This window comes from Laspinema sp. D2d, from assembly GCF_025370755.1.
Classification (GTDB): Bacteria; Cyanobacteriota; Cyanobacteriia; order Cyanobacteriales; family Laspinemataceae; genus Laspinema.
Map to the genome: position 1 here is coordinate 60211 of NZ_JAMXFC010000017.1, position 57671 is coordinate 117881.

At 47.3% G+C, this 57671-nt stretch carries 48 protein-coding genes (2 of these 48 only partly in view); 26 read left to right on the plus strand and 22 right to left on the minus strand.

Features of this window, described 5'->3' with window-relative positions; genetic code table 11:
• Positions 1 to 22: the 5' portion of an SBBP repeat-containing protein gene (locus NG796_RS13295; RefSeq protein ID WP_261207307.1), read on the minus strand. The gene continues 3185 nt to the left of window position 1, outside the view; the window shows 22 of its 3207 coding nt (coding positions 1-22); the start codon lies at positions 20 to 22; its stop codon lies off the left edge, out of view.
• A 448-nt stretch (positions 23 to 470) separates the two neighbouring features.
• Here NG796_RS13295 and glpX point away from each other — a divergent pair, with 448 nt between their 5' ends.
• Both glpX and NG796_RS13305 read left to right on the plus strand, forming a co-directional pair.
• Positions 471 to 1508 (plus strand): class II fructose-bisphosphatase, encoded by a 1038-nt coding sequence (glpX, locus tag NG796_RS13300; RefSeq protein WP_261207308.1) that lies wholly within the window; start codon positions 471 to 473, stop codon positions 1506 to 1508.
• A 393-nt stretch (positions 1509 to 1901) separates the two neighbouring features.
• Entirely contained in the window at positions 1902 to 3200 is a 1299-nt protein-coding gene (locus NG796_RS13305) for a glutamyl-tRNA reductase (RefSeq protein ID WP_261207309.1), read from the plus strand.
• A gap of 426 nt (positions 3201 to 3626) precedes the next feature.
• Here NG796_RS13305 and NG796_RS13310 read toward each other — a convergent pair whose 3' ends face one another.
• Entirely contained in the window at positions 3627 to 4364 is a 738-nt protein-coding gene (locus NG796_RS13310; protein WP_261207310.1) for a hypothetical protein, read from the minus strand.
• Positions 4365 to 4419: 55 nt separating this feature from the next.
• Positions 4420 to 4701 (minus strand): hypothetical protein, encoded by a 282-nt coding sequence (locus tag NG796_RS13315; protein ID WP_261207311.1) that lies wholly within the window; start codon positions 4699 to 4701, stop codon positions 4420 to 4422.
• Between the two features lie 301 nt (positions 4702 to 5002).
• On the opposite strand from NG796_RS13315, the gene NG796_RS13320 reads away from it, so the two are divergent.
• The 5 genes from NG796_RS13320 (at position 5003) to NG796_RS13340 (ending at position 11202) form a co-directional block, all read left to right on the plus strand.
• Positions 5003 to 8032, plus strand: coding sequence for a UPF0182 family protein (locus tag NG796_RS13320; protein WP_261207312.1), 3030 nt, complete (start codon positions 5003 to 5005; stop codon positions 8030 to 8032).
• Between the two features lie 80 nt (positions 8033 to 8112).
• On the plus strand, positions 8113 to 8331 hold the full coding sequence (locus NG796_RS13325; protein WP_261207313.1) for a hypothetical protein: 219 nt from the start codon (positions 8113 to 8115) through the stop codon (positions 8329 to 8331).
• 61 nt (positions 8332 to 8392) lie between these two features.
• Complete coding sequence (locus tag NG796_RS13330; RefSeq protein WP_261207314.1) at positions 8393 to 8659, plus strand: cytotoxic translational repressor of toxin-antitoxin stability system; 267 nt, start codon at positions 8393 to 8395, stop codon at positions 8657 to 8659.
• Between the two features lie 149 nt (positions 8660 to 8808).
• The gene (locus NG796_RS13335) at positions 8809 to 10395 is read left to right on the plus strand and encodes a glucose-6-phosphate isomerase (protein ID WP_261207315.1); all 1587 of its coding nucleotides are present in this window, start codon (positions 8809 to 8811) and stop codon (positions 10393 to 10395) included.
• Between the two features lie 93 nt (positions 10396 to 10488).
• Positions 10489 to 11202 (plus strand): response regulator transcription factor, encoded by a 714-nt coding sequence (locus NG796_RS13340; protein WP_261207316.1) that lies wholly within the window; start codon positions 10489 to 10491, stop codon positions 11200 to 11202.
• A 112-nt stretch (positions 11203 to 11314) separates the two neighbouring features.
• Here the strand turns inward: NG796_RS13340 and NG796_RS13345 are convergent, their stop codons facing one another.
• Positions 11315 to 11467 (minus strand): hypothetical protein, encoded by a 153-nt coding sequence (locus NG796_RS13345; protein WP_261207317.1) that lies wholly within the window; start codon positions 11465 to 11467, stop codon positions 11315 to 11317.
• Between the two features lie 463 nt (positions 11468 to 11930).
• On the opposite strand from NG796_RS13345, the gene NG796_RS13350 reads away from it, so the two are divergent.
• From NG796_RS13350 to NG796_RS13365, 4 genes are all read left to right on the plus strand, one after another.
• The gene (locus tag NG796_RS13350; protein ID WP_261207318.1) at positions 11931 to 17321 is read left to right on the plus strand and encodes an ATP-binding sensor histidine kinase; all 5391 of its coding nucleotides are present in this window, start codon (positions 11931 to 11933) and stop codon (positions 17319 to 17321) included.
• 576 nt (positions 17322 to 17897) lie between these two features.
• A complete protein-coding gene (locus NG796_RS13355) occupies positions 17898 to 18026 on the plus strand; it encodes a hypothetical protein (protein WP_261207319.1) in 129 nt (42 codons plus the stop codon).
• A 170-nt stretch (positions 18027 to 18196) separates the two neighbouring features.
• Positions 18197 to 19066, plus strand: a complete 870-nt coding sequence (locus NG796_RS13360; RefSeq protein ID WP_261207320.1) for a hypothetical protein — start codon at positions 18197 to 18199, stop codon at positions 19064 to 19066.
• A gap of 57 nt (positions 19067 to 19123) precedes the next feature.
• Entirely contained in the window at positions 19124 to 19579 is a 456-nt protein-coding gene (locus NG796_RS13365) for a PH domain-containing protein (protein ID WP_261207321.1), read from the plus strand.
• 309 nt (positions 19580 to 19888) lie between these two features.
• Here NG796_RS13365 and fghA read toward each other — a convergent pair whose 3' ends face one another.
• Together fghA and NG796_RS13375 are read right to left on the minus strand one after the other, a co-directional pair.
• The gene (gene fghA, locus NG796_RS13370; protein WP_261207322.1) at positions 19889 to 20737 is read right to left on the minus strand and encodes an S-formylglutathione hydrolase; all 849 of its coding nucleotides are present in this window, start codon (positions 20735 to 20737) and stop codon (positions 19889 to 19891) included.
• A gap of 2 nt (positions 20738 to 20739) precedes the next feature.
• On the minus strand, positions 20740 to 21852 hold the full coding sequence (locus NG796_RS13375) for an S-(hydroxymethyl)glutathione dehydrogenase/class III alcohol dehydrogenase (protein WP_411268810.1): 1113 nt from the start codon (positions 21850 to 21852) through the stop codon (positions 20740 to 20742).
• A 407-nt stretch (positions 21853 to 22259) separates the two neighbouring features.
• Between NG796_RS13375 and modA the strand changes: the two genes are divergently transcribed.
• Positions 22260 to 23063, plus strand: coding sequence for a molybdate ABC transporter substrate-binding protein (gene modA / locus NG796_RS13380; RefSeq protein WP_261207361.1), 804 nt, complete (start codon positions 22260 to 22262; stop codon positions 23061 to 23063).
• A 5-nt stretch (positions 23064 to 23068) separates the two neighbouring features.
• Entirely contained in the window at positions 23069 to 23719 is a 651-nt protein-coding gene (gene modB / locus NG796_RS13385) for a molybdate ABC transporter permease subunit (protein WP_261207325.1), read from the plus strand.
• A gap of 130 nt (positions 23720 to 23849) precedes the next feature.
• Here the strand turns inward: modB and NG796_RS13390 are convergent, their stop codons facing one another.
• The 4 genes from NG796_RS13390 to murC form a co-directional block, all read right to left on the minus strand.
• Positions 23850 to 24341: a low molecular weight protein-tyrosine-phosphatase gene (locus tag NG796_RS13390; protein WP_261207327.1), complete on the minus strand. Its 492-nt coding sequence runs from the start codon at positions 24339 to 24341 to the stop codon at positions 23850 to 23852.
• A gap of 225 nt (positions 24342 to 24566) precedes the next feature.
• Entirely contained in the window at positions 24567 to 24917 is a 351-nt protein-coding gene (locus NG796_RS13395; protein ID WP_015146989.1) for a YbaB/EbfC family nucleoid-associated protein, read from the minus strand.
• A gap of 467 nt (positions 24918 to 25384) precedes the next feature.
• Positions 25385 to 26398 carry a UDP-N-acetylmuramate dehydrogenase gene (gene murB, locus NG796_RS13400; RefSeq protein WP_261207328.1) on the minus strand — a complete coding sequence of 338 codons (1014 nt, stop codon included), beginning with the start codon at positions 26396 to 26398 and terminating at the stop codon, positions 25385 to 25387.
• Between the two features lie 106 nt (positions 26399 to 26504).
• Positions 26505 to 28061: a UDP-N-acetylmuramate--L-alanine ligase gene (murC, locus tag NG796_RS13405; RefSeq protein WP_261207329.1), complete on the minus strand. Its 1557-nt coding sequence runs from the start codon at positions 28059 to 28061 to the stop codon at positions 26505 to 26507.
• A 501-nt stretch (positions 28062 to 28562) separates the two neighbouring features.
• Between murC and nadD the strand changes: the two genes are divergently transcribed.
• Both nadD and NG796_RS13415 read left to right on the plus strand, forming a co-directional pair.
• Positions 28563 to 29381 (plus strand): nicotinate (nicotinamide) nucleotide adenylyltransferase, encoded by an 819-nt coding sequence (gene nadD / locus NG796_RS13410; RefSeq protein ID WP_261207330.1) that lies wholly within the window; start codon positions 28563 to 28565, stop codon positions 29379 to 29381.
• Positions 29382 to 29459: 78 nt separating this feature from the next.
• Complete coding sequence (locus NG796_RS13415) at positions 29460 to 30470, plus strand: type I glyceraldehyde-3-phosphate dehydrogenase (protein ID WP_261207331.1); 1011 nt, start codon at positions 29460 to 29462, stop codon at positions 30468 to 30470.
• 74 nt (positions 30471 to 30544) lie between these two features.
• Here NG796_RS13415 and thiL read toward each other — a convergent pair whose 3' ends face one another.
• Positions 30545 to 31564 (minus strand): thiamine-phosphate kinase, encoded by a 1020-nt coding sequence (gene thiL, locus NG796_RS13420; protein ID WP_261207332.1) that lies wholly within the window; start codon positions 31562 to 31564, stop codon positions 30545 to 30547.
• Between the two features lie 103 nt (positions 31565 to 31667).
• A complete protein-coding gene (locus NG796_RS13425; protein ID WP_261207333.1) occupies positions 31668 to 32786 on the minus strand; it encodes a peptidylprolyl isomerase in 1119 nt (372 codons plus the stop codon).
• Between the two features lie 194 nt (positions 32787 to 32980).
• Here NG796_RS13425 and efp point away from each other — a divergent pair, with 194 nt between their 5' ends.
• The 4 genes from efp (at position 32981) to NG796_RS13445 (ending at position 34798) form a co-directional block, all read left to right on the plus strand.
• Positions 32981 to 33541 carry an elongation factor P gene (gene efp / locus NG796_RS13430; RefSeq protein ID WP_261207334.1) on the plus strand — a complete coding sequence of 187 codons (561 nt, stop codon included), beginning with the start codon at positions 32981 to 32983 and terminating at the stop codon, positions 33539 to 33541.
• 57 nt (positions 33542 to 33598) lie between these two features.
• The gene (locus tag NG796_RS13435; protein ID WP_261207335.1) at positions 33599 to 33754 is read left to right on the plus strand and encodes a hypothetical protein; all 156 of its coding nucleotides are present in this window, start codon (positions 33599 to 33601) and stop codon (positions 33752 to 33754) included.
• The gene (accB, locus tag NG796_RS13440; protein WP_261207336.1) at positions 33739 to 34293 is read left to right on the plus strand and encodes an acetyl-CoA carboxylase biotin carboxyl carrier protein; all 555 of its coding nucleotides are present in this window, start codon (positions 33739 to 33741) and stop codon (positions 34291 to 34293) included. Before NG796_RS13435 ends, accB begins: the two co-directional genes overlap by 16 nt.
• A gap of 151 nt (positions 34294 to 34444) precedes the next feature.
• A complete protein-coding gene (locus NG796_RS13445) occupies positions 34445 to 34798 on the plus strand; it encodes an ArsR/SmtB family transcription factor (RefSeq protein ID WP_261207362.1) in 354 nt (117 codons plus the stop codon).
• Positions 34799 to 34986: 188 nt separating this feature from the next.
• On the opposite strand, the gene NG796_RS13450 is transcribed toward NG796_RS13445, so the two are convergent.
• The 5 genes from NG796_RS13450 to NG796_RS13470 all read right to left on the minus strand — a co-directional run bounded on the left by NG796_RS13450 (position 34987) and on the right by NG796_RS13470 (position 42442).
• The gene (locus NG796_RS13450; RefSeq protein ID WP_261207337.1) at positions 34987 to 35640 is read right to left on the minus strand and encodes a GerMN domain-containing protein; all 654 of its coding nucleotides are present in this window, start codon (positions 35638 to 35640) and stop codon (positions 34987 to 34989) included.
• A gap of 288 nt (positions 35641 to 35928) precedes the next feature.
• Entirely contained in the window at positions 35929 to 36759 is an 831-nt protein-coding gene (locus NG796_RS13455; RefSeq protein ID WP_261207338.1) for a DUF2993 domain-containing protein, read from the minus strand.
• Between the two features lie 292 nt (positions 36760 to 37051).
• Entirely contained in the window at positions 37052 to 39376 is a 2325-nt protein-coding gene (locus tag NG796_RS13460; RefSeq protein ID WP_261207339.1) for a HEAT repeat domain-containing protein, read from the minus strand.
• 205 nt (positions 39377 to 39581) lie between these two features.
• A complete protein-coding gene (locus NG796_RS13465; RefSeq protein ID WP_261207340.1) occupies positions 39582 to 40373 on the minus strand; it encodes a DUF2993 domain-containing protein in 792 nt (263 codons plus the stop codon).
• Positions 40374 to 40624: 251 nt separating this feature from the next.
• Positions 40625 to 42442, minus strand: coding sequence for a proline--tRNA ligase (locus tag NG796_RS13470; RefSeq protein ID WP_261207341.1), 1818 nt, complete (start codon positions 42440 to 42442; stop codon positions 40625 to 40627).
• A gap of 264 nt (positions 42443 to 42706) precedes the next feature.
• Here NG796_RS13470 and NG796_RS13475 point away from each other — a divergent pair, with 264 nt between their 5' ends.
• The 3 genes from NG796_RS13475 to NG796_RS13485 all read left to right on the plus strand — a co-directional run bounded on the left by NG796_RS13475 (position 42707) and on the right by NG796_RS13485 (position 46733).
• Entirely contained in the window at positions 42707 to 43294 is a 588-nt protein-coding gene (locus NG796_RS13475) for an NfeD family protein (RefSeq protein WP_261207342.1), read from the plus strand.
• 107 nt (positions 43295 to 43401) lie between these two features.
• Positions 43402 to 44835, plus strand: coding sequence for a flotillin family protein (locus NG796_RS13480; RefSeq protein ID WP_261207343.1), 1434 nt, complete (start codon positions 43402 to 43404; stop codon positions 44833 to 44835).
• Between the two features lie 299 nt (positions 44836 to 45134).
• Positions 45135 to 46733 carry a flotillin family protein gene (locus NG796_RS13485; RefSeq protein WP_261207344.1) on the plus strand — a complete coding sequence of 533 codons (1599 nt, stop codon included), beginning with the start codon at positions 45135 to 45137 and terminating at the stop codon, positions 46731 to 46733.
• A gap of 106 nt (positions 46734 to 46839) precedes the next feature.
• Here the strand turns inward: NG796_RS13485 and NG796_RS13490 are convergent, their stop codons facing one another.
• Positions 46840 to 47502: an acetoacetate decarboxylase family protein gene (locus tag NG796_RS13490; RefSeq protein ID WP_261207345.1), complete on the minus strand. Its 663-nt coding sequence runs from the start codon at positions 47500 to 47502 to the stop codon at positions 46840 to 46842.
• A gap of 351 nt (positions 47503 to 47853) precedes the next feature.
• Between NG796_RS13490 and malQ the strand changes: the two genes are divergently transcribed.
• The gene (malQ, locus tag NG796_RS13495; protein WP_261207346.1) at positions 47854 to 49371 is read left to right on the plus strand and encodes a 4-alpha-glucanotransferase; all 1518 of its coding nucleotides are present in this window, start codon (positions 47854 to 47856) and stop codon (positions 49369 to 49371) included.
• A gap of 121 nt (positions 49372 to 49492) precedes the next feature.
• On the opposite strand, the gene NG796_RS13500 is transcribed toward malQ, so the two are convergent.
• The gene (locus NG796_RS13500) at positions 49493 to 50074 is read right to left on the minus strand and encodes a Uma2 family endonuclease (protein ID WP_261207363.1); all 582 of its coding nucleotides are present in this window, start codon (positions 50072 to 50074) and stop codon (positions 49493 to 49495) included.
• A gap of 232 nt (positions 50075 to 50306) precedes the next feature.
• Between NG796_RS13500 and NG796_RS13505 the strand changes: the two genes are divergently transcribed.
• The gene (locus NG796_RS13505; RefSeq protein ID WP_261207347.1) at positions 50307 to 50507 is read left to right on the plus strand and encodes a hypothetical protein; all 201 of its coding nucleotides are present in this window, start codon (positions 50307 to 50309) and stop codon (positions 50505 to 50507) included.
• An 84-nt stretch (positions 50508 to 50591) separates the two neighbouring features.
• Here NG796_RS13505 and NG796_RS13510 read toward each other — a convergent pair whose 3' ends face one another.
• From NG796_RS13510 to NG796_RS13520, 3 genes are all read right to left on the minus strand, one after another.
• Complete coding sequence (locus tag NG796_RS13510) at positions 50592 to 53870, minus strand: tubulin-like doman-containing protein (RefSeq protein ID WP_261207348.1); 3279 nt, start codon at positions 53868 to 53870, stop codon at positions 50592 to 50594.
• 91 nt (positions 53871 to 53961) lie between these two features.
• Positions 53962 to 54684, minus strand: coding sequence for a Uma2 family endonuclease (locus NG796_RS13515; RefSeq protein WP_261207349.1), 723 nt, complete (start codon positions 54682 to 54684; stop codon positions 53962 to 53964).
• Between the two features lie 242 nt (positions 54685 to 54926).
• On the minus strand, positions 54927 to 55529 hold the full coding sequence (locus tag NG796_RS13520) for a Uma2 family endonuclease (protein ID WP_261207350.1): 603 nt from the start codon (positions 55527 to 55529) through the stop codon (positions 54927 to 54929).
• A gap of 81 nt (positions 55530 to 55610) precedes the next feature.
• Between NG796_RS13520 and NG796_RS13525 the strand changes: the two genes are divergently transcribed.
• Positions 55611 to 57428: a hypothetical protein gene (locus tag NG796_RS13525; protein WP_261207351.1), complete on the plus strand. Its 1818-nt coding sequence runs from the start codon at positions 55611 to 55613 to the stop codon at positions 57426 to 57428.
• 2 nt (positions 57429 to 57430) lie between these two features.
• Positions 57431 to 57671: the 5' portion of a glycosyltransferase family 39 protein gene (locus NG796_RS13530; RefSeq protein ID WP_261207352.1), read on the plus strand. Its footprint extends 1388 nt past the window's final position; 241 of the gene's 1629 nt are visible here — the first part of the coding sequence; it begins with the start codon at positions 57431 to 57433; its stop codon lies off the right edge, out of view.

Here is a 57671-nt window from a genome sequence, read left to right on the forward strand (position 1 = left end):
CGACATCCATGTTGTTTTGCATCGTAAAAGTGTTTTAAATCAGACCAAAGCAGCACGACTCGGCAAGGGTAAGGCGTTTTGCCTGCTGGGAATCCATCGTGCTGGGTGTGATCATAGCCGATCCTTTCGTTAGACCCACGAATTTTCCCATTCTCGCCTGGGGGAGTCCCGCCATTGGTCCACCCTATCTCTCCCAGATTACCCACTACGGCCCATTTCTCAACCTCGGGAATTGAGGTTACTGAGGCGGCGCGATCGCCAGGGGTTAAAAAATCAGGGGAATTAGGGCCCCATTTGGGCGGTGAATCCCCATTTCTTGTCCTGGGAAACAAATGGACCCCAACCCTAGCAGCAAAACTTAACAAAAACTGAGTTAAACGCGATCGCTATGGGTATCCGTCCTCTGATAGACTTTTAGACGGTTGTAGCCAGAGAAAAGGCTGCTGATAGGCAGTTGGGAGGAAAATTCCGTGGATAGTGTAATTGGTTTAGAGATTATTGAAGTCGTCGAACAAGCCGCGATCGCTTCGGCTCGTTGGATGGGTAAAGGCGACAAAAATACCGCTGACCATGTGGCGGTAGAAGCGATGCGCGAACGCATGAACCGCATTCATATGCGAGGCCGCATCGTCATCGGTGAAGGCGAGCGCGATGAAGCTCCCATGTTGTACATCGGGGAAGAAGTTGGCATCTGCACCCAGGAGAATGCCAAGGACTTCTGTGACCCCCAACAACTGATCGAAATTGATATCGCCGTTGACCCCTGTGAAGGCACCAACTTGGTCGCCTACGGACAAAACGGTTCGATGGCCGTTCTCGCCATTGCCGAAAAAGGTGGCCTGTTCCGAGCCCCCGACTTCTACATGAAGAAGCTCGCCGCACCCGCCTGCGCCAAAAATCATGTGGACATCAATAAATCTGCCACGGAAAACCTGAAAATCCTCTCGGACTGCATGAGTCGCTCCATTGAGGAATTGGTCGTGGTAGTGATGGATCGTCCCCGTCACAAAGGCTTAATCGAAGAAATCCGCAACGCCGGAGCCCGCGTGCGTCTGATCAGCGATGGAGATGTCTCTGCCGCTATTTCTTGCGCCTTCTCCGGAACCAACATCCATGCGCTGATGGGAATCGGTGCTGCTCCTGAAGGAGTCATCTCCGCTGCGGCCATGCGCTGTTTAGGCGGTCACTTCCAAGGTCAGTTAATCTACGACCCCGAAGTCGTGAAAACTGGGCTGATTGGTGAAAGCAAAGAAAGCAACATCGCTCGTTTGCAAGAAATGGGTATCACTGACCCCGATCGCGTTTACAACGCTGAAGAATTAGCCTCTGGAGACACGGTGCTGTTTGCCGCATCCGGTATCACTCCGGGAACGTTAATGCAAGGGGTTCGCTTCTTCAAAGGCGGCGCTCGGACTCACAGTCTGGTTATTTCTAGCCAGTCGAGTACCGCTCGTTTTGTCGATACCATTCATATGTACGACGCTCCGAAGAGCTTACAATTGCGCTAATCCAAACTCAGCGCGGTTAAGGAAGGAACGAAAGCAGGATGACCTCACATTTGTGATGTCACCGGGGTAAGAATCCCGCTAATTGATCAGCAGAATCTTTACCCCCGCGATCGCCACGGTGATCCCTTCTGCCGGTGGTGCGGACCCCCCTAAAGTCCGCTCCCTTCCTCTCCTTCCCCAACCCGCTCTCCGTGCAGGTCAGAGGATTTTTCCTCCTGGACTTTGCCTCGATCCCTTGTTCAATCCCCGAGGATTGCGCTAACCCACCCGGGTTTCAGTTAGCATAAAAATAAAGACAACCCGATTAATTCAGTTCGCTAGAGATAGAATTTCATCGATACGCTTGTCAAACATCAAGAGGGCGTAAACGACTAAAAAATCCAGGGAGAAATCATGAATATTGCAGTCGTCGGTCTTAGCCATAAGACAGCACCCGTAGAAATTAGAGAAAAGCTGAGTATTCCCGAACCCGATATTAAAGAGGCGATCGCTCATTTATGTAGCTATCCTAATATTCGAGAAGTCGCGATTCTCAGCACTTGTAACCGTTTAGAAATTTATATCGTAACGGGTGAAACCGACTCCGGCGTTCGTGAAGCCATCCAATTTCTCTCAGAACGCGGCCAATTAAACGTTCATAAGTTACGGCAACATCTGTTTATCTTGTTACAAGAAGATGCCGTCATGCATCTGATGCGGGTTTCCGCTGGTTTGGATAGCTTAGTCCTCGGCGAAGGCCAAATTTTAGCCCAAGTTAAAAATACTCACAAACTCGGTCAGCAACATAATGGGGTCGGACGCATTCTCAATCGTCTCCTCAAACAAGCGATTACCGCAGGCAAACGAGTCCGCACAGAAACCAGCATCGGCACCGGCGCAGTTTCTATCAGTTCCGCAGCGGTGGAACTGGCTCAAATTAAGGTTCAGGACCTCGCACCCTATCGCATTGCCATTCTCGGTGCCGGGAAAATGTCGAAACTCTTAGTTCAACATTTACTCTCCAAAGGTGCGACCCAAATTACCATCCTTAATCGCACATTACGGCGCGCCGAAGAACTGGCTAAAAACTTCCCAGATGCAGAATTAAAACTGCATTTAATCTCAGATATGATGAGCGTCATTGCCGATTCTGATATTGTTTTTACGAGTACCTCTTCCACTGAACCGATTTTAAATCGGTCCAAACTCGAATCAGTTTTAAGCCCTAATAGCTCGATGATGCTAATTGATATTTCAGTACCGCGTAATGTGGATTCTGATGTCAATACCCTCTCGAATGTCCATTCGTTTAATGTGGATGACTTAAAAGCCGTTGTCGCTCAAAACCAAGAAAGCCGTCGGCAAATGGCAATGGAAGCTGAGGGATTACTGGAAGAAGAAGTTGAAGCCTTTGACGTCTGGTGGCGCAGTCTGGAAACGGTGCCGACGATTAGCTGTTTACGGGATAAAATCGAAACCATTCGCGAGCAGGAATTGGAAAAAGCCCTGTCTCGTTTAGGGTCGGAATTTGCCGAAAAACATCAGGAAGTGATTGAGGCACTCACCCGAGGGATTGTCAATAAAATCCTGCATGATCCAATGGTCCAACTGCGGGCACAGCAAGATATCGAGGCGCGCCGTCAAGCGATGGAAACTCTACGCTTGCTGTTTAACCTAGAGACAGAAACGCGATCGGGCGAACAGTACAGTTAGTCCGGAGTCCAGTTAAAGGAAGAAACCGGGTTTTTGGCCTAAATTTCTGCTTACTTTGCATCAAATTTGGACTAAAACTCCGGTTTCGGGTCCCGGTAATCTGATTCTGTACAGGCGGTTATAGGCCATTTGAACAGGTTTATTCTTCTCATTTACCCTGTCTGGTTAGGGACCGATCAGGAGCGTGAGCAGTCGTCTTCTCCAGCAGATTGGGCTAATTCATTTAATTTGCATATAAATTTTATTAAAACTCTTCGGATCCAGAATTAGGCAAATCTATAAAATCTAAAAAATCGAGTCTTAAATGTAGAGGGAATTTGCTTGGATGGCTCTACATTATACCTCTTGCAAAATTCTTTTAAGCCGATGGGCGTTTTCAAGGGGAGTTGGGGGAATAAATCGGTATTTTGCAAGAGGTCTATAGTCTTAATCAACGACTTGAGTTTTAAGTCTTTTAATCGCGGCAATCGAAACATTCGGGGGAACGGTTCCCATTGCTTTTATTTTTACCGTTTCATCTTGAATAAAATTACTCCCAGAATAAAGAAACTCACCAACTTTAGCCCCTGATGAATCATAAGCACCAAAGGTTACAATTATTGTGCTAATTGGTCTTAATATTTTCAGGTCCGCTTCTGCATACTTGATTCCAAAATCTCCCTCTACTAATCGCGCCTCTCCAATCGTAACGGCTTCTGTACTCTCAGGAGTGGAGTCATTTATCATTGCAATTAGAGTTTCAACAAACTCTGTGCGTTCTCCCCACTGATTTGCTGCCTTCATCTGCGGGCTAAGATTTATAGAGGGGGGTGAATTCGCCGTTAAATCGACGGAAGAAATTAGCCCCGCTTTTTTGTTGACGATATCGATCGCCCATTGTTCATGTAGTTCGGCTTGGCTAGAGTTGGGTGAGTAGCGATAAACTTGAATGTTCCTAGTCCCTTTATAAGAATCCCAAAAAAATGTTTTATCCCATTTAAACACTTTGTCGTTAGTTTCGATAACGCATTCATTGTCTTGACATTTAGTTTGTAGCCGAGTCCGTAAATTTAGAGAAGCTGTTTGAAAATCTGGGGAACTATTCAAAGTGTTCTCCGAAGTAATTTGGGGTTGACATCCCATTAAAAATGTGGCTAGAAAAGAGACAATTATTCGTTTTTGCATGGCTGATTTGTGGGGTGAAAGTAATGCCCAATGCTTGAACCGGGCATTACTGTATTTATTTCAAGCGGGTTTGGGATTTACTGCTTAATGCTCCACCCTGAAACATCACGACAGCATTACTCCCGTCTGAATTGGAAAAAATCATCGTTTGCCATTCCCCCGACTCGCTCACAGTAGAGGGCGCAGCACCCATCACTTCTTTCACTTGTTCCATGCTCATGCCATTTTGGAGTTGATCATATTGGCTTAAGGTGAAACTTGGCGATTGAGATATAGGGACACAAGCCACAAGCGCGATCGCGGATGCACTGGCTCCTATAATAATTGGAATTCTCATGGGGTAAACCAAAATCGAACACTAAATTGTTCTAACCAATCACGTTCGATCCGGCTTATCCCTCACCCGATCGCCCCCAAAATTCCTACCTCGACTCGCTTTATGGCAGAACGGGGATCCGAGGAGTTAGCCCGAGCCCACTGGCTTCGTTCCTATAGTCCACCCTTTAGGGTGCGGAGTTGATTAAAAATTATGCAAATTAAGAGTATTAAGGAGTGGGAGCGATCGCCATTTGCGGACTGATGACTCTACAATGACAGCTAGATCAAAACTCTAAACTAAACTCTAAACTCTAAAATTCATGCTTAAAGGGTTAGGAAAACAAGCCTTTAAATGGATCGCGGCTGGATTAGCCGTATGGATGGGCATAGAACTCTTTGCTTTTTTGAGTGCCGAAAGTCTTTGGTTTGAAGAACTGGGCTACGAACGAGTATTTTGGGTCCGCTTACTCACCCGCTTGGTGTTGCTGGGGTTAGGAGTGGGAATCACTGGCGGTTTAACCTTCAGCAATCTATTTCTGGCGAACCATCTTAAATATGGCAAATTAGATCTCCTAAGTCGGGGACTGACGGAACCCCTGGGAGGGCGCGATCGCTGGAAACGCAATATTAGCTATCCCTTTCCCCAACCCAACATCCCTTCCCCCAATGCCTATACCGCCCTCAACTTAGAATCCCTACTGGCGTTTGTCATCCTCCTCTCCTTGGGAATCTCCACTCTCCTGGTGTATTACGCTCAGGTGGTGGTGGATTATTGGCATCCCGGTTCCTGGTTATTGTTGAACTCTCCCTCAGTTCCCTTGGGATTTGGACTTAAATCCAGTCAGGAAATCTTACAGCAAATGACAACAGATTGGTGGCAAATTGCCCTGTTGTTGCTATTTACCCTAGCCATTGTTCTGGAACCTCGCTTACTCTATGCGATCGCCGCTATCTTAAGCCTTTTCTTCGGTTTAGTCCTCTCGGGTCAGTGGGCAAAAGTTCTGCTTTTTTTCCACCCGAACGCCTTTGATATTACTGAACCCGTTTTTAACCAAGATATAAGCTTTTATATTTTTAATTTCCCCATTTGGGAACTCCTCGAATTTTGGCTATTGGGAGTATTTTTTTTCCTCCTGGCTTCGGTCACTGTCCTCTATCTAATCTCCGGAAATAGTATTAGCGAAGGGAAGTTTCCGGGATTTTCTGATGGGCAATTGCGCCACCTTTATGGATTGGGTGCGGCACTCATGGGGGCGCTCGCCTTGCGCTATTGGCTATTGCGTTATGAATTGCTCTATACCAGCAATGATGTAATTTATGGTGCTGGTTATACCCAAGCCAATGTAGAGGTTTGGAGCTATGGGGCCTTAACCCTATTATCCGGGGCATTCGCCCTTTTCTTACTCTATCTAACCTTCCGCCAACCCGAACGCCGCCACTTTAGACGGCTCAAACAGTCCTTGGGGCTCTATGTGGCAATGGTCGCGATCGCCGGTGCAGTTCTGCCTTTCGCGGTGCAACGTTTCATCGTCCAACCCAACGAAATTGAACGAGAGCGTCCCTACATCGAGCGCAGTATCGCCTTCACTCGCCAGGGATTTGACCTCGATCGCATTGATGTCCAACTCTTCAACCCGGAAAATACCCTAAGTTTTAAGGATATCCTCGCCAATGACCTCACCATTAATAATATCCGCCTCTGGGATACGCGCCCTCTCCTCCAAACCAATCGCCAACTCCAGCAAATTCGGCTGTACTATAAATTTCCCGATGCGGATATCGACCGCTATACCCTCAGAAAAAGCGACCCAGAATCGGAGGAATCCATCACCGAACGGCAACAAGTCTTGATTTCGGCCCGGGAACTGGACTATAGCGCCGTTCCCACGGAAGCTCAAACCTGGGTGAATGAACACTTAGTTTATACCCACGGCTATGGGTTTACCTTGAGTCCGGTGAATACGGTGGGCCCCGGGGGATTGCCGGACTACTTCGTTCGGGATATTGGCATGGAAGGCCAAACCGTGCAGGAAACGGTCAACGATGGCATATTAGGTACAGCGAATGAACTGATTCGAGCCAGCATTCCGATCGGGCATCCCCGGATTTACTATGGGGAACTCACCGATACCGCTGTGATGGCACCGAGTAAAGTGCCCGAGTTAGATTATCCCCAGGGTGATGAGAATGTTTATAATACTTATGACGGGGCCGGGGGGGTTTCAATTGGCTCTTGGTGGCGTCGGTTAATCTTTGCCAAATACCTGAACAACTGGCAGATGTTGTTCACGGACAATTTTACCCCGCAGACGAAAGTTTTATTTCGCCGCAATATTAAGGACCGGATTCGGGCGATCGCCCCGTTTTTGGAATTTGATAGTGACCCTTATCTGGTTGTGGCGAATACCCGCTTATATGAGTCGGGAATCACTCCAGCGAAACAACCCTTTCCAGCGGATGATAATTATCTGTACTGGATTATTGATGCCTATACCGTTAGCGATCGCTATCCCTATTCTGAACCGACTGACCAGCAATTTAACTACATCCGCAACTCGGTCAAAGTTGTGGTAGATGCCTATAATGGGAAGGTTAAATTGTACATGGCTAACCCGTCGGACCCACTGGTTCGCAGTTGGCAAGAGATTTTCCCCAATTTGCTTCAACCCCTAGATGCCATGCCGATGGCTCTGCGCAGCCATATTCGCTATCCCCTGGATTTTTTTACGGTGCAATCAGAACGGCTGCTGACCTACCACATGACCGATCCGACGGTTTTTTATAATCGAGAAGACCAATGGCGAGTGCCGAAGGAGATTTACGGCACTGAGCAGCAAGTGCTTGAGCCTTATTATCTGATTATGAAATTGCCTACGGAAGTCTCTGAGGAATTTATTTTGTTGCACCCGTTTACGCCGATGAGTCGCAATAATTTAATTGCTTGGATGGGGGGGCGATCGGATGGGGTTAATTATGGGAATTTACTGCTGTATCAGTTCCCCAAACAACAGTTGGTTTATGGTCCCGAGCAGATTGAAGCCAGAATAAACCAAGATCCGGTGATTTCTCAACAGATTTCCCTGTGGAACCGCCAGGGATCACGGGCGATTCAGGGGAATTTGTTGGTGATTCCCATTGAGCGATCGCTGCTGTATGTCGAACCGCTTTATATTGAGGCAGAACAAAATAGTTTGCCCATTTTAGCCCGGGTGATTGTGGCATACGAGAACCGAATTGTTATGGCAGAAACCCTTGAACAGGCCCTCAGTGCTATTTTCCAGGGAGAAGAACAACCCACAGACCCCATTATTCGTCCGGTGGAAGACTTGACGTTACCCCCGTTGAATTAATCGGATTGAGCAGTCTGATAGAAATTTAGCTCAGTCCGCTACACTGACAAAAATCGCTGACTCAACCCTGGGAGGGATTGATGAAACTGCTCAAAAAAAGAGTTAGAAGTTTGCTCGTGCAACTCTATGAAGAAGTAGAGATGCTTTCCGATGATGATTTGCAACAGGTCGGGGCTGTGGTAGAAAGTCTTTATTACGATCTGTATGTGCTTCGCTTCATTCAGCAAGCGAACCGCAGCCTTAAGCCTGGGGATAGCTTCACCCGTGAGGAAGCCTTGCGATATTTGCGATCGCTGTGATGGTGTTGCAGCTATCTGTATTGAAGTCAACCTTTAGATTCAGGGGGAATAAAATTATCCTGTGATTCTTGAAGCACGCTATAGTCGGTCTTTCCTTCTCGATCTTAAGCAGTTAGACCGAGCTAGTTTCGAGCGGGTGTACGATTTTGTCTTTTTCAAATTTATGCAGATTGAACGGATTCAAGAGTTGCCGGAGTTACACCAACTCGGGTCTCATCCTATTTTTTATCGGTTTAGGCTGGATAACTATTTTGTAGCCATACAAGTGATTGGTCATTTTGTCAAGTTTTTACGGATTCTACCCCTGCCCGACCTGAACGAACCCTAAGCCTTCTGGGGAAGTCCTCCAAGGATTTGCGGTATATCCCAGTTCCGGTTAACCACTGAAAGGGTCTAATTGTATCCGCATCCTTAATCTCATTCCACTGATATCGGTACACTTGTGTGTGGTGAAACAAAGATAAGTAGAGAGTTGTTATGGATGCTCGATCACTCTGGAAACGATATCAGGACTGGCTCTATTATCATGAAGGGCTAGGACTGTACCTGGATATCAGTCGGATGAGATTCGATGATGCCTTCGTCGAATCGATGAAACCGAAGTTTGAGCAAGCCTTTGAGGATATGAAGGCCCTAGAAGCCGGGGCGATCGCCAATCCGGATGAAGGCCGCATGGTCGGTCACTATTGGTTACGAAATCCGGACATTGCACCCACCCCAGAACTCAAACAAGAAATCCTCGAAAACCTCAGCCATATCGAGGAGTTTGCCCACAAAGTTCATAACGGGACGATCCACCCTCCCAGCGCTTCCAAATTTACAGACATTCTCTCCATCGGCATTGGGGGATCGGCCCTCGGACCACAATTTGTCTCCACAGCCCTGGCCCCTGAGCCTGCACCCCTGGGAATTCACTTTATTGACAATACCGACCCCGCCGGGATCGATACCTTGTTAAATCACATCAAAGACCGTCTGCCCACGACTCTGGTCCTAGTGATTTCTAAATCCGGTACGACCCCCGATACCCGCAACGGCATGATTGAAGTGCAAAAAGCCTTTGAAAGCATGAGTCTCCACTTTGCCAATCATGCCGTTGCCATTACCGGCCATGATAGCGCCCTGGAAAAACAAGCCCAGAAAGAAGGCTGGATTGACATTTTCCCCATGCATGACTGGGTGGGAGGACGCACCTCCGAACTCTCAGGGGTGGGGTTAGTCCCCGCAGCGTTGCAGGGAATTGATATTCAAGAGATGCTCGCTGGGGCCAAAGAAATGGATGAGGCCACTCGTCAACCGGACCTCAAGGGCAATCCAGCGGCCTTGCTGGCCCTCTCCTGGTACTTTGCAGGCAATGGACGGGGGGAAAAAGATATGGTGGTGCTGCCTTATAAAGACACTCTGTTGCTCTTTAGCCGCTATCTGCAACAGTTGGTGATGGAATCCCTCGGTAAGGAGAAAGATTTAGCCGGTAATACGGTTTATCAAGGGATTGCCGTTTATGGAAATAAGGGTTCTACCGATCAACACGCTTATGTTCAACAACTGCGCGAGGGGGTCCCGAATTTCTTCCTCACCTTTATTGAGGTCTTGGAAGACCGTCAGGGCCATTCCCCAGAGGTAGAACCGGGAATCACCACCGGGGATTATTTGTTAGGGTTTTTGTATGGAACTCGGGAAGCGATTTATGACAATCAGCGCGATTCCATTTCCGTGACGATTCCCCAGGTTAATCCCCGCACCGTTGGGGCGTTGATTGCCCTGTACGATCGCGCGGTGGGCTTATATGCCTCGTTGACTAATATCAATGCGTATCATCAACCCGGGGTCGAAGCGGGTAAAAAGGCCGCTTCAGAAATTCTCCGCCTGCAAACCCGCATTATTGAGGTGATTGCAGCGGAAGGGAAACCGTTATCCCTAGAGGATTTGGCCCAGAAAGCGGATGCGAGCGATCGCATTGAAATGATTTATAAAATCCTGCGCCATCTCCATACCAATGGACGGCAAGTGACTCTATCCGGTAATTTGGCCCAACCTGCCAGCTTAAGTGTGTCTGCTCGTTAAATCGAGTTGGCCTGACCCTGGATTTGACCTACGCTAGAAGTATAGACGCTACTCGGTGGCGTCTATACTTGTTCAGTTCCCCCTTGAGACCCCATGCCCTTGACGATTCTGATTGTTGATGACGATCCCGCTATTCGTCTGTCTATCTGCCATTATTTGGAACAGTGCGGTTACTCTGCGATCGCCGCTCAGAATGGTCAAGAGGGTCTATTAAAAGTAGAAGAATTTCAACCTCAGTTACTGGTAACGGATATCATCATGCCCGAGATGGATGGGTATGAATTGGTCAAGCGTGTCCGCAAAAAACCGGCTTTACGGTTGTTACCTGTGATTTTTTTAACCGCCCGCACCAGTACCCCGGAACGGATTTTAGGGTATAAACTCGGCTGCGATTTGTATTTACCCAAGCCGTTTGATTTGGAGGAACTCGGCGCAGTCATTCGTAATTTGTTGGAGCGATCGCAACTCATCCAGTCCCAGTGGCGATTTAAGTCCGATGACTCCTCCTCTCCCCCTGCGGAACTGAATAAAAACCCGCCTTCTCCCGGCGATTCTCTCCCGGCCAATTTCAATCCAGGAACTACGGCATTAACGGCACCAGAGTCCGAGTTTACGATTGCTTTAACGCCCCGAGAACGAGATGTTTTAGATTTACTGGCGGAAGGTCTTTCTAATGCCCAAATCGGCGATCGCCTCCACTTGAGTCCGCGCACCGTGGAAAAATATGTGAGTGCGCTGTTGAGAAAAACGGAAACCAGTAATCGCGCCGGACTTTTGCGCTTTGCGATCGAGCATCACTTGGTTTAACGGGTTTTTTGTTCTAAATTTATCTCGGAGACCTCAACTTGGGGGATAAAGATAAAATCCAGTCAATACCAGAACCAAAATCCCCCAGGGGAAGAGCTTCCTGGGGGGGAAATCATCCCTCTTCAATGTCAGTTTTAACTTCTGGAGTTGCCACATTTGCAGCATTCATGACTGAAAACCCAAGGTGGCGATCGCAACGTGCTGATCTCAGAAATTGGATTGCACCTCTAAGGGCAAATTTTGAGGCAGTATTGGCAACTTCCATCGATGCCCCCTGTTTTAAACCTGAGAGAGAACGGCTAAAAATCGCTCTTGGGTTTTTAGCCTTGGACAAGGTATTCACCCGTTTCCGCGATTCGAATGGTATTGGGAATTGGATGCTATTCCCTTTATTTCACCGTTTTTGCACCGTAGTTGGTGATGCTATACTCTTGTAATAAATGCTTAGTCCTGAGTGAATTCTATAAGGTTAAAGGATGCCCCTCTTCTTAATCTATCTCTCTCATGAATCTGAGAACTGCTACAAAGAGGTTAGGGGTGATTTTATCATACAATGCAATTTTCACAAAACATGATTTTAGTAAAGTTTTATGAAGGATCTAAAAACCTTTAAAAACTACAGACAAAAGTGACAAAGTAAAGATAAAATCGGGGAAACGGTGTCATCGTGATAGTCACAAAGCGCCCAAAATTTTACCCCCTTGATTAACTAACCTGAATTTCTAGTGATGACGAAACTCAACTTAGCTGGCTATCAAGAAACGACCCTTTGCTATGCTGGAACTCGGACTCTAGTGTATCGAGCGACCCGAGATAGCGATCGCCAACCCGTCATCATTAAAACCTTACGGAGTTCGCACCCTAAGTTCCCTGAATTGCTACAGTTCCGGAACCAGTACGTCATCACTCGGAATCTGGAACACCCGGCGATCGTGAGCCCTCTATCTCTGGAACTTTATGAGAATGGTTATGCGCTGGTGATGCCGGATGATGGCGCGATCGCCCTCTCCGATTATTGGCAGCAGTCAAACCGTTCTGTGGGCGAATTTCTGGCAATTGCCACCCAACTGGCAGAAGCACTGCATTATCTGACGCAACAGCGGATCATCCACAAAGATATCAAACCGCCAAATATCGTCATCCATGCCAAAAGCGGTCAAGTTAAAACAATCGACTTCAGCATCTCCTCTCTCCTTCCCAAAGAAAAACAGCAACTCATCAACCCCAACGTTTTAGAAGGGACCCTGGCCTATATTTCCCCGGAACAAACGGGACGGATGAATCGGGGGATCGATTACCGTACCGATTTTTATTCCCTTGGGGTTACCTTTTTTGAACTACTCACCGGACAACTGCCCTTTGATACCCTCGATCCAATGGAGTTGGTGCATTGCCACATTACTCAAGCGGTGCAGTTTCCCAAAAACTCAGAAGTTCCCGAGATGCTGCAAGCGATCGTCCTCAAGCTAATGGCAAAAAATGCTGAGGATCGCTATCAGAGTGCATTGGGTTTAAAGCATGATCTTCAGCAGTGTTGGCAAGACTTAGAAGCAACGGGAGAAATTACACCGTTTGAACTTGGGCAGCGCGATCGCTGCGATCGCTTCTTGATTCCCGAAAAACTCTATGGACGTCAAAGCGAAGTGCAGACTTTACTCGATGCCTTTGATCGCGTCGCCAATGGTGCAACTGAAATGATGTTGGTAGCGGGGTTTTCAGGTATTGGCAAAACCGCTGTGATCGAGGAGGTCCATAAGCCCATTGTCAAACAACGGGGCTACTTTATCAAAGGCAAATTCGATCAATTCAATCGTACTATCCCTTTCTCCGCTTTCGTGCAAGCCTTCCGAGATTTAATGCGGCAATTGCTGGGTTCCTCTGATGCAGAATTGGCGACTTGGAAGGAAAAAATCCTGAGTGCACTCGGAGAAAACGGGCAAGTCATCATTGAGGTGATTCCCGAGTTAGAACGCATTATCGGTCCCCAGCCCCCGGTCCCGGAACTGTCGGGAAGTGCGGCTCAAAACCGCTTTAACCTCCTGTTTGGCAAGTTTGTGCGTCTGTTCGCGACGAAAGAACACCCCCTCGTCATTTTCCTCGATGACTTGCAGTGGTCAGATTCTGCTTCGTTAAATTTGCTGAAGTTGTTAATGGAAGGGTCAGAAGCGAATTATTTGCTGATTTTGGGAGCCTATCGGGATAACGAGGTATTTCCCGCTCATCCGTTAATGCTCATCTTGGATGAAATTCGCAACCAAGGAGCAACCCTCAACACCTTGACTCTGGCGGCTTTAGGTCAGGAGCAAATTACTGGTTTGGTTGCTGATGCCTTATTGTGTTCGACGGCGATCGCTGCACCACTTTCGGAGTTAGTGTATCAAAAAACTCAAGGTAATCCCTTTTTCACGACTCAATTTTTGTTGATGTTGTATCAGGAGGGCTGTATTGCATTTGAGGCGGATGAGCTTTACTGGAAGTGCGATTTAGCGCAAGTGAGACAGTTGGCACTGACCGATAATGTCGTGGAATTCATGGTGGGGCGGTTGCAAAAGCTACCAGAGGAAACCCAGGAAGTCTTGAAATTAGCCGCTTGTATTGGCAATCGATTTGAGTTGGCAACCTTGGCGATCATCTGCGAAGCCAGTCGAGAAGAAGTGGCAACCAATTTATGGCGATCGCTGCAAGAAGGATTTGTAGTTCCCCAAAGCGAAACCTATAAGTTTTTCCAGGGAGAACCCTGTCAGTCGGAAAGCTTTGAAGACGTAGTAGTGAGCTATCGTTTCTTGCACGATCGCGTTCAACAAGCTGCCTATGCTTTGATTCCTGACGAATGGAAACAACAGACTCACTATCATATCGGACAACTTCTGTTACAACAAATTCCCGTAGAGGCAAGAGTTGATCGGATTTTTGAGATAGTCGGTCAATTGAACGATGGCGCTTCTCTGATTACCGAACAACAAAAACAAGATGAGTTAGCGGAACTCAATCTCATTGCCTGTCGCAAAGCTAGAGCCGCCACCGCCTATCAAGCTGGTCGGGAATATGCACAAAAAGGGTTGACCTTACTGGACGATAATTCTTGGGAAAGACAGTATGAGCTAACTTTAGGACTTCATGAAATTGCAGCGGATTTAGCTTCACTCTGTGGTGATTTTACCACAATGGAATCCTTGATTCAAGTCATTTTTAATCAAGCCACTACCTTGCTGGATAAAGTAAATGCGTATGGGGTAAAAATTCAAGCCTCTATATTTCAGGAGCGATTAGTAGAAGCGATCGATATCGCACAACAAGTCTTAGGACAATTTGGAATTAATTTTCCTTCCCCTCCCACCCAGATAGCTATTGACCAAGAAATTGCAGAAATAGAACAGCTAATTGGGGACCGGGATATTGAAGATATCATTGACTTACCGATTATGACCAATCGGGAAAGCCTCGCCATCATTAAGATTGCCAATAGCATTATTGGCATTGCTTACCGTGCTGGTTCTCCCTTGTTTCCCTTCATCGTTTCCTTGCCCGTCAAACTATCCCTTCAATATGGGAATACAACGGATTCAGTTTTTACTTATGCCAGCTATAGTTTGGCCTGTAATTTCCGGCAAGATATAGACATGGGGGCCAAGTTTTGTCAGTTGGGACTCCAGCTTGCCTCTAAACTTCAGATTGTGCTAACTAAACCGGAAATTTTCAATATTTTAGGCGGATTTCTGATTCATCGAAAATCTCACCTTAAAGAAACCCTTTCTATTCTGCGCAACGGTTATTTAGCGGCGCTAGAAGTGGGAAATTTAGAATTTGCCGGATATAATGCTCAAACCTTTTGTTTAAATGCTTTATCCTGCGGCCAACCTCTGGGAATCTTAGAGCGGGATGCCCGCGCTTATTCCAATGGACTCCTACCCTTAAATCAATTTACAGCAGCAAATTGGTGTCGAATCTATTGGCAAACGATTTTAAATTTAACGGAAGGGGTCGAAGATCCGACGGTTTTATCTGGAGAAGCGCTTCAAGAACCGGATTTTCTGGCTAAAGCCTGTGAAGAGCAAGATTTAAATGGTTTATACTTTTTCTATTTCCATAAGCTCATGTTGAGCTACCTTTTTGATGAGATTGACCGGGCTAAACAGTTTAGTTTGGAAGCCCAGAAATCGTTGATTGCTACGGCTCAAACTATTGGAGGTCCTCTCTTTTATTTTTACGATTCTTTGACGGATTTATCAACGTTAAATCCCGGTTCTGATGAAGCGACAGAAGCCTTCAAGCGCGTGGAAAAAAACCAAACTCAGTTAAAGGCTTACTGGGCGCATTACGCTCCCATGAATCACCAGCATAAAGTCGATTTAGTGGAAGCAGAAAAATGTCGCGTTTTAGGGCAAAAAGCCGAGGCGATCGAGCTATATGACAAAGCGATCGCTGGAGCAAAAGAGAACGAATATATCCAAGAAGAAGCCTTAGCCAACGAACTGGCGGCAAAATTCTATCTTAACTGGGGTAAAGAGAAAATTGCCGCCACCTATATGATGGATGCCTACTACTGCTACGCTCGTTGGGGAGCAAAAGCCAAAACTGACCAACTTGAACAAACCTATCCCCAACTCCTCACTCCCATCCTCCAGCCATCAAAACCGCTTCCACCTTCCAACCCTTCCCGAACTTCTTCAAGTTCAATTGCTGCTACAATTACTACTACGACTTCTATCTTGGATATCAACTCCGCCATCAAAGGCTGCCAAGCACTTTCCGAGGAAATGGAACTCGAAGCTTTGCTGTCTAAATTGATGTATATCGTCCTGGAAAATGCTGGAGCAGACACAGGAGTTTTACTGTTAAACAACTGGGCAAGCTGGGAAGTCGTCGCTGAATTAGTTAACGGTAAGTATCACTTTTTTACGACACCCCTCGACCAAAGTAACTCCTTACCCCTCAGCATCATTCACACCGTCAGGAGAACGCAACAGACTGTACTTCTGAATTCTGTGGAAGGAGATATGACCTTTGCAGGAGACCCTTATTTGATTCAAAAACCCCCGAAAAGTTTAGTTTGTAAGCCTATCCTCAACCAAGGCAAACTTATCGGTATTTTATATTTAGAAAATCACCTGGCGATCGAAGCCTTCACTTCAGAGCGCATTGAAGCCCTCAATCTCTTGAGCACCCAAGCTGCTATTTCTATCGAAAATGCCCGACTTTATCAGCGTTTAGAAGATTACAGCCATAACTTAGAAGAGCTAGTCGAACAAAGAACTGAAGAACTTCAAGAAAACAACCAACACTTGCAGCAAACGCTCCTCCAATTGCAGCAAACTCAAGCGCAATTAGTCCACATGGAAAAGATGTCGAGTTTAGGACAGATGATGGCGGGAATTGCCCATGAAATCAATAATCCTATCAACTTTATAGCCGGTAACCTCATTCATGCTCGCGAATATTTTCAAGACTTGCTCGACTTGCTCACCCTGTATGAAGAAGACTGTCCCGAACCTAGTGACGCCCTGCAAGATAAACGGGAAGAGATTGATATAGAATTCTTGGGGGAAGATTTGGAGAACCTGTTAAATTCTATGCAAACCGGGAGCGATCGCATTAAAAAGATTATTCTAGGGTTGCGCAATTTCTTCCGTCTCCAAGAATCAGAAAAGAAAGAGGTAGATATCCATGAAGGATTGGAGAATACTTTTTTAGTTTTACAGCATCGGCTCAACTCTCAAGGCGATCGCCCAGAAATTGCCATTATTAAAAACTACGGTCAACTCCCCCCCGTCAACTGTTACGCCAGTCAACTTAATCAAGTCTTTCTACATATTCTGACGAATGCGATCGATGTCTTAACTTCCCCTGAAGCTAACCCCTGTCCCGAAATTCGTATTACCACCGAAATGGGACCCGAGCAAACTGTAAGGATTCGCATCGCTGACAACGGATGCGGAATGAGCGAAAGTATTCGCCAAAAAGTATTTGACCCCTTCTTCACCACTAAAGCGATCGGTCAAGGTACGGGACTGGGATTGTCGATTAGTTACCAAATCATCACCGAACAACATAAAGGGCAGTTGCACTGCGTTTCCAAACTTGGAGAAGGTACGGAATTCCTAATCGAAATTCCAGTTTAGGGATACAATTGCATACCGGACAAAACGCTTACAGTTGCCACAGTCATACCCTAAGTTCAAAACGTTTGTAGAGAACCGGATTTTTGAAGCAGTTTATCTTGAGTTTAAATAAAAAGGGTGTTGAACTCATGGCGATCTCACCTACCGACTCGGCCCTGGACAAATCCAACTGCCATGTTAATGGTGGGTTCAACCAGTTGGCGATCAGCTACGGCATAGCTAAGTAGACTCCTATAAGACTAAGCCAACGATGGGCGGCAGCGGTCGAATCAGCTACTGGCAAAGATCCAGTTTTTTCCTTGAGGCAGGGTGAACAGAAGTCGCCTTATTTATAAGAGAGCGCTTTGACAGAGGACTTTTGGACACCCCAACAAAGTCTCGTCCTGTAATGGGTTCAGCAGTTTTATTGAGTGTTTGGGCTCAGTCTCGGGGGGAATCGCCGGATGATGTAACAGCGACTAAATTGGTTCTCGTTACCCAAAATCTCCCTTGCCTGTGGCTAGAAAATAAAATAGCAAGAGCGCTGATATCAGAAACCTCTGAGGATTATGTAGCCATCAATACTGGACTGGCCGTATGCATCGCGTCAAAGCATTAGAATTTAAAATTGTGTTCGCCGTCAGCGTAGAAGATGGTATAATTCCCTTGAAAAAGAGTTTACAAGAAGCTACCGATTCGCAATCTCTAAATGCAGCATTAGAATGAGAAAAAAATCTCCTTTATGTGACTGTGACTCAGACACGAGATTTAGTTTATGTTTGTTACGGCGGCCAAGCCAGCCGTTACATTACAAGAAGTTCTCACCGATGCAGGAATGCGATCGCCTCGAAATTTGACTCGATAATCGTCCACTGTTTAGGACTTGAGGTCTAATCATGAGCTTTCATCCTGACCGTTTCGCCCCCGTTAGCTTACTGGCGATCGCCTTAACCCTCTGCGCCAGTCCTGTCCTATCCCAGTTCCCTCACCCCGATGCCAATGGAGATTATATCCGTCCGAATCATCATCACTGGGAAGTTGTAGATCCGGATCCGAATGGATTAAATTGCCGAATGCCCGCCGGTTGTACTTTTGATGACATTATGGCCTACAATTGCCCCGAATTTACCGGCAATTATTTAGATTATCCCATTCGTGGCACTCTACAAGTCGGACAAAGATTCCGAGGATTTTTTAGCAATGCCGGAGGAACATTTCGAGATAATCGGGGTTTGCCTTGGGTATTTGTGGGAGAAAATTACGATAGCAACACCCGAGGGTGCTTTGTTCGTGCTAACAGTAACTTTGTCAAACCGATCTCTCTTGGGGTCCCCAGCAATCTTAAGCAAGATACTGCCTTACCTATGACCATTACATTTGTTGAGGAAATGGCAGGAATTACCGTACCCGATAATAATACCACTCGTTCAGCCTATGGAGGAGAATTGAGACTTTATGACGTACATATTGCTAAAATGTTTGAAGTGACCCACTACTTCTGTGAACGGGGACGGCGAGGAGAAATGCTGTGGATGTACCGCGCTGGGGGTGGCAGTATTAACATGGGAAGGTTCCGAATTACTTGTGCTCAAGCAAATACGGTTGCAAACCGATTTGGATTGGGTAAAGGTGAAACCACAACCATCCGATATTCTGGTGAAGAAGGATACCGTCGCGAAGAAACCTTTGAAATTCCTATTCTGAATCTATATGGGGCTAATATTGCCCGGTGGTTGGATTTTACGGAAACTTTCACCCCAAATTAGAAGTCTTTAGTAACTGGACTTTTGCCCCATAAAATAGGACTTGCGATCGCCTAATTCATGGCTATTTTGAATGAAGCCTTAAATAAAGCCTCGTTCAAAAGTGCTTATTGTTTTTCTAGGAAAGAAAGGAGAACCCTGATGATTGACTTTAATGACTCTACGATTTTCAAACTTAAACCAATGGAAGAAAGTGCGGTACGAAGTGAAATTAAAGCATTCTTTGTTGAGGGCGAAAATATTGTCAGTGCCTTTAAAACCGTTCGTGACCAGTTGGTTTTTACTAACAAACGAATAATCGCAGCGAATGTAAAAGGGATGACGGGTAAAAAAGTTGACTATACCTCAATTCCTTATAGTAAAGTCCAAACTTACTCAATAGAAACTGCTGGAACTATTGATTTAGATTGTGAAATAGAACTTTACATTAGTGCAGTTGGAAAAGTTAAATTTGAGATTCAAGGAAAGTTTGATATTGTTAAATTCAATAAAATATTAAGTAATTATGTGTTGTGATTAAATTAACGGATTGAAGAAACAATCAAAACTGCATCGGGAAAGCAACAGTCCAACTGGAATTTGCTGACTCAATAAGTGAAGAAGTCCAAGCAATTTGTTTATAATCCCACAGAGCTTTATTCATATTATCAAATTCGTTGATACTATTTTATACCACATTCTGCATAAGTATTTTTGCTGGTGCGAAATGGGGGTTTAACTGTTTCCAGCAGTACCCGCAGGATATCCACTTTTTTACACCCTGATCGCACCAATTGACAGCCTGCGGTACAGCAATTCGTTCATCTCCATAAGCGTACAAAAATCCTAAACACAACCTAACGCCTCCGCATGATGGCGGATATGGTCATCTATGAAACTGGCAATAAAGTAGTAACTATGATCGTACCCCGATCGCATCCGTAAGCGGAGGTCAATCCCCGCCTGCTGACAAGCCATCTCAAACCGTTCCGGTAATAACTGACCTTGGGCCAAAAACGAATCCGCGTCCCCTTGGTCAATCAAAATCGGACGATGCCAAGCCGAAGTCTTCACTAACTCACTCGCATCATAGGCAGACCAAGTTTGACGATTCTCCCCCAAATAGCCTCGAAATGCTGTTTCCCCCCACGGACAAGACATGGGGGCTGTAATGGGGGCGAAGGCGGAGACAGACTGATAACGGGAGGGATTGCGTAAGGCACAGATCAGCGCTCCATGTCCCCCCATCGAATGACCGAAAATACTCTGACGAGTCGGATCCACGGGGAAATTCTCCGCAATTAGGGCCGGAAGTTCCTCGGTGACATAGCGGTACATCTGATAATGCTTCGCCCAGGGCAATTCTGTCGCATCCACATAAAAGCTGGCCCCAGTCCCGAAATCCCAGCGGTCCTCTTCTCCCGGCAGTCCCAGATTGCGGGGACTGGTATCCGGGGCGACCAACAGCAAGCCATATTGGGCTGCCAGACGTTGCGCCCCAGCTTTAGTAATAAAGTTTTCCTCTGTACAAGTTAGCCCCGATAGCCAATACAGAATGGGAACCGGCTGCTGGACTGCTTGGGGAGGAACATACACGGAGAAGCGCATCGGAGCATTGCAGCATTGGGAGGAATGCTGATAAAACTGGGTAGTTCCTCCAAAGGAACGACTCTGCTGAGTTAGGGTAAGGGTCATGATTAGGGGAAAGTGACAACGGTGCGAATGCCTTCCCCGCTGTGCATCAGGTCAAAAGCTTCGTTGATCCGATTGACGGGGATGATATGGGAAACCAGACTATCGATGTCGATTTTACCATCCATGTACCAATCGACGATTTTAGGTACATCCCGGCGACCTTTAGCACCTCCAAAGGCAGTTCCTCGCCAAACCCGTCCGGTGACGAGTTGGAAGGGACGGGTCCTAATTTCTTGGCCCGCCCCTGCGACACCAATGATTACAGATTCGCCCCAGCCTTTATGACAGCATTCGAGGGCCTGACGCATTACGTTGACGTTGCCGATACATTCAAAGCTATAGTCGGCACCGCCATCGGTAAGGTCGATGATGGCGGCAACAACATCATCTACATCGTTGGGGTTGATGAAATGAGTCATGCCAAATTTTTCAGCAAGGTCCCGTTTGGCGGGATTGAGGTCAATCCCAATAATTTGGTTGGCTCCCACTAAACGCGCGCCTTGGATCACGTTCAGTCCAATTCCCCCTAATCCAAAGACGACGACATTGGACCCCGGTTCGACTTTGGCGGTGTTGATGACGGCCCCAATGCCGGTTGTGACTCCACAGCCAATCAGACAGACTTTCTCGAAGGGGGCGTCATCGCGGATTTTGGCGACGGCGATTTCGGGAAGAACGGTGAAGTTAGCAAAGGTAGAGGTTCCCATGTAGTGATGGATTTTTTCACCATTGAGGGAGAAGCGGCTGGTGCCATCCGGCATGACTCCTTTGCCTTGGGTGGCTCGGATGGCTTGACAGAGGTTGGTTTTATTGCTGAGACAGTATTTGCATTGACGACATTCCGGGGTATAGAGGGGAATGACGCGATCGCCTACTTTAAGACTTTTGACGTCATCGCCGACTTCCACCACAACTCCAGCCCCTTCATGCCCCAGGATAGCCGGAAACAGTCCCTCTGGGTCGGCTCCAGATAAAGTATAGGCATCGGTATGACAAACGCCGGTCGCTTTGATTTCTACCATAACTTCTCCGGCTTTGGGACCGTTAAGTTGTACGGTTTCTAAACTTAAAGGTTTATCGGCTTGCCAAGCAACGGCGGCTTGTATGTCCATAATTATCTCGTCTTTGTTTGTTTTGTGAGAAGAAACAGTCCTGTTGATTGTAGCGGAAAATCAACCCTAAACTCGGAATTTTTTTGGTAAAGTAGGGGTTGACAAATCTATCAAAAAGGGGTTAAAGCATTCCGATTTAGATTTGCCTATGGCAAAACCTTGGCCTTTGGTGGAGATTACCGCTGGGGAGAAAAAGGTCAAGTCTTCGGGTCTAACTTGCAAGTAAAAACACGAACTATCATGGTGTTTTTTATTACTGGAAATCCAAAACATAAAATATGCAAAAACCCCGCACTCTGAAGGATGGTGTTTTTGCCGATCCCCCCAACCCGAGACCGCTGATGGTGCTAGTATTTTAGCAGGACGCCAGTATAATAGCAGGATGCAAAATCAGGTCAAACGTGACAACTATGGGACAACATCGGAGAAAACCGCTCAGGTATGTAGGTTTTGCCCTGCTTGCACTGCTGGTAGCTTGTGGGACATCTGAGGTAACCCAGCCGCCTGACTCACCCTCTGCCACTGTGACGCTCACGGTTTCCGCTGCTTCAGATTTGAACCCGGTGTTTCCTGAAATTGCTCAACTTTGGGAAGAGGAAACGGGACATCAAGTGGTATTTAATCTCGGTTCAACAGGACAACTGGCTCAACAAATTGCCCAGGGTGCGCCGGTGGATTTATTTGCCGCTGCTAATCAAAAATTCGTGGAAGATTTAGATAAAAAAGGGGTGGTTATTTCGGAGACAAAGGCACTTTATGGGGTGGGAAGAATTACCCTTTGGCATCGAGAAGACAGTGCCTTGAATCTGCAACAACTTCAGGATTTGACCCGGCCCGAAATTAAACGAGTTGCCATTGCAAATCCCGATCATGCTCCCTACGGAGTAGCCGCCAAAGAAGCTTTACAATCGGTGGGAATTTGGGATGAAATTCAGCCGAAGTTGGTACTGGGGGAAAATGTTAGACAAGCCCAACAGTATGCGGAATCGGGGAATGTGGATGTGGCGATCGCGGCTTTATCAATTAGCCTGAACCGTCCGGGTCAATGGGTCTTAATTCCCGAAGCGTTACATCAGCCTCTTGTGCAGATGTTAGTCATCCCGAAAGCGGCTCCTCATCCAGAAATTGCCCAGGATTTTGCTCGATTTATTAATGGTCCGAAAGGTAGACCTTTGATGCAAGAGTATGGATTTAGGCTACCGGGTGAGGACTAAATTAAATGATTTGGCAGCCTTTAATTTTGTCGTTACAGGTGACAGGAATTGCCAGTTTGTTAATTTTGATTTTGGGTTTAGGATTGGGTATTCTGTTAGCCCGAACCCGGTTTCCGGGACAGCTGCTGGTTTCCACGGTGTTAAATTTACCCTTGGTCCTACCTCCGAGTGTGGTGGGTTATGGGTTATTGCTGGCATTAGGGCGAGGTAGTCCGATTCAGGAAGTTTTGGGAATTCAGTTATTATTTACTTGGCAAGCTGCGGCGATCGCCTCGACGGTGGTAGCACTTCCCTTAATGGTGGAATCCACAAGGGTGGCGATCGCGAGTGTCAATCCTGAACTGGAAGACGCCGCCCGCACTTTAGGCGCATCGGAACTAGAAGTCTTGTGGCTGATTAGTTTACCTTTAGCCTATCGCGGAGTTTTGGCTGGATTAGGGTTAAGTATTGCCCGAGGGTTAGGCGAATTTGGCGCAACGCTGATGGTGGCAGGCAGTATTCCCGGGCGCACCCAAACTTTACCCCTAGCGCTTTATGATGCTGTACAGATGCAGGATTATCAACGTGCCAATCAAATGGTGCTGATCATGACGGTTATCGCCTTTACTTTGTTATGGGGGGTGAGACTGTTGGAAAACTCGCAGGAACATCAATGAAACAAGATACTCCATCCCGCTAATCCGATATTCAATCGGATTGAATTAAGGGTTTTTACAAAAAAAAACCGGGAAACTTCAATCGGGTTCCGGTTTATAATAGGTTATCCTAATCGACATTCTGGACAGGTTAGAGACTCACTTTGACATTTTGCTGCTCAACGACATAATCCAGAAGCCCTTCACAGGCATCGGTGAGCAGATCGATGACATTGTTGAATCCATCGGGACCGCCATAATAGGGGTCGGGAACTTCTTTCTCGGGGCGATCGCGACAGAAATCGCACATCATGCGGACTTTTTGCCGATATTGACCCTGGGGATCAAGGGAGATGATATCGGCGTAGTTTTCCCGATCCATCGCTAAAATGAGGTCAAATTTCTGAAAATCTGCGGGATGAAAGCGGCGCGCTTCGCCAATAAAAGTGAGTCCCTGTTGTTTAGCTGCGGCAACCATGCGGCGATCGGGTGGACTTCCCACATGATAAGCCGAAGTCCCAGCAGAGTCACAAATAATTTGACCCTCAAGATTTCTGCCTGCGATTTGATGGTTCATAATATTTTCAGCAGCAGGAGAGCGGCAGATATTCCCGAGACAGACGAATAAAAGTTTATAGGGCATGGCTGAGTTATTCGGAGTTGGAGACTGAGGATAATAAATAGAAGAGGCGATCGCCTTCTATCTTACCGAGATTTTAAACTGGATCACTCCAATTGAAACCGGAATCAAAGCAAAAAACAAAATTAGCTGGCTTTCTTGACACAGTAGAAAGCCAGCTAGATCTTGATGAAAAGTAGTTGATATGGATTAGACTCGATACAAAGACGACTGCCTGAGCTATAGCAGTTACAGACCGGGCAAATTGAGCCCACCTGTTAATTCTTCCATCCGTTCGCGCATGGTTGCGGTGGATTTATTATATGCATCTGTCATCGCAACGGCAACCAGTTCGGAAACCACTTCCGCTCCTTCACCGAGAGCATCGGGCGAAATTTCGACCCGACGGGGTTCTTGGTTGCCGCTTAAAACGACTTTAACCAGACCCCCACCGGCTTCTCCGATCACTTCGAGTTCATCTAATTCTTCTTGAAGCTTTTTAGCACCTTCTTGTACTTGTTGAGCTTTTTTGAAGGCTTCAGTCAGCTCTTTCATTTTGCCGAGACCGAAACCAAATCCTCCCTGTCCTTTTCCTGCCATAACGGGTTAACTCTGTATGGGTTCAAATCGATGTTGGCATGATTGAGCGGCGCGATCGCTGCTGTGGATTCTTGGTGCTTCAAGGGGACTGACCCTAAAATAGTCTCCTATTTTAGCCAACCAGTGCCGCTTTCTCCAAGCGTTTTGCCCTTGATATAAGAGCCAGTTCCGGTGTGCCTCACCGTACTGTGAAGTTCTGAAGCTCTGGCGCGTTAACCAAGGTTCTCTCCTTCAATCTTCAAGGGAAGGGAGAACTTAGAAGTCAATCGGGTTAACGGTTGTCTCCTACGGCTTGACCGACTCAAACTGAATGTCTGGAGTTGGCCGCGCTCAGAATCAGACCCTCGTGGGCATTACCCTTAGCAATACTACCACGCGATAATTCCAGTATGCCATTGACCCAGCCCGGGGGGTCACCGGGTTTGAGGAGGACCAGATGGGAGGCGATCGCCTCTCAATCCGTGAGGTTACAGGGCTTGAAACTCGCCAATCGTGCGAACTTCTGGTTCTAACAGCACGGCCCAGTTCTGCTCAACTTGCGCTTGGACATACCGAATAAGCTGGAAAATATCGCTGGCTTTCGCGCCGCCACAATTCACAATAAAGTTAGCGTGACGTTCCGCCACCTGAGCGCTGCCGATTTGGTACCCTTTGAGTCCAGTTTGCTCAATGAGCCATCCAGCCCCTGGGGAGCCGTCCGGATTGCGGAAGACACTGCCACAACTTGGCAGGTGATAGGGTTGGGTGGATTTGCGATGTTCGAGTTGTTCGGAGGTGGTCGCTTGGACCCGTGCGGGGTCTGCACCGGGTTTGAGTTGAAATGTGGCCTCGGTAACTAGGCGATCGCCCCCTTGCAGGACCGAGGTGCGATAGCTATACCCCAACTCTTCCAGAGTGAGGACAGAAATCGTTCCCCGGCGCGACACCACTTGAGTATTCACTAAAATTTCCGAGGTACAACTCCCGTGAGCACCGGCATTCATCACGACGGCTCCCCCAATCGTACCGGGAATCCCTACCGCCCACTCTAGTCCTTCCCATCCCAATTGAGCGGCTTGCCAAGCTAGACGCGGCAGGGACTGACCTGCGGCAACGGTTACTTGACCTGTTTCGGGATTAAAACGGCTATAGCGCAGATGGCGGGTAGAAATCGCCAAACCGGGAATGCCGCGATCGCTAACTAAGAGATTAGAACCCGCACCCAAGAAGGTCACGGGTAATCCTTGAGCCCTGGCCCATTCTAAACAGGCTTGGACTTCTTCTATCTGGTTAGGCGCAACATACCATTCAGCAGGACCCCCTACTCGAAAGGAGGTAAACATGGATAAGGAAACATTAGACTTAATCTGACAAGCGGTTCCGGCTAAATAAATAGATTCGGATCGATCGCGATCCCCATTCAATCGAGTCAGGTGTGAATTGGCGGGTTGGTTGACCACGGAGGGGCTGAGGGTGCGTACAGTATCGGAGGAAAGAGTCATGATAATCCAGGTGCTTAAATCCCTATAGACCACTGTTTGTGAAAGTAAATCATCCAGGGTATTTCGAGGAGCGATCGCCCGGGGTTCCCTAGAAACTTACTGGCGCTCAGGCTCGATGGCGTGCTTCTGCCAGAGCCGTTTGCTCGACCTGTTGATGAAATGCCATCACTTCCGGAATGATCTGATTCAAATTACCAGCCCCCAGAAATATGGCGAGGTCTCCCGGAAGCAAGGCTTCACTGAGAAACTTACTCACGTCAGACAGAGAAGGACTGTAATGCACCCGAGGATGATGAGCCGAGATCTCGTTAGCAACTTGTTGTCCGCTCAGTTGAAATTCATTGGCTTCCCCGGCACTGTAAATGTCGGTCACTAGGACCACATCAGCATCACTAAAGGATTCAGCAAACTCGGCTAAAAAGGCCCGAGTTCGACTGTACCGATGGGGTTGAAATATAGCAACAACACGACTAGCGCGAGAACGCAAGCCTTGAGTTTGCAGACTGGCCGCATGGAGGGTAGCCCGAATTTCACTGGGGTGATGAGCGTAGTCATCGACAAATTGGATATTATTGTAGTTACCTCGGGTCTCAAACCGGCGGCAAGCGCCCTCAAATGTAGCAATTTCCCGGGCAATCGTCGCAAAGTCTAAACCGACCAAGCGTCCAACAGCAACCACGGCTAGAGCGTTACTCAGGTTATGGGCACCAAGTAGGGAAATGGACAGTTGACCGAGAATTTGACCTCGCTCCCAAACCCTCGCTGTGGTCCCGTCGGCTCTATAAGCGATACAGTCTACGGTGTAATCGGCCCCGGAATCCAGGTTGAGGCTGTAGGAGATGCCCGGTTGAATGCGATCGCGCACGGTTGGGCAATCAATGCATCCCACTAAATCGGTGCAGCGCTCTTTAAAGGTTTCAAAAATCTCAATGACTTGATCCAAGCTCTGGTAGTGGTCCGGATGGTCTAGTTCGATGTTGGTTACCACGCCAATTTTTGCCGAGAGTTTGGCGAGGGACCCATCGGATTCATCCGCTTCTGCCACTAGATAGGGGCCTTCTCCCAGCCGAGCGTTCCCTTCCCAGGCTTTGACTTCTCCCCCCACCACAATCGTGGGGTCCAACCCGGCTTTTAACAGCACATAAGCCAGCATTGAACTTGTTGTGGTCTTCCCGTGGGTTCCGGCTACGGCAATGCTTTGATATTCAGAGATTAAAGCAGCTAGTAAGTCGGAGCGGTGAAAGATGGGACAGCCGAGGTCTAAGGCGGCTTGATATTCGCTATTGGCTCCATCGATCGCCGTTGAGCAAATCACTTGCGGCAAATCAACAGGGGACGGGATGCCGTTGGCGGCTAATCTTACCGGTTTCGGTGCGATCGCAGGTAAACCGCCAGACCCCTCCCCCTTGGCTGAACTCAAAACTGCCGCTTCATCGGTGGACGCGCTCTGTTGTCGGTAAAAATCCAGGTTGCTGGCATCTTGACGCCAAAAAATTTGCGCTCCATTTTCTTGTAAGCGCTGAGTGATATGGCTCGACCGAATATCGGAGCCAAATACCGGGACCTGCCGCTTTGCTAAAATGTAGGCAAGCGCTGACATTCCGATTCCACCGATTCCGATGAAATGAAAGGGTTTGCCACTTAGATCGATAGAATTGTGCATTATAAGCTCCTTACACACCACACCACGCCAATAACACGCGATATCATATCAAGAATTGTTTTTGTACGATACAGTCATAACAGAAATTAAGCGATCTCCCTGAAGAAGCATTTTTCGATTCTAGTGTCGAATACACCCCTTCTGTAGTCTTTTCCCGAGATTTTTCTAGGGTTAAACGTTTTGGGTGTGTTTACCATAACCGATGGTCAAGAAAAAGGGAAAATCACTCATGACCTTAAAAATGAGCTAGAAATCTCACTTAAGTTAGGTAAAAGTACGTTCCTGAAAGGTAGCAGAACCAAGGGGAAAGCACTCTTTCCATCGCACAAGTGCCTCCATCGGTTGGTAGGGTATTTCCGGAAAAAATACCACTAAAAAGCCGTTAGAGGAAATCATAGCGGGTTATTATTGCCCGGATGGGTGACCTTCGGCCCCTCCAATCCAACTAAAAATGACCGCTATCTTTGAATAGCCACTGTCAAACAAAGTGTACGGGAAAGAATGCAGCCTCAGCGGATCAAAAAAAGAGCGATTTTGGGCGGAACCTTTGACCCGATTCATTGGGGGCATTTGGAAATCGCTTACGCCGCCTTAGATCAGGTGGGATTAAATCAGATTATATGGGTCATCGATCGCCACAAGCGCGATCCCCGTCAGCAATCGCGGGTAGAGTTTGAGCATCGCCAAGAAATGGTCCGCTTGGCGATCGCCCCAGAACCGGCCTTTTGCCTCGGTCCACCCTCCCCAGAGGACCCGGAATCCGGGTATGCGATCGTCACCGGACAAACCCTCCAACAGCGCTATCCAGATAGCCAGTGGTATTGGATTATCGGGGCCGACGCCTTTTCTACCCTGCCGAAATGGTATCGCGCTGCTGAACTGGTTGAGGCTTTTGAGTGGTTAGTTGCACCGCGATCGCCATCCCCACCCCAGGTCAATTACTCAGAAGAAACTCCCTTATTAAGGGAAATCTCCCCCCTAAACCTTCAGGAAGGACGGCCTAAATTAAACCCCACTCTAAGTACAAATCCCTCAAACCCTCTGGACAACACCACACGGATCAAAACTGAGGAGATTTGCCAACAAGTCGCGATCGCCTTTAAGACCAGACAGATTACTCTCCGCTGGCAAATTTTACAATCCCAAACCCTGCCAATAGCTTCAACCTTACTCCGTCACCATTGGTGCGACTCTCCCACAATCCGCACCTGGGTTCCCGAACCCGTCCAAATTTATATCCAAACTCACCCCCTTTATCAGAACCCACAGTACCCGCTACCACCGCACTCTAGGTCGATCCCCAGACTTAAAAAAATCTGATCGAAATTTACACCTGTTGCGATATGATTGGGTTCATTACGTTAGGCAGTTTTACATTAAAGAAAGGGGCAAGACGCAGTGATTAGAGTAGCGATTAACGGTTTTGGACGTATCGGACGCAACTTCCTGCGCTGCTGGTTAACCAGATCCAACAGCCAACTCGAACTGGTCGGTGTGAACGATACCTCCGACCCCAGCACCAACGCCCATCTGCTCAAATATGATTCCATGTTGGGAACGTTGAATGCTGACATTAGTGCCGATGAAAACTCCATTACCGTCAACGGCAAGACCATTAAATGTGTCTCCGATCGCAATCCCTTAAACTTGCCCTGGGCTGCTTGGGGAGTTGATTTGGTTATTGAATCCACCGGGGTCTTCGTAACCGAAGAAGGTGCCTCAAAGCATATTCAAGCAGGTGCAAAAAAGGTGTTGATTACTGCTCCTGGAAAAGGCAGCAAAGTTGGCACTTTTGTCATGGGAGTTAACCATGATAAGTACGACCCCAACGAGTACGACATCATCAGTAATGCCAGTTGTACAACAAACTGTTTGGCTCCGATCGTTAAGGTCATCAACGATAACTTTGGCATCATCAAAGGCATGATGACCACAACCCACAGCTACACTGGCGACCAACGGTTGCTGGATGCCAGCCACCGGGATGTGCGTCGGGCTCGTGCTGCTGCACTCAATATCGTCCCGACTTCCACTGGTGCCGCTAAAGCCGTAGCTTTAGTCATTCCAGAGATGTCCGGTAAGTTGAACGGGATCGCGATGCGTGTGCCAACACCGAACGTTTCGGTCGTTGATTTTGTGGCTCAAGTTGAGAAAAATACCTTTGCCGAACAAGTCAATGAAGCCTTAGAAGCAGCGGCTAAAGGTGCAATGAAAGGCATTTTGGAATACAGTGATGAACCATTAGTTTCCTCTGACTATAAAGGTCATGATGCCTCGTCTATTGTCGATGCCAGCTTGACGATGGTCATGGATGGAAACATGGTGAAAATCATCGGCTGGTACGATAATGAGTGGGGTTACAGTCAGCGTGTGGTTGACTTAGCCGAACTCGTCGCTCAAAAATGGTAAGCATCAAACTAAGCGGGCAATGAGTTTTGAAAAAAGACTAATTCGTTCACTCTTCAAAACTCATCACCTTCAGCTTAAAAATGCTGAAAACTCAAATTTTGGGTGATCACTTCGTCAGCATAAGCACCAGTGGAGTCAGTTAGACAAACCCTGGTGCTTTTTGTTAGCCTCCCCACAATCGCAGCTCTATTTCCCAATCGTTCTACAAACTCATGGGCAACCGGAGAGGGTAAGCACAGCACGAGTTCAAAATCTTCTCCGCCGTATAAGGCCCACTCCATTGCTCGTTCTTCCCCGACCCTTTGGGTCAAAGTCGGTGGCAGGGGAATCAAAGTGCGGTCTAGGGTCGCGCCAACCCCACTTGATCGGGCAATTTGCACGATCGCATCGGCTAACCCATCAGAACTATCCATTCCTGCGATTTCTCCCGCCTCCCCCATCACCTCCCACAAAATCGGTAATACATCCAGGCGTGGATTCGGACGCTGATGGGCGATAATTAATTCCCGAGTCTCGTCTGCTGACCAATCTTTTCCCGTTTCCGGATGCAGCAATAATTCTAATCCCGCACGGGAAGCGCCATGCACGCCAGTTACCACGATCGCATCTCCCGGTTTCCCATTCTGTCGGCGAATCGTCCGGTCCGTTGGCACCCAACCGATCGCGGTAATTGAAATGACATTCACTGGGGATTTACAAACATCCCCACCGGCGATCGCTGTTTGATAAGTATCCAAACAACTCACCATCCCGGTATAAACCCCCTCCACCCAAGACACGGGGGTATCCCCTTGCAATCCTAAACTGACGGTGATGGCTAAAGGAACTGCACCCATTGCCGCTAAATCTGATAAATTTGCCGCTGCCGCCCGCCACCCCACATCTTCAGCAGAGGTGGTGCGATCGCTAAAATGTACCCCATCTACTAACATATCTGTCGTCACTACCAACGACCGATTCGGTTCTGGGCTCATGGCGATCGCCGCTGCATCATCCCCCACCCACTCCGGTGGACAAAATCGATGCAATCGTTTCAACAGTCCCTGTTCCCCCAACTCTCGAACCGTAGGGGAATTTTCTGAATCCTTCTTCACCCCGTTTCTCACCTCCCCAAAATAGTAAAGTCTAGTGGAAACACCCACTAGACTTCTGATTTTAAACTGCTACAAATTGGCAGTTTCTCTCCACCCTAGACCTTTAGCTTGCTTGGGCGGGAACGAAATTTTCCATCCCTTGGACCACTTTCATGGAAAGAATCTGATCCCCCTGTTTGAGCTTTTCTAAAATTTCCTTCCCTTCGACTACATAGCCAAAGACCGAATAACGACCATCCAGCAAATTGAGACCGGCAGGGGTTAATTCGGGCTCAAATAGGAAGAAGAAAAACTGAGAAGAACCACCATCGGGGTCATCTTCTGGGCGGGCCATTGCTACGGTCCCAAAAGCGGAGAAGGGGAGCACCGGCTGTTCCCGAAAGCGTCCCGCCTCTTCCAAGGTAATTCCATAAGTGGGCTGAGTATCCCCACGGACGAGGATTTCTAGGGGAATATTGCGATATTCTCCGGTATCCGGGTCGATAAAGCCTTGGTCAGGTCCTACGGGATCTCCGGTTTGGAGGACATAGAAATCTTCTGAGCGAATAAATTCTAGGCCATTGTAAAATCCGCGCTGAACTAAATCAACAAAGTTGCCGGAGGTCACCGGGGCGCTATATCCGTCTAGGACAACCGTGAGATTCCCTTTGTTGGTTTCAACCGCTACGGTGGCGCGCCCGAGAAGTTGAGGCAGATGGCTGTATTCGGCGGAGACTTCATAAGGGAATTTGGCGACCATCATTTCTTCGAGTTGGCCGACTAAATCCAGGAGGCGATCGCGTCCATCCTGAGTGGCGGGTTTATCCTGAACCTCGACGGACGATCGCAAAGTGCCAATTTCCTCTTTAATTTGGGCGAGGATAGCCTGGGCGTTCGCTTGTTGAGCTTCGGGAATATCCTCTAAGATATCCGCCTCGCGATTGGTAAAAATTCCAGCAGCTTTGGTGATATCGCTGGTGATGGGACTCCAGCGCTTCCCACGCAGTTGCTGGGAAATGTCTTCTATACTGCTTTGGGCCTCGCGGATCTCTGGATTGTCAATGGGTAAGGCATATCGTAACAGGGCTTTACCATCCGTGATGGCATTGCCTTGGGGCAGTACACTGGTGCGATTTGTCGCGGCGCTTAATCCCAGGGAAAGACTGGTCATCAGTAGGACCAATAAAGCGGCTTTGAGGCCGCGTTGCCATAAATTTGTAATTTTTTGACTTGAAGTCAGCATCAATATATCTCTGAATCCTTTTTAATCGGCATGGATCAATCTTCCCATACGGAGGGAAGTTGCACCGGGGCATCCCTGGGGAATTCTGAGTCAGGGTGGGAGGGGATCGGAAAGTGGCAATTTGATCCGATACCATTGAAGGGGAGAATTCGCGGTAAAATAAAATCCCGATTATTCTCCACGAATAAAGATTCATGATCTCCAGTAACGACTTTCGCACCGGCGTCACAATTGAATTAGATGGGGTTGTGTGGCGGGTGGTTGAATTCCTCCATGTCAAACCCGGTAAAGGCTCGGCCTTTGTTCGTACGAAGTTGAAGAATGCTCAGAATGGCAGTGTAATCGAGCGCACGTTTCGTGCGGGAGAGACGGTGCCACAAGCGACGTTAGAAAAAAACACGATGCAGTACACCTATAGAGAAGGTGAACAGTTAGTGTTTATGGATATGGGAACCTATGACGAGGCCCGTTTGACTGAAGCGCAGATTGGCGATCGCGTCAAGTACCTTAAAGAAGGGATGGAAGTGAATGTCGTCCGTTGGGGCGAACAAGTGCTGGAAGTTGAACTGCCCAACTCGGTCGTTTTAGAAGTGACACAAACCGATCCGGGCATCAAAGGGGATACTGCAACGGGTGGAACTAAACCCGCAACGGTGGAAACTGGGGCTGAAGTGATGGTTCCCTTGTTCATTACGATCGGTGAACGGATTAAAATCGATACCCGCAACGATTCCTATCTGGGCCGAGAATCATAGAGTTTCGCTTCACCGACTAGGGGTCAGTCCTCTGGGGTTTTGGCGCTCAAAAGAGGGGTGTTTTTCCCTCTCTGGCGCTTCCCTGGAGGGCGATCGCAGTTGGTCTATCCCGGGGATTTGAGGCGATCGCCCTCCCTTCGGCTGGATGGGGAAAACCTAGAGAAGAATAACGTTGATTTTACGGGGTCAAAGAAACTGTGCAACTGGATTTAAGCCAACTGAGTGAACTGCTTGGGGCTTTCAATGGAACGGATATTTCTGAGCTGATTTTAAAAAGTGGCGATTTTGAGCTGACCCTGCGCAAGGACAGGATGATTGCCGAGCGGGTAGGGATGCCGGTTGATCCGGCGTGGATACCGATGGCTGAGGGAACCGGGGCGATCGCGCCTTCTCGTCCCCCGATTGAACCCGCTATTGCGACAGCCCCTCCCTCGTCGGGGACCCCTGCGCCTACGGGGGGAAATGCCCCGGGAGGTCCCGGTGCTCCGGCTCCTGGAACGAACGATCGCAAGTTTTTGGAGGTTATTTCCCCGATGGTGGGGACGTTCTATCGCTCTCCTGCTCCGGATGAACCGCCTTTTGTGGCGATCGGCGATCGCATCAAACTCGGCCAAACCGTCTGCATCATTGAGGCGATGAAGTTGATGAATGAAATTGAGGCTGAGGTTTCTGGTCAAGTGGTGGAAATTTTAGTGGAAAATGGCACTCCGGTAGAATACGGTCAACCGTTGATGCGGATTAGCCCCGAGTAATGTTTTCGGTCGGTTGCAAGAAGTCGATTGTCTTGAGCGCAAGGCAATCGGCTCAACAGTCATAACCTTTTAATTACTTAATTGTCATAAATCTGTTTACTGTTACAATGGGACATATAAAAAAATGGGTAATTCTTTAGGACCCTTAGTGATGAACCGAGCGCAACCCTTACCCCAAGAAGTATTGCAACAAGTGGCGGAATACTTCAGTATTTTGAGTGAGCCCATGCGCTTGAAGCTTTTAAACTTACTCAGAGATGGCGAAAAATGCGTGCAAGAGTTAGTTGATGCCACTTCAACGAGTCAGGCCAATGTTTCTAAACATCTGAAAGTTATGCTGCAAGCGGGAATCCTCAGCCGTCGCACGGAAGGGACTTCGGCTTATTATCGCGTCGAAGATCCGCTAATTTTCGAGCTATGTAATCTGGTTTGCGATCGCCTTGCAGAGCGGATTGAACAACAAGCTCGGCAGTTCCGCTCTTTGAGCTTGTATGGAAAACGCTGAGGGAGTCCGAGAATATCCTTATGGGAAGACCAACCCGGTTTGTTCACCCCATTTCGGCAGGCGTTGCAGCCAAAAAAAGAGGATGAAACCCGGGAACAGTCTCTTTTTATCCCCTACAAAATTGACCCCCCAAGCCCCTGTGAATCGGGGAGACTTGGGGGGTCAATGCTATGGATAACGGCAAGGAATTACAGCGGAAACTCGGACTCAAAAATAGTGCGGGTAATCGGCAAAGGAATCTCTAACCCTTCTCCCCCCAATACTTCCAAGGGTTCACCGCCGACAGAAATCCAGACGGGGGCGTTTGGATCCAAGGTGGTGGCCGTATAAACCACCTGGCCTAATCTGGCGGTCATGGAGCTACTGCCACCCCCGGCGGTAAACTCAGGGGAGAGGTTGACATAGATGCCCTTGTCCTTGACCTCGACATTCAGCACTTGAGTACCCGCCGGAATTTCGCTAAAGCCAGCACCATTGGGCGGCTGGGTAACTAAGCGATCAAAGGCTGCTTTTAACACCGCATCGGGCTGTTCCGTGGCCTGCACGGATACGGGTACAGAGGCCAATTCAAATTGGGTCCCGGTATCTTGCACCAAATAAATTTGTACCGATTGCTCAACGGGATTGAGCGCTGTAGGCGGAGTTGCCGTGGGGTCCTGGGTCACCTCAATGTTTACGCCGGGGTCCCTGGGTTGGGTGGGAACTGGATTCATGCCATTGAGATTGAGGTTCTTTTGAGAATTCACCGCCCACCAAGCAGTTCCACCTCCGGCGGCGACAACGACTGCGGAGAGGGTGGCAATAACACCTAGGGGAATGCGGCGAGTTTGTCCATTTTGCATATCAAAAGTTCTCCTCAACAGTTAAACAATATTCACTAATAAGAAATGTGGATTTTGTGGTTTTGAACTGAGAAGATGTTGCCGCCCTCTCAGGATCCCTTTCCTATCCAGGATGGGGGATCACCTGTTCTAATCCCTGAATTCTTCCCAGCCCTGAGCCGCTCATCGGGTTGATTCGCGATCGCCAATGCCTTAAGAACCAATCGTTACATCTTTGATTAAAGAATGAAAGATGCCCGTAGACCTTGGCAAGAAACTACAAGGGAAGCGGCTAAATTTCCAGAAAACTTACTCCGGACTCAATCCCGACACTGCATCGACTTGATCGATGCGAATAAAGGCGGCAATTTCTAGGCGATCGGGACTCAACTCAAATTTTAAAAACCGGGCAAATAATCCCCGGTTTTCATATTTTCTAAGGTCTAGGGCGCGATCGAGGATTCGGGAGAAAATTGTAATCAACTGAGCGGGGGCCTCTTCGTTATTAATCCAGATGGTCGGGTTGACCGCTTGGATTCTTGCGCCACTGATTGAGGCTAACCCGGTCTCTAAAAGGATTTTTACAGATTCATTATCCCGGCGATCCTCAATTTCTAACTGGAAGCGCACGCGATTATTGGCTAAAAATTCTACCTCGGGGTTAACAATTTGAAAGCGTTGGGGGTCGGTTTCGGCTTCGGGGTCATTGGTACGGGTGATTCCGATGCCGAGTTCCCGCAGGGGTTCAGCCGCTTCAGGCGATCGCAAGGCGCGGTTGAGGTCAGCTTCGGTGATGACTACGCGCATCGCCCCTTGTAAGGGTTCCCGGAGAAAGCGCGGGATCGAGGTGCGGTCTTCTTGGTTGAGACGATTGATATCGACGGCGATCGGGTCGCTTTCGATTTCCACCGTATCAATGCGGAGCTCCGGTGTGACGTACAATCCTCGCCCCGCAAAGCGTAAGCGTTGGATATTTCCCCTCAGTAGTCCGTAGTTTGGTGCATTATCCAGTCGGACTTCCAACTGTTCGGCATCGTGCAGGGCCTCGCGAATATCTCCTTCAGCGATATTATCGAAAGTCGCCCCAACGGGGGACACTAAGGTGAGAATTCCGGTTAAAACTAGGGTAATTAATTCCATAATTTCTATTCAATGAATTAGGCTAAGGCCGGGGGAATGCTGTAATACGGAATCCAGTCGTGATAGGTCTATTAAAACTAGCCCTGTAAAGTGTGGTAGGGGCGCAATGCTTGCGCCCTGAATTGGGGCCTGCGCATTGCGCCCCTACAAGAAATAACGATTTTTCGTCATTAAATTTGCGCCCCATTCAGTGGGTGTCATGACTTCACCCCTGACGACCTCGGGACCGATTCGGGGTAGCCTAATGGGTAAAAACAGGATTTTGTCAAGGGGTCCGCCCAAAATAGTCGCGCTAGTTTTTGCCCGGGGTAGCTAAAACGGATTGAGCAAAGGCCCGGACTTTTTCATCGGGGTCGGATTGGGCCCGATCGCGCAGTAAGGGCAGGGTTTCTGGGTGATCCCCATAATATTGGATGATGGCTTCCAGAGCCGTAATTCGAGGATTGAGTGCCCCATCTTGTAAGGGCACAAACGGATCGTTAACGGCGCGATCGCACAAAATAGCAAATACCGCAGCCTCATCCCATCCGCCTTTGACCAACTGTTGGAGGGCCGAGAGTCTCACAAACGAATCCTCATCGGTACAAGCGCGGGTTTTAACAATTTCCAAGGTTTCCGGGTTTTCGGGCCAGTGGCTCACCAACTCGATCGCCCCGGCGAGACGCACGGCCCAATTGTCATCGGCTTGAGCGCGGCTTTTGACAATGGTCCAAGTTTCCGCGTCTTCCTTCCAACCCGTTGCCAATTCTCGCAAAGCGACAATTCTCACATCCCAGCCTTGATCCGAGGTGGCCCGACTTTTCAAAATCGGTAAGGTTTCGGGGTCATCAAACCAACCGGAGGCCAGTTCCCGCAAGGTGGTCATTCTCACATCGGAGGATGAATCATTAATTGCTTGAACTTTGAGAAGGGGTAAGGTGTCCGGATCGTCATACCATCCGGTTGCCAGTTGCTGTAAGGCAGCGACCCGCACTTGCCAATGTTCGTCCTGAGTTGCCCGGGATTTGAGAATGGGTAACAGTTCCGGGTCATCTTTCCAAGTGCGAGTAAACTCGTGGACTGCGGCTTCCCGGACTCGGCGATCGCGGTCAGAGGTGGCAATTGTTTTTAGAATCGGTAAGGTTTTTGGGTCTTCAAACCAAGCGGCAGCGAGTTGTAAGGCGGCGACGCGCACTTGCCATGCGTCATCAGAAACGATGCGATCGCGTAACCACGCGACGGTTTCGGGGTCTTCAAACCAGCCGGTTGCTATTTGCTGCATGGCGGCAATTCTGACGTGCCAATCGGGGTCAGACAGGGCACGAGTTCGCAGCCAAACTAAGGTAGCGGGATTGTCATACCAGGAAATTGCAAACTGTTGCATAGCGGCAATTCTGACGTGCCAATCCGGATCAGACTCCGCTAGGGTACCAATCAAAGCAGATGTTTCTTTGTCTTGACTCCACCCTTTAGCGAGTTCTTCTACGGCAGCCTCTCTCACATCCGCCTCGGGGTCCGATTCGGCGATCGCCGCAATTAAGGAAAAGGTTTGGGGATCATCATGCCATCCCTGGGCTAACTCTTCCAATGCCGCCTCTCGAACCAGCCAATAGCGATCGCTTTGGGCTAAGGTTTTGAGCAGGGGGAGAATCTCCGGGTCCTGGTGGTAGTGAGTCGCTAGGGATCGCACCGCACTCACCCGGGTAATTTCAGCGATCGAGGATTGTGCTAAGGTTTTGAGCCAGGAGAGAATCTCGGGACGTTCTTGCCAGCACAGGGCGATTTCATCCACGGCACTCATGCGGATGGTTTCGGCAACGGGGGATTCTACGAGAGATTGTAACCAGGGGAGGGTATTCGGGTCCGTTTTCCAGACTCGCGCCAGGGTGGAAATGGCGCGCAGGCGAGTAAGGATGAGTTCATCCACTTCTGGATGTTGGGTTAAGGATTGGAGGCGATCGCGCAGTTGATTGGCGATTTCCGTCAACGCGGTGCGATCGGGTACAACCGCCAGACATTCTGCCGCTACAAATAAGTGAGTAAAGTTAGAGGGTTCGACTTGGTTTTCTATCAGAGATTGTAGTAACTCTGCTGCCAATTCTGGCTCAATCATCCTCACGATTTGCCTCATCACTTCATGCCACGGTTCATCAAACAGATGTTGCAGAAAGACATCCCGTTTGATGTCATCCAAGGTGAGTGTATCTTCTCGGTTGGAGTTGAGCCAGCGATCGACTAATTCTCTGGCATGAACAAAGGCTTTAATTTGTTTGAAATAGATTCGCGCGACTACTTCCCAATTAAACCCATCTGGTAGGGGAGTTAAATTGAGCTGAGTCCAGGTTTGGGCTAAAGTATCTGTAGAGATAGTTTTACAGTCTTTGTCAAAAACTCCTAACAGGGTTTCCTGGACTAACGGTTGCAAGACGAATTGCGTTAGGGGTTCGCTGTACTCTTGCACCTGCGACTCCTCTAAGCGAGCATCCTCTAGCTCAAGCTGCATCACTTGCAAAAATTCACTCAGGGCTTTTTCCCCCGCCTCAGAACGAGGTAGATTTTCGGGTAGGGTTACGGAATCTTGTCCCCAATTTTCAGTTTTTTCCACAATCAGCTTAAAAGCAAACCGTTCGGCGTTCATACTGTTCCCCACATCCATAGCATTTTGAATACTCCTCTAGCTCAGTCTATCTGAATATCTGGCCCTTGTCTGTGGAGCCACACCACTAGGATTCCTCCATTAGGGTGGTAACTCACACCGGAGTGCTTTGGTCAGACAAACCCGAGGAGTCCCTAGGAAATTGAGCAAGGGGACGTCGCGTCGGTGGCTGGTCTTTCTCTCTAGTCTAAGGGGTTACTGCCAAAAATAGGGCAATTTCTGCACCGGATGGGGTGAGGTTAAAATGTAATACCCGCGATCGCACCCCCCGATTTTCTAGCCGCTGTAAATTAAATCTTCGGGTTAAATCTAAGAGCCCCGTAACTAATCGTCGGGGTGCAGGGCGATCGTTCACCCAGACGGCAGGGGAAAGCAGTTGTAATTGTTGACCCTCAATGACATGGATGCCGGTTTCTACAGTTAAGGTTAGGAAGTCATCATATCCCCGTTCTTGTATTTTAGTTTGGAATCGGACTCGGTTATTCGATAAAAAAGTGACTTGGCGATCAACCAGGGTATAACGGGTCGCAATTTGTTGAATTAAGGGAGAATCAAATAAGCTTAAAGCGAAAGTTTGCATTTGATTATAAAGTTCGGGGGACTGCAAGGCGGTATTGATATCAGCCTCGGTTACGGCAACGCGAACTGCCGCTTGTAAGGGTTTTTGCAATCCCCGAATGGGTCGATTTCCAGAACCCCGTCCTAACTCTCTAAGATTGACATCAATAGCGTCGGTTTCTATTTCTAAAATATCGAGTCTTAACCCGGGGATTAATGACAATCCCCGCCCTGCAATTCGCAGGCGCTCAACTTTTCCATCAAGTAATTGATAGCTGGGGCTGTTATCAATCCGGACTTCCAGTTGTTCTGCTCCTGAGAGGCGATCGCGAATCGTTTGTTCCGCTAAAGTATCTAAGGCAATCCCAGCAGGAGAAACTAAAGTAAGCAGACTGGTAAGCAAAAGGGTCAAAAATTCCATTCAGGTTTGATAAGAGAGGGGAGGATTGTTGATCGCTGTTTCTATCGCGAGTCTGAATTACGATCGCCCGACAATTTAGGAGTGGGAGTATCTGGCTTCTGCCACAGCAGGAGGGAGCAAGACCCTCCCACTCCTGGGGCGGATTTTCCCTAGGGTTGCAAAGCAGTCAGGTTCTTTATGTCATCTAGGAAACGGTTTTTACTCCGTTTTCTGGAGTCACTAACGGACTTTTTAAACCATCTGTCCTCATGTTACCTAACTGCCGAAGACAAAGCCTCTTCAATCCAGGTTTTCAGGGTAGCTGCGACTTCAGGGATGGCAATTTCATGGGAGGTTTTAGTAGCGCGTTCCACTACTTCTACTTTACCGGCTTTGAGAGAACGACCCGTCACAATTCGATAGGGAATCCCCACCAAATCGGCATCTTTAAATTTGACCCCGGCTCGTTCTTCTCGGTCATCTAACAGGGTTTCGATGCCGACGGCATTGAGTTCGGTGTAGAGGTTTTCTGCAACTTCCACCTGTTCAGCATCGGAAATATTGGGAATGCAAATAATGGCATGATAGGGAGCGATCGCCACGGGCCAAATGATGCCATCTTTATCATAAGATTGCTCGACGGCTGCCTGAGCTAATCGAGAAACCCCAACGCCATAGCATCCCATTACTAACGGGACATTATCCCCTTGTTCATTGGTATAGGTTGCGCCCAAGGCTTGGGAATATTTAGTCCCCAGTTGGAAGATGTGACCGACTTCAATGCCTCTTGCACTTTTGAGGAGTTGACTCGGGTCATGAACTGCCCGATCGCCTGCTTGGGATTTGCGTAAATCAACAATGCGATCGCTTAAAGCAAACTGTTCCCCCCAATTAGCACCGACAACATGATAGCCGCTTTCATTAGCCCCAGTGACAAAATTCTTTAACTCCACCACGGTGCGATCGGCAAATCTTAAAAATTCGGGTTGCAACTGTTCTGCTGGGGTGATATAATTATCCGCTAAATCTGGACCAATATATCCTAAAGGTAAAGGTTTCAGGGTTAATTGTTGTTGCACCTGTTCCGAGGGAATATCAACGGCAATAATTGCATTCCCACCATAATTGGAGGCCAGTTTTGCCAACTCATTATAGAGTTTCACTTCATTGACTTCTAAATCCCCACGAATACTCACCAAGACCAACACCATTCTCCCATTGTCATAGACAACTCGATAAATGATGTTCTTGACCACTTCCGTGGGAGAACAATTGAGGAATTGACAGAGTTTATCAATGGTATTGGTGTTAGGGGTTTCTCGCTTTTCATAGAGAACAAAAGCACTGGGTTTGGCATCAGCAGGTAAAGAGGTTGCTTTTTCCACGTTGGCCGCATATTTGCCATCTTCGGTATAAAGAACTTCATCCTCTCCCGCTTCGGCCAAGATCATAAATTCCTGAGATGCCGCCCCACCAATGGCCCCGGAATCGGCTTGAACCGCTCGAAATTCTAAGCCACAACGGCGAAAAATATTGCTATAAGCCCAGTCCATATCCGCATAAGTTTTCTGTAAACTGGCTTCGTCAGCATGGAAAGAATAGCCATCTTTCATGATAAATTCTCGTCCGCGCATTAATCCAAAGCGGGGACGAATTTCATCGCGAAATTTCGTTTGAATTTGATACAAATGGGTAGGAAGTTGACGATAAGACCGAATCATATCCCGGGCGATCGCCGTGATGATTTCTTCATGAGTCGGTCCTAAACCCATTTCTCGTTCCTGGCGATCGGTGAGGGCAAACATAATCCCTTCTGCCTTGGTGTATGTCTCCCACCGTCCTGACTCTTGCCATAACTCCGCCGGTTGCAGTTGCGGCAACAAGCATTCTTGAGCCCCGGTGGCGTCCATTTCCTCCCGGACAATGTTGGAGACTTTTTTGAGAACTCGCCACATTAAGGGCAGATAAGCATAAACCCCACTGGCAATCCGACGGATATAACCCGCCCGTAACAGGAGTTTATGACTGGGAATTTCCGCTTCTGCGGGGTCTTCACGGAGGGTAACAAACAGCATTTGTGATAGGCGCATCACGGTTTCCTTTTTTTAGACTTAGGGAGAGTATTATCTCAGAAAAAGTGGGGCGATTTCCCACAACTCCGGCGCAATTCTAGCGAATTTTCCTGATTGCAGGCCAATTCCACGATACCAGACTCTCGAAGAAATTACCTCAATCCCTAGATGCGGCAATCTTACCGATCACAAATTTTCGTAACAAAACTGGACGTTGGGATTTTTTTTTGCGACAATTAACAGAGTCTGAACCCTTAATATGCAGACCAGGCTATTAAAATCATGCCTATTTATCTTTTTTGTTTCGGTATTGGGGGGCTTTTTGTCCTGTTCGCCACGATTGGAGGACTCGACGGTGCAGATTTCGGGGTAGCCTTTGATGCGGACCTGGCAATTGCTGATCACTCTCAAAAGTTAGACCAGTTGAAACGGGGAAGTTGGCTCAAGCGCCTTTTTATCTTACCGTTTTTTAGTCTAAAATTTTGGACCTTCGGGAGTTGTTTTTTTGGATTAACCGGATTGGTCTTAAATTGGCTACGCCCGGAAATGCCTCCGGATCAGGTGGCGAAACTGGCTGCGGGAATGGGAATTTTTTGTGGCACTACGATGGTCTGGATACTCAGAAGTCTCGGGCAACGCCCTGCCAATAGTCTCACTCGTTCTAGCGATTTAGTCGGACTTTCGGCGATGGTCCTCTTGCCTTTTAATTGTGAAAGCAAGGGCAAGGTTCGGGTGAATATTAAAGGGGCAAATGTGGAGTTTATGGCCTTTACGGATGAACCCCGATCTTTTAATAAAGGAGACCGAGTTTTGATTGTGGGCCTTAAAAATAATCGTCTGTGGGTGGTTTCCGACGACTCCACGGAGTGACTCAAACCCCAAGAATTTAATGAAATAACGGCGCTATTTTCTTCTAACTGGATGGCCTCCTTGAAGCCGATTTTTTAGTTTACTCAATCTGACAGGAAACCAACGCTATGCAACTGATTGTTCAAGCCTCAGTCCCGAGTCATAAGACGACGAATTCTGAAGTGGCGATCGCCAAAAAACCCAAAGAGGAACTCTCCACCCTCCAAATTGCTCAAATCGATCCGTTCCCGGCGACGCCTCAAGCGAGTACGACTGATCGATTAATTTCAATTGGGGGAACGATTGGGTTATCAATTTTGGGGTTTCTGATATTTTTATGGATTTTAAATCAAATCCTCTGTATCTGTAAACCTAATGAAATTTTAATTTTATCGGGGTTAAAACGAAAAACCAAAGAGGGTCATGAATTAGGATATCGAGTCACCCGCCATCGCACCATTTGTATTCCCATTTTGGAAACGGTTAAGCGGATGGATTTGACCACCATGCCAGTGCCGGTAGAGGTAAAAAATGCGTATGCTAAAGGGGGAACTCCGCTGAATATTCAAGCGATCGCTAATGTGAAAATTTCTAGTAATCCGGAAATCGTCGGCAATGCGATCGAACGCTTTTTGGACCGCGATCGCCAGGAAATTGTTCGAGTCGCCCGAGAAACCCTAGAAGGCAACCTGCGCGGCGTGGTTGCCACCTTAACCCCGGAAGAACTTAACGAAGATCGCCTACGGTTTGCTGAACGAATTACGGATGATGTGCAGGATGATTTGCAACGGTTGGGGTTAGAAATTGATACGTTGAAAATCCAAAGTGTCTCCGATGATGTAGACTATCTGAGTTCCATCGGACGCCGCCAAATTGCCGCGATCGTCCGGGATGCGGAAATTGCCGAATCCAATGCCTTGGCTGAAGCGGAAGCCGTAGAAGCCCAAAGTGAGCAAGAGTCTGAAGTCGCCAAAACCCTCGCCCGGACTGCGATTGAGGAAAAAAATAACGAACTTCGGAAGATCAAAGCTGAACTCGATCAACAGGCGCGATCGGAAGAAGAACGCACCAAAGCGGCAGCACAAGAAGCCCGAGCACGTGCCGAACAACTGCTACAAAGTATCCGCGCGGACCTGGAACGCCTCCGCCTAGAAGCCGATGAAGTCCTCCCGGCAGAAGCAGCAAGAGCAGCCAAAGAGTTGCGATCGCGCGGGGAAGCTGCTGCATTTGAGGAAAATGCCAAAGCTGCCGCACAAGTCAACGATCTGTTTACCGAAATTTGGCGAGAAACCGGCGCGGATGCCGCAGAAGTCTTCTTAATCCAACAGATTGAAATGGTTCTACGAGAAGTCGCCAATATTACCCAGCGGGTTCACATTGATCGGATCAATGTGATTGACAATGGCGACGGAAAGGCGATCGCCAGTTTAGTCAATGCCTATCCTGAAATCGTCGGACAATTCCTCGATCGCGTCGATCGCACCCTCGGCATTGATATCATCGGCACCCTAAACCGGAGTAATGGAGACAAACCGGAAGTGTCTACGGTGGAGAGAGTGTAGAGGGGAGATGGGGGAGATGGGGGAGATGGGGGAGATGGGGGAGATGGGGGAGATGGGGGAGATGGGGAGGATGGGGAGGATGGGGGAGATGGGGAGGATGGGGAGGATGGGGGAGATGGGGAGAATACACTTCCGGTCCCCTCCCCTTGGCAAGGGGAGGGTTAGGGTGGGGTCCAATCCCCACGGGATTAAAAGATGGGGGAGATGGGGAAGTGACCCATTGTGCTATTGACCCTTGTTAACGCTATCTCCAGTCCCCTCCCCAAAACAAATGACAAACGATAAATTAGGAGATCTAAATGGAAGTTATTCTAGGATTACTAGCAATTTTAGGTGCGGCGGGTGGTGCGGGTGCACTGGTGATTAATAATCTGTATTACATTTGTCAACCCAGTGAAGTGCTAATTTTTGCAGGGAGTGCACGTCCCCTGGACGATAATCGCATGGTAGGATATCGTTTAGTCAAAGGAGGCAGTAGTATTCGCCTCCCCTTGTTGGAACGTGCCTACCGCATGGATCTCACTAACATGATCATTGAACTGCGGGTTACGAATGCCTACTCTAAAGGTGGTATTCCGTTGAAAGTAGAAGGGGTGGCGAATATTAAAATAGCCGGAACGGAACCCACTATTCATAATGCGATCGAGCGGTTACTCGGCAAAACTCGCAAAGAAATTGAGAAAATCGCCCAAGAAACCCTAGAAGGAAATTTGCGGGGTGTTTTGGCTTCTTTAACTCCACAACAGATTAATGAAGATAAAATTGCCTTTGCCAAAAGTTTATTAGAGGAAGCGGAGGACGATTTAGAAAAGTTAGGCTTAGTGTTGGATAACCTCCAAATCCAAAATATCTCTGATGATGTGCGGTATTTGGATTCCATCGGACGGAAACAGCGGGCAGAATTGGTCCGAGATGCTCGGATTGCAGAAGCAAAAGCTAAAGCCCAGTCTGTGATTCGTACAGCGGAAAATGATCAAAAAACTGCCATCAAGCGCATTGGTAGCCAAGTGGAAATCACTCGGGCAGAAGCCAATCGACGCATTCAAGATGCGAAGACTATTCGAGCTGCATTAGTGGCGGAAGTTGAAGCGGAAATCGGGTCAGAAGTGGCACGAACTCAGGCGGATGTCGCTGTACAAACTGAGCGAATTAAGCAAGTGGAACAACAGTTACAAGCGGATGTAGTTGCACCGGCTGAGGCACAATGTAAACGGGCGATCGCTGAAGCAAAAGGGAAGGCATCTACCATTATTGAAGATGGAAAAGCTCAGGCAATGGGGACAAAACGCCTTGCGGAATCCTGGAGATCTGCGGGGCCCGCAGCGCGTGAGATTTTCTTGTTGCAAAAGCTGGAACCCCTCCTCAAAACAATGGTTTCTACGGTTCCCGATGTGAGAATACAAAATCTGACCTCTATCGATACCACCAATGGGAATACTGCCGCAAAAATGGCGTCATTTATCGAGCAGTTGCGGGCGAGTACCGGGGTAGATGTGGCAGGAGTTGTGCGAAATTTCGGGTCTGGGGACAGAACTGAGGCGCAAGCGTTTAGTCCCGCTAATCCTCCTAAGTTGCCGGATACACCCCTTCTTTCCACCGCAGCACCCGTCGCACAAAAGGTCCCGGGGACGAAGACAACGAGTGCAAAACAAGCGGTGACTCCGATGAATGCCTTGTATGCCGAGATACAGGCATTTTTAGAAAACCTCTCCCAGGGAAATCCTTCTTCTGCCGTCGCGGAACGGGCGATCGAGCAGCATATTAATTTCAATCCTAAGCTGAAAAAACAGTTACAGCGACTGAAGGAACTCGGAGGAAGCGAGGCAGTCCGTGCCGTATTTGACCATCCCAGCATTCAGGTTCCCACCGGCATGATTGAAGTCTGGATTGACAAGTAATCCAGAGGAATATTAAGCCAAGAAACGACTGAGATCGTTACTAAAAATAGGGGTAAAAAGTTGATATTTTTGTTCCTAGTAACGACTTCAATCGTGGGATTGAAGGCTAGGCTGTAGCATAAGGGGTGGCAGTTGCTCTTTCTTTAATGACTTTCGGTGCACCGGCAACCAATCTTAAATCTTCACAAGAAAAGGTTAGATAAGGTTGGGTCAAGTTCAACAGGGCAAATGGACTCTCCGGGGGGATGACCAATCTACTTTTAACTAACCCGATCGCCGAGGTGAATTCCCCCGGAAACAAGAGTAAATTAGACCCTAGGGTACTAAAGCTTGGGAAGGTAAATGGGATAGGCAACCGGAAGGTTTTTAGACTATAATTAAGACTACAGAGGAGGCGATCGTCTTGTCGAACCATCACGCGATCGCCCTCGTCTTTTTCCCAGGTAAAGTCTGCTAATTCTTTCGGCAATCCCCAAATTTCTCGACCCCCCGCAACGGAATCGGTATGATCCACATAAATATGAGAAATCCATGCGCCGAACTGCATTCCGCAACGCACTAATGCAGAAACCACAATTAATTCATTATATAAGAAAGTTGACCCGGCCCCATATTGAGCACAATAAACTCCTCCCAAAGTTTTTCCGGGAAAAACCTCCACAATCGCCAAATCTGAGGGAACGAGCGATCGCACTCGATGAGTATCAAGGGGATGGAGAGTTTGCACGGCACGGCCTTTAAGCGTCCAAGGTGCAGGGGGGTAAGGCATAAGTATTGCTCCAATGATTAGGCTCGACAAATCGGCTCAATCCAGCTTCGATTTACCTTAGCATAGCTTCCCCCCAAGGTGTCTCTATCTAACGATATAAGTGAGTCAAATTTGGGGACGAGATTGATGCGATCAGTCCAATCCAAACCCTTCCACAGGAGTTGTTTTTTATTAATTTTCATTTTAAATCATACCCGAGGTAGATCCCCTTGTCTCAAAAATCGTTAAAATTTATAGAGTATTGGGATTAAAAATCTCTTCGATAAAACTCTATAAAGCCCGACGGTATGTAGTGTTATAGGTTTTATCTTTTCTAAAAACATTCATTTAAACCTTGAGTTTTGTATCATCATGTCTTTTCCTAGAAGTAGCGGTATTTTACTGCATCCGACCTCCTTTCCCAGTCGATTTGGCATCGGAGATTTTGGGTCTGAAGCCTATCAATTTATTGATTTTTTGGCTGAAAGTGGTCAACAACTCTGGCAAGTCTTGCCCTTGAGTCCAACAGGATATGGCAATTCCCCTTATATGTCCTATTCGGCTTTTGCGGGAAATCCGATGTTAATTTGTCCTGAATATTTGCAAAAAAAAGGGTGGCTTACTGAGGAAGATTTAGCCCAAATCCCCGATTTTCCCAAGGGTTATGTTGACTTTGAGAAAGTCATTCCGGTTAAGATGAAGTGGCTAGAAACCGCCTATGAAAATTTTCAAATCCATGCCACGGCTGAACAGCATCAGCAACTCCAAAACTTTGGCGATCGCACCGCCTATTGGATTGAAGATTATGCCTTATTTATGGCCCTCAAAGAAAAACATCATAGCGCTGCTTGGAACTCCTGGGAACCGCTAGAAGTTCGCAACCACCAACCGGAAGCCTTAGAAATTGTCCGCCAAGAACTCAGCGATCGCATTAAGTTTTATAAGTTCTTGCAATTTGAATTTGACCAGCAATGGCAAGCCTTAAAAGAGTATGCCAATCAAAAAAATGTGCAGATTGTTGGTGATATTCCCATTTATGTCGCCCATGATAGCGCCGATGTTTGGGCCAATTCTGACCTATTTTATTTAGACGAAGAAACCGGAGAAACCTCCCTCATGGCGGGAGTTCCGCCGGATTATTTTGCCCCGGAAACTGGGCAACTTTGGGGAAATCCAGTTTATAATTGGGAGAAGTTAAAAGAAACTGAATTTGAATGGTGGGTTGAACGGTTTAGAACAACCTTTGATGCCGTTAACTTATTAAGAATTGACCATTTTCGAGGCTTTGAAGCCTTTTGGGCCGTTCCCAGAGGGGAAACCACCGCTAAACATGGACAATGGTTAAAAGGCCCGGGAATAGAATTTTTTGAAGTCATTAGCAAGAAATTAGGCAAATTACCCATTATTGCCGAAGATTTGGGACTGATTACCGCCGAAGTTGATGCACTGCGAGAGCATTTTGATTTTCCCGGCATGAAAATTTTACAATTTGCCTTTGAGTCCAATCCCGAACTCCATTTTCTGCCTCATAACTACAAAAATCAAAATTGTGTTGTTTATCCAGGAACCCATGACAATGATACAACGGTGGGATGGTATCAACAATTGCCCCCAGAACCCAAAGAAAAATTATGGCGTTATTTAGATAAACCACAATCGGCAGAAAAGGAAATTAATTGGGAGTTAATCCGCTTAGGATGGAGTACCATCGCCAATCAAGCGATTGTGCAACTCCAAGATGTTTTAGGATTAGGAAACGAAGCGCGCATGAATGCACCCGGTAAATCCGAAGGGAATTGGTCCTGGCGTTACCAACCGGAAGATTTATCCCCAGAAATTCGCAGTCGCCTCAAAAGCTTAACGGAGATTTACCACCGCCTCCCTGAATAAAATGGCTGGGTTAAATCATCAACATAATTCCCCCAATCCACTCCATCTTATACCCAGGATGGACTGGGGGTCTTTATTATTAGGGAATTGTCCAAAGACTCTATTAAACCCATTTTCTAACCTAACTTTGAGGGGGGAATATTTCGGACAAATCCAATAATACATCTGAAAACTCCGGCAAAGAAACCCTTTCATTGCATAAAACAATTCGACGCTGACGATAACCGAAATTTTCCTGATTATCCTGATAGGGTTCACCGTAGCATTCCAGGGTATTGTTCACTAAATTAAAAATCCAATAGTCAGCGATTCCTGACTTAGCATAGAGTGGCAATTTTACTTCGCGATCGTACCGTAAAGAAGAATCAGCAATTTCAATCACCAGGATAACATCCTCGGGGGTGGGATGTCCCGATAAATAGTCATCTGTCCGATTTTTCACCAGTGCAATATCCGGTTCAGGTTCACTATTGGGCGAGAGAAATAGAGGATCTTGAATTTGCATAGTAGCACGCTCTTCCAGTCGCTGCCCTAATGCCCGGAGTAACCGTTTCGTAACCGTAGTATGGGCGGTCCCTTTAGCTGCCATCTGAATCATTTCCCCTTGAATCAGTTCAATGCGATCGCCCTCCTGGAAAAAGCCCAATTCGGTGAGGCGGTGATATTCCTGAATCGTAAACCGTTTAGCCGTAGGAATCATTATCACATTCCAAAAACAATAGGTCTATAGTTATTGTACCGCAGTTGTATTGCCCGAGGATTCAGGGAAATAGGCGATCGGCTATAATCGGGAACATCCTTATCCCCACTCTAGTCGAAAAAAATATCCTCTTTTCAGGGTTAAAATGGTAGTAATAGTAACAATCCTATGACTAAAACTTGCCATAATAGACCCGCATAAATCTCGATTTTTTAATAGAAATGGAGAAAAAGTTATGTCTTTACCGAACCGAGGCCAAATGACATGGAAACCCGATGGCACAATGGGTCGAATCTTGTATTTACGGATGAAACCCCATGAACAATGGCGCTGTTACAAAGAATTTCCCCAATATTTTATTCCAGACTCTCCGGGAAATTCCCAAGGATATAATACCTTTGTTTCCTTACTACGTCAGCAATGGCAAGTCATGTAATTTTTTATTTATGACATCCTTAGATACAGAAAAGCCCGCCTTTGCGGGCTTTTTTATGGGTTGAATGGTATCCAGTTGTCTTCGTTAACTCAAAGACACTAATGGATTACCGCACTTAAAACAAAACTTAGAATTAGCCGGGTTTTTAGTGCCGCATTTAGTGCAAAAAACATGGATTTGTTGAGGTGCATCAATGGGAGTGGCAACGGCGGTGGGGGCGTTTGCTGGAGGGACGGAAGATGCAGCAGCAGCGGTATGCAATTGATGGGTTTCGATCGCCTGCTGGATGATTTTGGCTTCTCGCTTATAAATCAAGCTATCTTTGCCGCCTTCTTTCTCCAGTTCCGTTTGCCGTTGCACCAAATACTCCATAAAATGTTGATACAATTCCCGCTTTTGGGTTGCCGTTTCAGCAGCATTTAGTTTGGCAGTAACTTGACGCTGAATTTCCTCGCGATCGCCTCGGCATTGATTCACTTCTAGCACTTGTACCGCTTCTTCCCAAGTGGCAGATATCTCCACATTTTCACTCCCGATGGAGGTTTGGCGAGTATAACGCACTAGGTTTTCTTTAGTTTGGCGATTTTCTTCGATGCGGAGGACATTTAAAGAACGTCCTAATACGACCAATTGATACACTGCCGGATTCTCGGGAAAAATATCCCAAAATGGCGGTTCTTTTTGGATGTGAACGGGAATTGGCGGGTCCTTACTTTCTCCTTTTAATTGGGCGCGTTTTGCTTCAATCGTTTGTCCTTTCCAATCTTGATAGGAGTGGCGCAATTCCTGCATTCCATCAATGCATCGCAAGGAAAATCCACCCATTTCTTGAACAAAAACTACCCGATGTCGTTCTTCTTCTCCTAATGGGGTAATCGCATCGGAACTGCCGACTCGTTCTTCTAATAATGGGAGAAGTTTAACAGCAGCAGGGTCCGTGGGAGTGCGCCCTCCAACTACCGCAACTTTGGTATTTGTGGCAGGAGTAAACCCCGCATCTCGTCCCGACATCACGGCAGGATTGAGGAGGATAACGGGTTTAGATTTACTGTAAGCGATCGCCAATTGATTGCGGATTTCGGCGGCATCATTATTAAACACTTTGAACAGGCGATCGCAGGCGGCGAGTTCCCGTTTGATCCGGCTGCTATTCGGGGCTAAATTGATGACATTGCGACTTTTTTCGGATATAATTTCTTGGAAATCCTCTTCCTGAACTTCTGCTAATTGCTGGACATCAAACAGGCGCATAGTTTCCCCTGCCGCCCGATTTTGTTTCCACAGAGGACTACTATCGGCAAGAACTTGACTGGATAAATTACTACAGAGTCCATCGAGTCCTGTTTGATACCGACTCTTGTTGCCTTCGCTAGAACTCGCATATTGTTCAATCAAGTCTTGATAGAGTTGATTCAGTTCTTGGCGATCGTATAATTTAATCCCATTAATTGTTAAAGCATCGGCACTATCTGCTTGGGAATCTGCTTCATGGGCGAAGGTATCCCGAGTTTGGCGCATCTTCTGCGTCCATCGGGCTAATCGGCGTTCTAACTCATCTAAATGCTCTTGTAAGCGGGCGATCGCATCCAACCCCAAAAACCGCGTTTTGCGCTGAATCGTGGCAATTAAACTCCCTTCTAATCCCGCTAATCCCTTTTCTGCATACTCCTCCATTTTAGCCTGTTTCGTCAAGCCAAATTTATCTTTAAAATGGGTGATATCTTGCAAGGCATTTTCATACTGTTTGCGGCGGTTTTCTTCATTGGGTTGCCAGACTTTCTCTGCTTCTCGTCGAAACTTTTCTACAGCATTCTCGAAGACTTTACGAACCGTTACCAGAAAGATTTCGGCAAACTTTGGCCCTCGATTGCGGTCTTCAATAATCCGATAAAATTCCTCTTCTAAGGCTTTGCGTCCCTGTTGAATGATCCGATTGCGATTATCGTACATTTTCTGCAAGAAATCCCCATGCAATCGTTCATCGGGGCTGAGTTCTCGCAGGTGATTGGCCCGGTATTCTTCCACCTTATCATGTAAAAACTCCCCAAATTGGAGAATTTTTCCTTTTTCAGTTCCCGCGACTCCCATTACTCCTTGTTGGGTACATTGGAGGAGATTATCTCGGGAAATGTCGGTACGGATGCTATTGACAAAACTAGAAATTTCTGCAACATAAGATTTGTCGCCCGCTGCCCCTAAATCCGTGAGTAACTCCATATCGGTGAGGCGCATCCGTTTGAGAATGTCATTCTGAACTAACTCAAAGGTTTGCGGGGGTAAGAGAACAGTTTCGTTTAACCACCAACTTACAAAGTCGGCAGCAAGGCGATTAGATAAGGAGGTTCTAATTTGGGCGATCGGAATTTCAATGGTGGAAAGTCCAAAACTCATAAAGTTTTTAGGATACCCTCGTCCTCCAGGGTCAGCTTGTGCCCAAGCGCCTTTGATATTATCTCGAATTGAGCGCTTATGGGGCGCAAAGTCGGAGGTTAAATCTAAAAAGATATTTTGAGAAATCAATTCGCGAATTTGGTCCAGGGTAAATTCACTGTCGCCGTTTTTTGTACCCACTAAATAGGTGAAATCAAAGGGGGGACGATTTGAGCGTACTTCATCAAGTAAGCTGGCACTATATTGGGCTAAATATTCCGTGCGATAGTCGGAAAAATAGCTCAATTCCATCATGGCAGCATATCCATTGGCAAGGACGCGATCGCCCACGTTAATGGTAGCAAAGGCAGCCGGTAACGGGGCGATCGCCGTCACCATTGGGCTACCTTGTCCTTTCAGCCAATGATTAATACAATAGCCGATATCAATCAACATTCCACTGCCAGTTCCGCCGGATAAAGACCCGATGACAAAGACATTAATTCCGGAAGTCATGACTTTGATACCGTAGCGGTCAAGCATATAATTTTCGTGACCTTTAATGCGATCGCAAGACCGTTCAAAGGCTTTTTGAATTCCATGATAGTTGCAGAAAAACGCAAACCGACCACAGCCGCGAATTTGTCCCGCCCCCGCTTCAATCGCACTAATATTACGTTCTAATTCCGTAGGAAACCAGCGTTCAATCCAGGGATAATTCTGCATATTCGACATCATATCCCGCACCTGCCGTCCACTGACACTGGCCCAGTATTTTTCATGGTCTTTAAACCCAGACCCCGCCGCCACCGAACTGCTGACTTTATATTCTTTATCCGTATCAATGACTAGAAAGCTAATTAAAGGAAAATTCGCTAAACTGCCGTAAGTTTCCTCCACTAAACGCCGGACCCGCGAAAGCACTTCATGTCCCGTTCCTCCCACTCCCACGAGGACTGTAGGAACCATACTTTTTTCATCAACTGCTGCCATATTTTTTTAGATTTATTAATGAAGAAATGAGGAGAGTTAGGATGTCCGAACCGACGCCCTAACTCCTGAGTTTTTACAGTCTAGGAACTCTTTAATCAGCTAATTCCTCGGGGTCAACCCCCAACTCCCGCAATCGCGTAGCAAGGCGTTCAGCCCGTTGGCGTTGTTGTTCGGCCTGTTCATGACCATATAACAGCAAATTTCCTTGGGTGTCCCACCAGCGTAACCACGGAAGGTCCATATTGCCATACAATCCCGACCAAATTCCCAGTTCCACCCCCAGTTCTGGAATGAGGAAATGACCCCGTTCATTGGCTGGAATTAACTCATAGCGACCCCTAGTTAGACCATAGACTTCTACACTGGCTTTTTGGACTTCATAAATTGCATAATAGGGGGGTCGAATTACCGTTTCATAAATCCAGAATTTGCCTTCCCAAGGGGTTTTATCTCGTTCTTCTGAACCATTTCCTGAAACAAATTCAATGACAATCTGAGGGGGAATAATTTCTTGCCATAAGACATAGGACCGGCGAGGTTGTCCGTCCAAGGTAGGGGGAACATTGGGAACATAGAACCAGTCCGGTGCTGCCGCCCCTTTCTGGGGTGGGTCAGTGATTCGCCAGTAAATCCCGCTATCTTGACCAATGCAGTAATTTCCATCAGGATGTTTGGCATCCAGAATCGGACGAATGGAATCAGTCAAGAGAATGCTTTGCGGGTGTTCTTGAAAGTTCTTCACAAAGGTGCCATCCTCACAGGGTAGTTGGGTGTGATCGGGCAGCGGGGTAAACGATTCCGTACTCATAGTCATGATGAATCATTATCCAATGAAAGTTTACCGGGTTTTAGGGCAAACCCTGAATTTTAAATTGAAATATCTCTTCACTTATTTCTAACATACTCCCCTGTATTTTGTCCAATTTATCATCAAGAAAAATTGACCTACCCAGCGAGTTTTATGCCACCTACTTTAATTTGCATAGTTCAACCCCTGTCCACTCCTTATAACCGTCCGAGTTTCGGTAAAATTTAGGGTAAATTCATAAACTTTGATTACCAAATTGTCGATAAATTTAAGATAAATCCGGGTAAAACTGATTCTTCGCTTAAGGTACTCGGGTGGGTCAAACACTTTACAGGTTGGTTTGGACGATAAATATAAACTTGGTGGTGTTTGCGGTCAATTAACCAGCCGAGTAATGCCCCATTTTCAATATACTCTTGCAGTTTATCTTGGAGGCGTTTTAAGTTGTCACTGGGGGACCGGAGTTCTACAATAAAATCCGGACAAATGGGAGCAAATTTTTGTTGTTGTTCGGGAGTGAGACGGTTCCATTTTTCGAGTTTTATCCAGGCAGCATCAGAAGATTTAATGGCCCCGTTGGGGAGGGTGAATCCGGTAGAAGAATCAAACCCAATTCCTGTTTTATTCTGTCGAGTCCAGACTCCGAGTTGAAGAAGTAAATCAAAATTGCGGTTTCCAGTTTCTGAACCTGTAGGGGACATGATCATCACTTCTCCTTTGGCAGTGCGTTCAATGCGATAGTCTCGATTTTGTTGACAAAACTCGAAAAATTGTTCATCTGTCATCTCGATCGCCGGAGACATTTGCAGGACCAATGGGGAAATTTCCGGGACTGCTAGGGTGGTGTTCATGGTTAGGGTGACCCCGTGAAGTTTACATGACCAATCTTGTGGCTAAATTCCCTTAATTTTATCATTCCTAGGGGGTTTTAGGTGGCTGACGCTTCCACTATTCCCAGCGATCGGGTAGAATTTGAGATTAATCATTCGCCCAGATTTAAACCCTTGTCTTCTCCAACTTCTGTATCTATTGCCTTTTCCAACCGCCTACATCGCTTTTGCATGGCCCCTGCACCCTATACCCCTAAATCAGCGGTGATTTTTTGGTTCAGTTTGAGCTTAACTGTGGCTGTCATATATGGGATAGGGGGTCTCCAGCAAGCATTTAGTGCAGACTTGGTGGTGCAAGATGATGCGCGGCAGCACGTTTTTTGGATGCAGCGCTTTTTAGAACCCGGGTTATTCCCCAATGATTTAATTGCGGATTATTTTCAATCTGTTGCACCTGCCGGTTATGCCCTATTTTATCGGGTGATGGCAGCGGTAGGAATTGCACCACTATTGCTGAGTAAACTGTTGCCTCCTCTGTTGGGTTTAATCACTACAGCTTTTTGTTTTGGAGTGACGATGGAGTTATTTCCAGTCCCCATCGCTGGATTCATAGCTTCTGTGTTGCTGAATCAAAGTTTATGGATGCAAGATGGGCTGATTTCTGCTACACCAAAAGCCTTTGTCTATCCGTTATTTTTACCTTTTTTGTATTACTTATTGCATAAAAATAGTCTGGGTACTGGGATATGTGTTGCCTTGCTTGGTCTGTTTTATCCGCAATATGTATTGATTATTATCGGCATTTTATTCTTACAAGCTCTTCTCTATAAATGGAAAACCATTAAAATTCACCTTAATGTTCAAGATTGTAAACTTTTAGGGGTTAACTTAACTATTGCAGGCGTAATTTTATTAATTTATGCTCTGAGTAGCTCAGAATTTGGGCCGACGATTTCTGCCCTACAAGCTCAACAAATGCCGGAATTTATGCCTGGGGGAAGAAGTCAATTTTTTAGTGATGATCCTTGGGCTTTTTGGTTTCATGGGCGGAGTGGAATTGCCCTCTCTGCAATTTTAACTCCCGTGTTTATGGCTTTCGGCTTTTTGCTGCCTATTTTGCTTAGATTTCCTAAAGTATTTAGCCTAATCCCGTCGGTTTCTACCCGCATCCGAATTTTGTTAGATATTACGATCGCAGCTTTATTGCTGTTTTTTGCTGCCCATGCTTTGCTGTTTAAACTCCATTTGCCCAGTCGCTATACCCAGCATAGTTTACGAATGGTAATGGCATGGTCCGCAGCGATCGCCATCACCATTCTCCTTGATGCCCTCTGGAGATGGGCGCAATCCCTTTCTAAACAAATGAGTGCTGGAATCATTACCTTGGTATTGGCTATAGCCTTTCTATTTTATCCCCAACTGGCGATGAACAATTTTCCCTGGACTTCCTATGAACGGGGAGAACAACCTGAGCTTTATGCATTCTTACAACAACAACCTCCAGATATTTTGATTGCTTCTCTAGCAGAAGAAGCTAATAATTTACCCACCTTTGCTCACCGTTCGGTTTTAGCGGCTAGAGAATATGCTATCCCCTATCATTGGGGTTACTATGAACAATTTCGGAGTCGCCTCGAACGGATGATTCAAGCGCAATATAGTCCCAATTTTCGCGATGTCGTAGAGTTTTTACAAAAAGATGGAGTGGATTTGTGGTTGATTGAAAAAGGGGCATTTACTCCGGGGTATTTATCTTACAATCGGTGGTTAAACCCTTATGCCGTTACTCAGGAGGCGATCGCCAATTTGAAAGCGGGCATTCAACCCGCAATAGTGACCCTGATGACCCAGTGTTCTGGGTTTGAAACGGCTGACTTTGCTGTATTATCAGCGGATTGTATTTTAATTGTTCAGGATTAAGGATGAAAACTTCCCAACTTTATTGGAATCGTTTACGCTTATTTGTAGGATTAGTTCTGGTGATTGGTATATGGTTTAGATTTTATCATTTAGACCATAAAATTTACTGGGTGGATGAAGTTAACACGTCTTTGAGAGTGGCGGGATACAAAAAATCCAACTTTCATCGGCAATTTCCCACCGGGGAACCTATGGCGATCGCTCAGTTGCAGCAGTTTCAAAGTCTCTCACCCGAACGGGGGT

Excerpts from the sequence above, each read along its gene's own strand:
- NG796_RS13305 (WP_261207309.1), top strand. The coding sequence starts at position 1,902 with ATGAATATTGCAGTCGTCGGTCTTAGCCATAAGACAGCACCCGTAGAA.
- NG796_RS13310 (WP_261207310.1), bottom strand. The coding sequence starts at position 4,364 with ATGCAAAAACGAATAATTGTCTCTTTTCTAGCCACATTTTTAATGGGA.
- NG796_RS13315 (WP_261207311.1), bottom strand. The coding sequence starts at position 4,701 with ATGAGAATTCCAATTATTATAGGAGCCAGTGCATCCGCGATCGCGCTT.
- NG796_RS13320 (WP_261207312.1), top strand. The coding sequence starts at position 5,003 with ATGCTTAAAGGGTTAGGAAAACAAGCCTTTAAATGGATCGCGGCTGGA.
- NG796_RS13325 (WP_261207313.1), top strand. The coding sequence starts at position 8,113 with ATGAAACTGCTCAAAAAAAGAGTTAGAAGTTTGCTCGTGCAACTCTAT.
- NG796_RS13335 (WP_261207315.1), top strand. The coding sequence starts at position 8,809 with ATGGATGCTCGATCACTCTGGAAACGATATCAGGACTGGCTCTATTAT.
- NG796_RS13340 (WP_261207316.1), top strand. The coding sequence starts at position 10,489 with ATGCCCTTGACGATTCTGATTGTTGATGACGATCCCGCTATTCGTCTG.
- NG796_RS13345 (WP_261207317.1), bottom strand. The coding sequence starts at position 11,467 with ATGGAAGTTGCCAATACTGCCTCAAAATTTGCCCTTAGAGGTGCAATC.
- NG796_RS13350 (WP_261207318.1), top strand. The coding sequence starts at position 11,931 with ATGACGAAACTCAACTTAGCTGGCTATCAAGAAACGACCCTTTGCTAT.
- NG796_RS13355 (WP_261207319.1), top strand. The coding sequence starts at position 17,898 with ATGCATCGCGTCAAAGCATTAGAATTTAAAATTGTGTTCGCCGTCAGC.
- NG796_RS13360 (WP_261207320.1), top strand. The coding sequence starts at position 18,197 with ATGAGCTTTCATCCTGACCGTTTCGCCCCCGTTAGCTTACTGGCGATC.
- NG796_RS13365 (WP_261207321.1), top strand. The coding sequence starts at position 19,124 with ATGGCTATTTTGAATGAAGCCTTAAATAAAGCCTCGTTCAAAAGTGCT.
- fghA (WP_261207322.1), bottom strand. The coding sequence starts at position 20,737 with ATGACCCTTACCCTAACTCAGCAGAGTCGTTCCTTTGGAGGAACTACC.
- modA (WP_261207361.1), top strand. The coding sequence starts at position 22,260 with ATGGGACAACATCGGAGAAAACCGCTCAGGTATGTAGGTTTTGCCCTG.
- modB (WP_261207325.1), top strand. The coding sequence starts at position 23,069 with ATGATTTGGCAGCCTTTAATTTTGTCGTTACAGGTGACAGGAATTGCC.
- NG796_RS13390 (WP_261207327.1), bottom strand. The coding sequence starts at position 24,341 with ATGCCCTATAAACTTTTATTCGTCTGTCTCGGGAATATCTGCCGCTCT.
- NG796_RS13395 (WP_015146989.1), bottom strand. The coding sequence starts at position 24,917 with ATGGCAGGAAAAGGACAGGGAGGATTTGGTTTCGGTCTCGGCAAAATG.
- murB (WP_261207328.1), bottom strand. The coding sequence starts at position 26,398 with ATGACTCTTTCCTCCGATACTGTACGCACCCTCAGCCCCTCCGTGGTC.
- murC (WP_261207329.1), bottom strand. The coding sequence starts at position 28,061 with ATGCACAATTCTATCGATCTAAGTGGCAAACCCTTTCATTTCATCGGA.
- nadD (WP_261207330.1), top strand. The coding sequence starts at position 28,563 with ATGCAGCCTCAGCGGATCAAAAAAAGAGCGATTTTGGGCGGAACCTTT.
- NG796_RS13425 (WP_261207333.1), bottom strand. The coding sequence starts at position 32,786 with ATGCTGACTTCAAGTCAAAAAATTACAAATTTATGGCAACGCGGCCTC.
- efp (WP_261207334.1), top strand. The coding sequence starts at position 32,981 with ATGATCTCCAGTAACGACTTTCGCACCGGCGTCACAATTGAATTAGAT.
- NG796_RS13445 (WP_261207362.1), top strand. The coding sequence starts at position 34,445 with ATGAACCGAGCGCAACCCTTACCCCAAGAAGTATTGCAACAAGTGGCG.
- NG796_RS13450 (WP_261207337.1), bottom strand. The coding sequence starts at position 35,640 with ATGCAAAATGGACAAACTCGCCGCATTCCCCTAGGTGTTATTGCCACC.
- NG796_RS13455 (WP_261207338.1), bottom strand. The coding sequence starts at position 36,759 with ATGGAATTAATTACCCTAGTTTTAACCGGAATTCTCACCTTAGTGTCC.
- NG796_RS13460 (WP_261207339.1), bottom strand. The coding sequence starts at position 39,376 with ATGAACGCCGAACGGTTTGCTTTTAAGCTGATTGTGGAAAAAACTGAA.
- NG796_RS13465 (WP_261207340.1), bottom strand. The coding sequence starts at position 40,373 with ATGGAATTTTTGACCCTTTTGCTTACCAGTCTGCTTACTTTAGTTTCT.
- NG796_RS13470 (WP_261207341.1), bottom strand. The coding sequence starts at position 42,442 with ATGCGCCTATCACAAATGCTGTTTGTTACCCTCCGTGAAGACCCCGCA.
- NG796_RS13475 (WP_261207342.1), top strand. The coding sequence starts at position 42,707 with ATGCCTATTTATCTTTTTTGTTTCGGTATTGGGGGGCTTTTTGTCCTG.
- NG796_RS13480 (WP_261207343.1), top strand. The coding sequence starts at position 43,402 with ATGCAACTGATTGTTCAAGCCTCAGTCCCGAGTCATAAGACGACGAAT.
- NG796_RS13485 (WP_261207344.1), top strand. The coding sequence starts at position 45,135 with ATGGAAGTTATTCTAGGATTACTAGCAATTTTAGGTGCGGCGGGTGGT.
- NG796_RS13490 (WP_261207345.1), bottom strand. The coding sequence starts at position 47,502 with ATGCCTTACCCCCCTGCACCTTGGACGCTTAAAGGCCGTGCCGTGCAA.
- malQ (WP_261207346.1), top strand. The coding sequence starts at position 47,854 with ATGTCTTTTCCTAGAAGTAGCGGTATTTTACTGCATCCGACCTCCTTT.
- NG796_RS13505 (WP_261207347.1), top strand. The coding sequence starts at position 50,307 with ATGTCTTTACCGAACCGAGGCCAAATGACATGGAAACCCGATGGCACA.
- NG796_RS13510 (WP_261207348.1), bottom strand. The coding sequence starts at position 53,870 with ATGGCAGCAGTTGATGAAAAAAGTATGGTTCCTACAGTCCTCGTGGGA.
- NG796_RS13515 (WP_261207349.1), bottom strand. The coding sequence starts at position 54,684 with ATGACTATGAGTACGGAATCGTTTACCCCGCTGCCCGATCACACCCAA.
- NG796_RS13520 (WP_261207350.1), bottom strand. The coding sequence starts at position 55,529 with ATGAACACCACCCTAGCAGTCCCGGAAATTTCCCCATTGGTCCTGCAA.